Annotated in this window: 48 protein-coding genes and 1 tRNA gene (2 of these 49 only partly in view); 20 read left to right on the top strand and 29 right to left on the bottom strand. The window is 57.8% G+C overall.

Going from position 1 to position 57,671, the window contains the following annotated elements:
- The 6 genes from HKX44_RS05995 to HKX44_RS05970 all read right to left on the bottom strand — a co-directional run.
- Positions 1 to 729, bottom strand: the 5' portion of a protein-coding gene (locus tag HKX44_RS05995; RefSeq protein WP_276150365.1) for a phosphoadenosine phosphosulfate reductase. Its footprint begins 228 nt before the window's first position; 729 of the gene's 957 nt are visible here — the first part of the coding sequence; it begins with the start codon at positions 727 to 729; its stop codon lies beyond the left edge, outside the window.
- A 103-nt stretch (positions 730 to 832) separates the two neighbouring features.
- The gene (locus HKX44_RS05990; protein ID WP_276150364.1) at positions 833 to 1,882 is read right to left on the bottom strand and encodes a glycosyltransferase family 2 protein; all 1,050 of its coding nucleotides are present in this window, start codon (positions 1,880 to 1,882) and stop codon (positions 833 to 835) included.
- Entirely contained in the window at positions 1,882 to 2,574 is a 693-nt protein-coding gene (locus HKX44_RS05985; RefSeq protein WP_276150363.1) for an FkbM family methyltransferase, read from the bottom strand. The genes HKX44_RS05990 and HKX44_RS05985 overlap by 1 nt, the downstream gene beginning before the upstream one ends.
- A 1-nt stretch (position 2,575) precedes the next feature.
- The gene (locus HKX44_RS05980) at positions 2,576 to 4,960 is read right to left on the bottom strand and encodes a glycosyltransferase family 2 protein (protein ID WP_276153698.1); all 2,385 of its coding nucleotides are present in this window, start codon (positions 4,958 to 4,960) and stop codon (positions 2,576 to 2,578) included.
- Positions 4,929 to 5,591, bottom strand: coding sequence for a sulfotransferase (locus HKX44_RS05975; RefSeq protein ID WP_276150361.1), 663 nt, complete (start codon positions 5,589 to 5,591; stop codon positions 4,929 to 4,931). The genes HKX44_RS05980 and HKX44_RS05975 overlap by 32 nt, the downstream gene beginning before the upstream one ends.
- Positions 5,588 to 6,607, bottom strand: coding sequence for a glycosyltransferase family 2 protein (locus tag HKX44_RS05970; protein ID WP_276150820.1), 1,020 nt, complete (start codon positions 6,605 to 6,607; stop codon positions 5,588 to 5,590). Before HKX44_RS05970 ends, HKX44_RS05975 begins: the two co-directional genes overlap by 4 nt.
- A 231-nt stretch (positions 6,608 to 6,838) precedes the next feature.
- Between HKX44_RS05970 and HKX44_RS05965 the strand changes: the two genes are divergently transcribed.
- Positions 6,839 to 7,747: a MoxR family ATPase gene (locus tag HKX44_RS05965; RefSeq protein WP_276150360.1), complete on the top strand. Its 909-nt coding sequence runs from the start codon at positions 6,839 to 6,841 to the stop codon at positions 7,745 to 7,747.
- Between the two features lie 60 nt (positions 7,748 to 7,807).
- Complete coding sequence (locus HKX44_RS05960) at positions 7,808 to 9,061, top strand: VWA domain-containing protein (protein WP_276150359.1); 1,254 nt, start codon at positions 7,808 to 7,810, stop codon at positions 9,059 to 9,061.
- A 234-nt stretch (positions 9,062 to 9,295) separates the two neighbouring features.
- On the opposite strand, the gene purL is transcribed toward HKX44_RS05960, so the two are convergent.
- The 3 genes from purL to HKX44_RS05945 all read right to left on the bottom strand — a co-directional run bounded on the left by purL (position 9,296) and on the right by HKX44_RS05945 (position 13,801).
- On the bottom strand, positions 9,296 to 11,455 hold the full coding sequence (purL, locus tag HKX44_RS05955) for a phosphoribosylformylglycinamidine synthase subunit PurL (RefSeq protein ID WP_276150358.1): 2,160 nt from the start codon (positions 11,453 to 11,455) through the stop codon (positions 9,296 to 9,298).
- A 149-nt stretch (positions 11,456 to 11,604) separates the two neighbouring features.
- A complete protein-coding gene (locus HKX44_RS05950; RefSeq protein WP_276150357.1) occupies positions 11,605 to 12,135 on the bottom strand; it encodes a PRC-barrel domain-containing protein in 531 nt (176 codons plus the stop codon).
- Between the two features lie 769 nt (positions 12,136 to 12,904).
- On the bottom strand, positions 12,905 to 13,801 hold the full coding sequence (locus HKX44_RS05945) for a LysR family transcriptional regulator (RefSeq protein WP_276150356.1): 897 nt from the start codon (positions 13,799 to 13,801) through the stop codon (positions 12,905 to 12,907).
- A gap of 192 nt (positions 13,802 to 13,993) precedes the next feature.
- Between HKX44_RS05945 and HKX44_RS05940 the strand changes: the two genes are divergently transcribed.
- The 10 genes from HKX44_RS05940 to HKX44_RS05895 all read left to right on the top strand — a co-directional run bounded on the left by HKX44_RS05940 (position 13,994) and on the right by HKX44_RS05895 (position 25,318).
- Positions 13,994 to 17,410: an indolepyruvate ferredoxin oxidoreductase family protein gene (locus HKX44_RS05940; protein ID WP_276150355.1), complete on the top strand. Its 3,417-nt coding sequence runs from the start codon at positions 13,994 to 13,996 to the stop codon at positions 17,408 to 17,410.
- Positions 17,411 to 17,488: 78 nt separating this feature from the next.
- Positions 17,489 to 18,367 carry a lysophospholipid acyltransferase family protein gene (locus HKX44_RS05935; RefSeq protein WP_276150354.1) on the top strand — a complete coding sequence of 293 codons (879 nt, stop codon included), beginning with the start codon at positions 17,489 to 17,491 and terminating at the stop codon, positions 18,365 to 18,367.
- A 15-nt stretch (positions 18,368 to 18,382) separates the two neighbouring features.
- On the top strand, positions 18,383 to 19,192 hold the full coding sequence (locus tag HKX44_RS05930; RefSeq protein WP_276150353.1) for an aspartate/glutamate racemase family protein: 810 nt from the start codon (positions 18,383 to 18,385) through the stop codon (positions 19,190 to 19,192).
- 37 nt (positions 19,193 to 19,229) lie between these two features.
- Positions 19,230 to 20,255, top strand: coding sequence for an N-acetyl-gamma-glutamyl-phosphate reductase (gene argC, locus HKX44_RS05925; protein WP_276150352.1), 1,026 nt, complete (start codon positions 19,230 to 19,232; stop codon positions 20,253 to 20,255).
- A 5-nt stretch (positions 20,256 to 20,260) separates the two neighbouring features.
- Positions 20,261 to 20,704, top strand: a complete 444-nt coding sequence (gene ccmE / locus HKX44_RS05920) for a cytochrome c maturation protein CcmE (RefSeq protein ID WP_276150819.1) — start codon at positions 20,261 to 20,263, stop codon at positions 20,702 to 20,704.
- A gap of 74 nt (positions 20,705 to 20,778) precedes the next feature.
- Positions 20,779 to 21,390: a holin-associated N-acetylmuramidase gene (locus HKX44_RS05915; protein ID WP_276150351.1), complete on the top strand. Its 612-nt coding sequence runs from the start codon at positions 20,779 to 20,781 to the stop codon at positions 21,388 to 21,390.
- Positions 21,381 to 21,956 (top strand): holin family protein, encoded by a 576-nt coding sequence (locus tag HKX44_RS05910; protein WP_276150350.1) that lies wholly within the window; start codon positions 21,381 to 21,383, stop codon positions 21,954 to 21,956. Before HKX44_RS05915 ends, HKX44_RS05910 begins: the two co-directional genes overlap by 10 nt.
- A 72-nt stretch (positions 21,957 to 22,028) precedes the next feature.
- A complete protein-coding gene (locus tag HKX44_RS05905; RefSeq protein ID WP_276150349.1) occupies positions 22,029 to 23,999 on the top strand; it encodes a heme lyase CcmF/NrfE family subunit in 1,971 nt (656 codons plus the stop codon).
- Positions 23,996 to 24,448, top strand: a complete 453-nt coding sequence (locus tag HKX44_RS05900) for a cytochrome c-type biogenesis protein (RefSeq protein WP_276150348.1) — start codon at positions 23,996 to 23,998, stop codon at positions 24,446 to 24,448. The genes HKX44_RS05905 and HKX44_RS05900 overlap by 4 nt, the downstream gene beginning before the upstream one ends.
- Before the next feature lie 93 nt (positions 24,449 to 24,541).
- Positions 24,542 to 25,318 (top strand): enoyl-CoA hydratase-related protein, encoded by a 777-nt coding sequence (locus HKX44_RS05895; protein WP_276150347.1) that lies wholly within the window; start codon positions 24,542 to 24,544, stop codon positions 25,316 to 25,318.
- Positions 25,319 to 25,379: 61 nt separating this feature from the next.
- On the opposite strand, the gene HKX44_RS05890 is transcribed toward HKX44_RS05895, so the two are convergent.
- The 4 genes from HKX44_RS05890 to gltX all read right to left on the bottom strand — a co-directional run bounded on the left by HKX44_RS05890 (position 25,380) and on the right by gltX (position 28,966).
- Positions 25,380 to 25,679, bottom strand: coding sequence for a hypothetical protein (locus HKX44_RS05890; protein WP_276150346.1), 300 nt, complete (start codon positions 25,677 to 25,679; stop codon positions 25,380 to 25,382).
- The gene (locus HKX44_RS05885) at positions 25,676 to 25,810 is read right to left on the bottom strand and encodes a hypothetical protein (protein ID WP_276150345.1); all 135 of its coding nucleotides are present in this window, start codon (positions 25,808 to 25,810) and stop codon (positions 25,676 to 25,678) included. The genes HKX44_RS05890 and HKX44_RS05885 overlap by 4 nt, the downstream gene beginning before the upstream one ends.
- Positions 25,811 to 26,150: 340 nt before the next feature.
- Positions 26,151 to 27,446, bottom strand: coding sequence for a citrate synthase (locus HKX44_RS05880; RefSeq protein ID WP_276150344.1), 1,296 nt, complete (start codon positions 27,444 to 27,446; stop codon positions 26,151 to 26,153).
- A 119-nt stretch (positions 27,447 to 27,565) separates the two neighbouring features.
- A complete protein-coding gene (gene gltX, locus HKX44_RS05875; RefSeq protein ID WP_276150343.1) occupies positions 27,566 to 28,966 on the bottom strand; it encodes a glutamate--tRNA ligase in 1,401 nt (466 codons plus the stop codon).
- 113 nt (positions 28,967 to 29,079) lie between these two features.
- Between gltX and HKX44_RS05870 the strand changes: the two genes are divergently transcribed.
- Entirely contained in the window at positions 29,080 to 31,137 is a 2,058-nt protein-coding gene (locus tag HKX44_RS05870; protein WP_276150342.1) for a ComEC/Rec2 family competence protein, read from the top strand.
- 7 nt (positions 31,138 to 31,144) lie between these two features.
- On the opposite strand, the gene lexA is transcribed toward HKX44_RS05870, so the two are convergent.
- The 7 genes from lexA to HKX44_RS05835 form a co-directional block, all read right to left on the bottom strand.
- Positions 31,145 to 31,846: a transcriptional repressor LexA gene (gene lexA / locus HKX44_RS05865; RefSeq protein ID WP_276150818.1), complete on the bottom strand. Its 702-nt coding sequence runs from the start codon at positions 31,844 to 31,846 to the stop codon at positions 31,145 to 31,147.
- 81 nt (positions 31,847 to 31,927) lie between these two features.
- A complete protein-coding gene (glp, locus tag HKX44_RS05860) occupies positions 31,928 to 33,100 on the bottom strand; it encodes a gephyrin-like molybdotransferase Glp (RefSeq protein ID WP_276150341.1) in 1,173 nt (390 codons plus the stop codon).
- A complete protein-coding gene (moaC, locus tag HKX44_RS05855; RefSeq protein ID WP_276150340.1) occupies positions 33,097 to 33,570 on the bottom strand; it encodes a cyclic pyranopterin monophosphate synthase MoaC in 474 nt (157 codons plus the stop codon). The genes glp and moaC overlap by 4 nt, the downstream gene beginning before the upstream one ends.
- Positions 33,570 to 34,382 (bottom strand): indole-3-glycerol phosphate synthase TrpC, encoded by an 813-nt coding sequence (trpC, locus tag HKX44_RS05850; protein WP_276150339.1) that lies wholly within the window; start codon positions 34,380 to 34,382, stop codon positions 33,570 to 33,572. Before trpC ends, moaC begins: the two co-directional genes overlap by 1 nt.
- The gene (locus HKX44_RS05845; protein WP_276150338.1) at positions 34,379 to 35,047 is read right to left on the bottom strand and encodes a uracil-DNA glycosylase; all 669 of its coding nucleotides are present in this window, start codon (positions 35,045 to 35,047) and stop codon (positions 34,379 to 34,381) included. Before HKX44_RS05845 ends, trpC begins: the two co-directional genes overlap by 4 nt.
- Positions 35,044 to 36,060: an anthranilate phosphoribosyltransferase gene (trpD, locus tag HKX44_RS05840; protein ID WP_276150337.1), complete on the bottom strand. Its 1,017-nt coding sequence runs from the start codon at positions 36,058 to 36,060 to the stop codon at positions 35,044 to 35,046. Before trpD ends, HKX44_RS05845 begins: the two co-directional genes overlap by 4 nt.
- On the bottom strand, positions 36,057 to 36,638 hold the full coding sequence (locus HKX44_RS05835; protein ID WP_276150336.1) for an aminodeoxychorismate/anthranilate synthase component II: 582 nt from the start codon (positions 36,636 to 36,638) through the stop codon (positions 36,057 to 36,059). Before HKX44_RS05835 ends, trpD begins: the two co-directional genes overlap by 4 nt.
- 174 nt (positions 36,639 to 36,812) lie before the next feature.
- Here HKX44_RS05835 and HKX44_RS05830 point away from each other — a divergent pair, with 174 nt between their 5' ends.
- The gene (locus HKX44_RS05830) at positions 36,813 to 38,573 is read left to right on the top strand and encodes a polysaccharide deacteylase family 2 protein (protein ID WP_276150335.1); all 1,761 of its coding nucleotides are present in this window, start codon (positions 36,813 to 36,815) and stop codon (positions 38,571 to 38,573) included.
- Positions 38,574 to 38,623: 50 nt separating this feature from the next.
- Here HKX44_RS05830 and HKX44_RS05825 read toward each other — a convergent pair whose 3' ends face one another.
- The 7 genes from HKX44_RS05825 to fabI form a co-directional block, all read right to left on the bottom strand.
- On the bottom strand, positions 38,624 to 39,661 hold the full coding sequence (locus tag HKX44_RS05825) for a succinylglutamate desuccinylase/aspartoacylase family protein (protein ID WP_276150334.1): 1,038 nt from the start codon (positions 39,659 to 39,661) through the stop codon (positions 38,624 to 38,626).
- Between the two features lie 5 nt (positions 39,662 to 39,666).
- Positions 39,667 to 41,178: an anthranilate synthase component I gene (trpE, locus tag HKX44_RS05820; RefSeq protein ID WP_276150333.1), complete on the bottom strand. Its 1,512-nt coding sequence runs from the start codon at positions 41,176 to 41,178 to the stop codon at positions 39,667 to 39,669.
- A gap of 8 nt (positions 41,179 to 41,186) precedes the next feature.
- On the bottom strand, positions 41,187 to 43,028 hold the full coding sequence (locus tag HKX44_RS05815) for a peptidyl-prolyl cis-trans isomerase (protein ID WP_276150332.1): 1,842 nt from the start codon (positions 43,026 to 43,028) through the stop codon (positions 41,187 to 41,189).
- Between the two features lie 80 nt (positions 43,029 to 43,108).
- Positions 43,109 to 44,287, bottom strand: a complete 1,179-nt coding sequence (locus tag HKX44_RS05810; protein WP_276150331.1) for an aminotransferase — start codon at positions 44,285 to 44,287, stop codon at positions 43,109 to 43,111.
- Positions 44,288 to 44,348: 61 nt separating this feature from the next.
- Positions 44,349 to 44,870: a xanthine phosphoribosyltransferase gene (gpt, locus tag HKX44_RS05805; RefSeq protein ID WP_276150330.1), complete on the bottom strand. Its 522-nt coding sequence runs from the start codon at positions 44,868 to 44,870 to the stop codon at positions 44,349 to 44,351.
- Between the two features lie 4 nt (positions 44,871 to 44,874).
- On the bottom strand, positions 44,875 to 45,483 hold the full coding sequence (locus tag HKX44_RS05800; RefSeq protein ID WP_276150329.1) for a LysE family translocator: 609 nt from the start codon (positions 45,481 to 45,483) through the stop codon (positions 44,875 to 44,877).
- Positions 45,480 to 46,286 (bottom strand): enoyl-ACP reductase FabI, encoded by an 807-nt coding sequence (fabI, locus tag HKX44_RS05795; RefSeq protein ID WP_276150328.1) that lies wholly within the window; start codon positions 46,284 to 46,286, stop codon positions 45,480 to 45,482. The genes HKX44_RS05800 and fabI overlap by 4 nt, the downstream gene beginning before the upstream one ends.
- A gap of 233 nt (positions 46,287 to 46,519) precedes the next feature.
- Here fabI and pdxH point away from each other — a divergent pair, with 233 nt between their 5' ends.
- From pdxH to HKX44_RS05770, 5 genes are all read left to right on the top strand, one after another.
- Positions 46,520 to 47,140 (top strand): pyridoxamine 5'-phosphate oxidase, encoded by a 621-nt coding sequence (gene pdxH / locus HKX44_RS05790; RefSeq protein ID WP_276150817.1) that lies wholly within the window; start codon positions 46,520 to 46,522, stop codon positions 47,138 to 47,140.
- Between the two features lie 157 nt (positions 47,141 to 47,297).
- Positions 47,298 to 47,810 carry a cold shock protein gene (locus tag HKX44_RS05785; RefSeq protein ID WP_276150816.1) on the top strand — a complete coding sequence of 171 codons (513 nt, stop codon included), beginning with the start codon at positions 47,298 to 47,300 and terminating at the stop codon, positions 47,808 to 47,810.
- Positions 47,807 to 48,262 carry a DUF192 domain-containing protein gene (locus HKX44_RS05780; RefSeq protein WP_276150327.1) on the top strand — a complete coding sequence of 152 codons (456 nt, stop codon included), beginning with the start codon at positions 47,807 to 47,809 and terminating at the stop codon, positions 48,260 to 48,262. The genes HKX44_RS05785 and HKX44_RS05780 overlap by 4 nt, the downstream gene beginning before the upstream one ends.
- A gap of 77 nt (positions 48,263 to 48,339) precedes the next feature.
- Positions 48,340 to 48,416 (top strand) — tRNA-Pro (locus tag HKX44_RS05775).
- A gap of 797 nt (positions 48,417 to 49,213) precedes the next feature.
- Positions 49,214 to 52,867, top strand: a complete 3,654-nt coding sequence (locus HKX44_RS05770; protein ID WP_276150326.1) for a vitamin B12-dependent ribonucleotide reductase — start codon at positions 49,214 to 49,216, stop codon at positions 52,865 to 52,867.
- A 431-nt stretch (positions 52,868 to 53,298) separates the two neighbouring features.
- Here the strand turns inward: HKX44_RS05770 and HKX44_RS05765 are convergent, their stop codons facing one another.
- Positions 53,299 to 54,837 (bottom strand): trimethylamine methyltransferase family protein, encoded by a 1,539-nt coding sequence (locus tag HKX44_RS05765; RefSeq protein ID WP_276150325.1) that lies wholly within the window; start codon positions 54,835 to 54,837, stop codon positions 53,299 to 53,301.
- Between the two features lie 266 nt (positions 54,838 to 55,103).
- Complete coding sequence (locus tag HKX44_RS05760) at positions 55,104 to 56,282, bottom strand: pyridoxal phosphate-dependent aminotransferase (protein WP_276150324.1); 1,179 nt, start codon at positions 56,280 to 56,282, stop codon at positions 55,104 to 55,106.
- Positions 56,283 to 56,512: 230 nt separating this feature from the next.
- Here HKX44_RS05760 and cysS point away from each other — a divergent pair, with 230 nt between their 5' ends.
- Positions 56,513 to 57,671: the 5' portion of a cysteine--tRNA ligase gene (gene cysS, locus HKX44_RS05755; protein ID WP_276150323.1), read on the top strand. 245 nt of this gene lie beyond the right edge of the window; the window shows 1,159 of its 1,404 coding nt (coding positions 1-1,159); its start codon is at positions 56,513 to 56,515; its stop codon lies off the right edge, out of view.

The following is a 57,671-nucleotide window of genomic DNA, read 5'->3' as shown; positions in this document are numbered from 1 at the left end:
ATCTGTCGCCACAGCCTGTAGCAACGGTGCCCATGTGCCCATCTCCAAAAGGTCGGTTTGCAGGGCATTGCCCATAAACCGCATACGGAATTTATCGACGTTGGGGCGGGTAAACATGGCGGCGTGCATGGCGTCCAGCTGTTCCCGCGGATCATAGATGACATAGGCCCGTTCCGCCGCATCCAGCATTTCCGGGGCATAGCCGTATCGGGTGGTAAAATCCTGTGCCCGCATGTCGGTGAAACGATCGTCCCACTCGGTCAGGCGCGGATCAAGTGTCGCCTGTGGCTGGATTGCCAGCACACGTGCGCCCGGCGAGGCCACAGAAAAGGCTGCCGCCGCATAGGCACAGGGGCCTGCACCGTAGAAAATCACTGTGTCGAATTCGTCAAAGAAGCCGTCGTCAATCAGGCGGTCGAAATAGCCATAGACCGATTGATCGCGAAACCAGGTGTCGCCGTTGCTGGCCAGACATAGGTGTGACCAGCCGTAATCGCGTAGCATTTCCCACCCCAGCGGCTGGCCCATATCCGAAAGCGCATGCATGCCTTGCAAGGTTTCAAAGGTCACCAGCAGGGTGTTGCCCTTCTCGACAAAAATCGCGTGGTGACGTCGGCCCAGTGGTTCCAGATAGCCATCTTCGTCGACAATCTGTTCGACGGTATCCAGCCATTCCCGCCGAGGCAGGTCTAGCAAAGAAGTCTCTAGTGTTGGCGTTGCATCTGTCATGGCCACGTCCTCAAATCCACGTATCGCTTTTGGATGTGCGATTTAAAGGCCGTGCTACAAGTGTAATGCGGCAGAAATTAGAAAAATTAGCGCCGAAACGGTGCTATTCAATCTTACGGTGCAGCGCTGCGCGGGCGTGACGACTGAGGAATTGCGCGGTCTTTTGCGGCAAGGGCTGGGTTGGCGGCGTCATCAGAAGCCGGCCAAAGAGGGCGCGAAACGCATCTTGTTTCAACAACTCTGAAAAGCGGGTCTTGCGCCATTGAACGGCTTGACTGTGCAAGGACGTTAGGGTGGCGTCCTCTTCCAGTGCCGCGCGTTCGGCTGCGCGTTGCGGGGCCAGCGACTGGATCGTTGTATCGGTATCTGTGTTAAAGTTACGATCGACAAAATAGTCGAGTCCCAACATGTCGTCCGCATGTACGGCGCGGCCACGATCGGCCTTCAACACATAGGATTCTAAGGCGCCCAGCGGGTAATGGTTCAGCTGTGCCAGAGCGTAATTGTCCTGACCGTAGTTGGAAAAGATACGCTTGGTCTTGAAGGGATCGGGCAGGGCGCGCCCACTGCCATCACGCCAACGGGCCTCTTGCAAGCGGGTTTTGTCAGGCGCGCGCGGGCGATGCACACCGGGTTTTTTGTAGGTGCCATCGTTGCGGTACAGCGTCTTGAACATCGCCGCACGCCACGGCCAGTGCAGCACCACCGGCGCGCATTTGGTAAATGTGTCAAGGATCGGGATGTCCTGATACCGGGACTGCCCAGAGGTGCCAAACAACCGCCATGTCAGGGTGATGGCGCTGGCGTCGGGCAGAGCGGCGTGCAGGGCTGCCAATGTGTGATCCCCGGTGTGGATGTTGACAAATTCGTCCACATCCAGCGGTAAAATCCATTCGGCCTGTTTGACCTGCGCCATATTGGCCGCCGCTTTCATGGCGGTGAACTGGATGCCGCCTTTGTCATAAGGACCGGAGTTGCGCACATGGGTCAACAGGCCCATCTGCGCCAACCGGTCCAGCATCAGGTCAGTGCCATCGGTGCAATCATTTGAAAAGACAAGAAAATCATCAAATCCAATAGCACGGTGGTGGGCCAGCCATTCCAATAGAAAGGCCGCCTCGTTTCGCACACAAAGGATTGCAAGATGGCCCATTACCAGCGGTTACGGAATGCAACCACCTTGCCCTCGGAGCCGCGGTGGTAATAGGTCAGGCCGGCATCCATAAAGGCGCGAAACACTTTTTGAATACCTTCGGGGCCGATCCATTGCGGATGGGTTTCAATGATCGCGGCGCGCAGACCGGTCAGGTCGATTGACGGGATCAGATCAACCTCGGCCCCTTCGATGTCACAGATCAACACGCTTGCCCCGATGTCTTTGAAGGTGGATTTCGCCTCCAGCACGTCAACCTTGACCGCGGGGGGATCGACTTCGCCTTCCAAAATCTCCATGGATGAGCCCAGCATCGGGTCGCGCACATAAAAGTCGACCTTGCCCTTGCGCGGTCCAAGGATGGCATTGGTGACATGGGCGTTGGTGACGCCGTTCACTTCGTGGACCTGTTTCATGTAAGGGATCAGATTGGCGTTTGCCTCAAACACATGCACGGATTCGATCTTGCGTTTAGTGGCAACCAATGTGGACATATAGCCGATGCCGCCGCCCAGTTCGACAACCACGTCACCGGCACGCACCACCCGCAGCGCGGCTTCGCTTTCTTTGCGTTCATAGACGCCACGGCGCAGCATCCGGCGGATCTTGCCCTGCATGATTTCGGGGTGGCGTGGGAATTTCATGCCACGCGACATGATGAATTCACTGTTTTTCCGTGTCTCGCCGTCCATGTCAGCTCTCCATATCCAGAGAAAGCGCATAGGCTACACGCTCTGTTTCATTCAGTTTTACGTCTAGGGCCTGACTGTAAAGCTCGGCAAATTCCGGTTTGCCATGCAGCTCCGCGGCCTTGGCCTTGTGCCAGGCAAGCCCGTCCCGATGGGCCTGTCTCAGTTTCGAATCCTGCATCAGGCGGTCATATTCAGCGCGCAGGCGCGGGATGTTGCGCTTGATCGTGAGGTCACGGAAATCGGACCAATCCATACGAATCCAATAGTTGATCCCGATCGACCGGTCCACATGCAGGGCGCGCCCGCGCTGACGTTTGATCAGGAAGCTTTCGGCGCTGCGCAGGGCGTAGTGATTCAATTGCAGCAGGTCATAGCCGATGTTTTTCTTGGAAGATCGCCAGCCGTTATGGGCGGCATCGCCAGTCATGTCCTGACCCGATCCGTTCACCCATTTAACCTTACTCTCGAATTTCTCGTCCAGCTTGTTGGGACGGTGGCAGGAAATCTTGGCATAGGCGCCGATGTTGCGGAACATGGTCTTGAAACCCCAGACGGTATGCGGCTTGGGACAGTATTTCGGGGCGCAGGCATCAAACTGCTCGATCACAAAATCATCCGCCAGCTGCGTGACGCCATTATGGCCGAACAACCGCCAGGTCATTGCGATATTGGTGGCATCGGGCACGGCGGCAAATAGATCATCCAACGTGCCGTTGCCTGTGCGCACGTTCATGAATTCATCCACGTCAATATGCGCGATCCACTCTGCGTTCTGGATCAGCGGCTCTTTCAGTGATTTGTTCAGCGCATGTTGCTGGGGGGAATTGCCCTTCCAGTTGTCATTGTTGCGATGTTCAACAATGCCCATTTCCATCAATCGGTCCAGCACGTCGTCGGTGCCATCACTGCAATCGTTTGTGTAGATCAGGAAGTTATCGACCCCCATGGCCCGGTGATAGGCGATCCACTCCACGATATAAGGTGCTTCGTTTTTCATACAGCCGACAATCACATTGCCGGTGCTGCCGTCCTTAAGGGGGCGGGGCGGTATGGCGGAATAGGGCGCGGCCAGCTCTTCCTCGTTCACCGTCCCCTGATTGTTGTGCGGTTTGAACTGGGTCGACATTACCATCTGGTGGTTGACCTTGACCCGGTTCAGCAAGCGTTTGTTGGCCTCTTGTGTGGCCTTGTCCGTGGTTTCGCCTGCCAGAATGCTGTCGAATTTTTCTGCGGCTTTTCGTGCCGCTTCTGCTTCGGCACGTTTGTCTGCCGCCGAAGTCGAGGCCTTGCGCAGGGCATGGGAAAAGGCAGCCAGATACTGGCTGGCGCGAAATCCCATTGTCGGCTCGGCCTCTTTCCACGGTTCGCGTGGCGGATCAGGGCGCAGCACGTTTTCCAGATCGGGAAATCGTTTGACCAGAGCGGCATTATCTGCGGCGAAGTGGTCGGACACCACAGCAAGGCTGCCCGCTTCAATTGCGGTCCCGGTTGTGCGCACGTTTTTGTGGACCTGGGTCCAGATGTCGCGCGGGATGATCATGTCGCGGACTTTGCCGTACCGGATCAACATATCGTTCATTTGCCGCATACGGGCCAGCGAGGCGGCCGGTTCTGCCCGTGCCGGGCGGTCGGTGCCGACTTTGCCAAAGGTGTTCTTGATGCCCAAAGCATTACAGACCACATCCATCCCGGCATCCGAGCCAAGCATTGTCTGATCAAGGGGGCGCAGCGCTACATTGCCTTTGCCAAAAACCTCTTCCCATAGGTTTAGCAGGGTCTGGTAGTCCAGCCAGCAAGGCGGCGCGTGAATGTCGTCAAAGACACCAAACAGCGGTTCGCTCCTTCCCCGCATAGCCAATGCGCCGGCCCACCAGTCTGTTTGTTCGGCCAGTGCCATTTCCTGATCCAGCGGGGTGTCGCGGCCTTCAAGCACGGCAAAGCTATAGTGCTGTGCCAAGAAGCGGGCCTGTTCCTCTACATGGGCAACAATACGGATGTGATTGAAATAGGGGGTAATCAGTTCGTGCAGCCGTGCGATTTCGTTGGGGGAGAACAAAAGGTTGCCCAGTTGCGCCGAAACCAAGACCACATGTTTGCCCGCCATCTGAGGCAGTTCTTTTTCAAACAGGTTGATAAACTCTGCGGTCAGGGTCTGTTGTACCAGTGGATTGTCTAACCCGCGCCGGTAGCGCAGCATGGTGATTTCGCCGGCCTCGGCGCAGGCGGCATAAAGGCGCACATGGTTCCATGCCGGGGCGATGATCCCCTTTTTGGCCAAGGGCCCGGATTTTTCCTTGAGCAGGCTGCGAAAACGCATGGCGGACTTTTCGGTCGGCCCGATCAGCAGGGTAAGGTCAGGTTTCGACATGATCATTGCTTTCGCCATCCGGTGCTTCTTTCCGGCGGATATTCATATTGGCTTTGCCCCACCACGGCAGTTCAAGGCGCAGGAACCTGCTGATCCGCAGATGCACATCCTTTTCCTCCAACTCGTAGGCGAGAAAGTTCGGTGAGCGGCCAAAGAAGCGGCAGCAGAAATCATAATGCCCGTTAACCCATTGCGTCAGGTTTTCGACGTTGCCGCCATAGGGGCGGGGAAGGCCGGGCACGTCGTTACGTGGCAGGCGGACCTGACCCAGATTGTTCCAGCCCATGATGCTGTTTGCAACCGCTGTCGGGTCACGCATTGATAACAGGAACTTGGCCCCCGGGTGATGTTTCAGAATGGCCCCCAACATGCCGCTGTCGGTTTGGGGCCACATGCTCAACTTGCCATTGATTGCGCTCATTTCCGTAATGGCATGAAATTCGTCAAACCGCGCCAGCGGGTCGCCGCTGTCAAAGTAATCCTCATACATCAGTGGCGCGATCAGCTGGTCCTTGAGGTCTTCGCGAAAGGTCTGCGCGTCGCGAATGCGCCAGTCAATGACGTTCAACCCAGCACGGCGCAGGGCGGTGGCAAGGGTGGTCGTGCCCGATTTGGGCAGGCTCAGGCTGATGATGGGGTTCGGGATCACGCGCCTGTCAGCTCCTTGAGAATAGAAGCTTCAGCATCGCTGAGGTGGGATGCATTGCGCAGCTGTTCGCGCATCTGCTGATAGCTTTCCTGCGCCAGCAGGCTGTCGCGTTTCTCGCGGTGCAGGGCCACGGCCCGGGCGTGCAAATCTGCCACGCCCTCCAGCGCCATCAGCCGTGCCATTTCTGCCCGCAGAGCGGTTTCATAGCGCAGAATGCTGTTGTCGAAATAGCCCGGATCATTGCGTTCGCGCCAATAGCTGTCGTCGAAAGCACGGTGTTCGCGGTTCACGTCCCCGCGGTCATTCTTGACCAGATAACTATCAAGCGAGCGCAGGGCATAGTGGTTCAGGGTGGCGTGGTGACGGGCGTCACGGGCCGGAAAGGCGCGAATGCGCCGCTTGCCTGCGGCCTTGCGGAACGGTGGCGGCACCTGCCGGCCTGATCCGTCGGTCCATGCCGGTTTCGCTTTTTCATCATCGTGGAAGGGCCGGTGGGCACCAAAATACTCGGTTGGAAAATCGCGCCGTACCAGTGATTTCACCTCGATTGCCGTATCCGCGCCCCAAATGTCGGGGTTATGGCTGTTCAGGAATTGTGTAATGACGGGTTCGTCCACATAGCTCTCAACCCCATTGTTGGCCATGAACTGAAAGGTAACTGAAATTGCCTGTGGATTGTTGCAGGCGTCAATCAGGTCTGGAATGGTGTGATCCCCTGTATGAATGTTCAGGAACTCGTCAACGTCGGCAATCCAAACCCAATCGGCTTGTTTCACCAAAGGATGGCGGCGCGCGGCTTTCAAGGCTTGCATCTGGTAATTGCGGTTGGTTGCGGGGTTTGGCAAATGCGCCAGCAGACCGTGGCTTTCCAACTGGTCCAGCAGCAGGTCGGTCGCATCCGTGCAATCATTTGAATAGAACAAGAAATCCGTTACGCCAATACAACGGTTAAAGGCGATCCATTCCAGCAGGAAAGGCCCTTCGTTCTTGACGCAAGTGACAGCTGTGATGCGCAAATCTGCCATCACCCGCATATCCGGGGGAAGTTGATACTCGTTTCCATGTCCGCCTCCGGGTTCGGGAATACAATGCCCCGGAACCTCTGTTTCTTTTCCCAGACTATGCCAGCCTGTCCGAATCGCGTCAATCTGGGAAGCAGTCCCAGCACAGGGCGTGACAATTAGGCAAATCGGATGACTTGACCCCGGCGCGCGCAGATGCACCTTTGGCATATCAGGGGGAATGCAATGACTGAAATGACAAGCATTGATACGGTGCAGGAGATGCTCGGCAATCAGGGGTATATCTGTGGCCGTGATCTTGGCACCGTGATGTTCCTGAGCCTGCGCTTGGGCCGACCGCTGTTTCTGGAGGGCGAGGCAGGGGTTGGCAAAACCGAGATTGCCAAGGCGCTGGCCGCGGGATTGAACCGGAAATTGATCCGCTTGCAATGTTACGAAGGGCTTGATGCCTCTTCGGCGGTCTATGAATGGAATTTCCCGGCACAAATGGTTGCGATCCGTGCCGCCGAAGCCGCAGGTGGTGCAGATACAGAGGCACTGACGGCTGATCTGTTTAGCGATAAATATCTGATCGAACGCCCGCTGCTTGAGGCGATGCGTCCGGATGAAAACGGCGCGCCGATCCTGTTGATTGATGAGTTGGACCGCACCGATGCCCCGTTTGAGGCCTTCCTGCTCGAAGCGTTGAGCGACTTTCAGGTCACTATCCCCGAAATGGGCACAATCACAGCACCGCATCCACCGATCGTCATCCTGACCTCGAACCGCACCCGCGAAGTGCATGACGCGTTGAAACGCCGATGCCTGTATCACTGGGTGGATTATCCTGATTTTGATCGCGAGATGGAGATTTTGCAGGCCCGTGCGCCCGAGGCTGCTGAAAACCTCAGCCGCGAGGTGGTCGCCTTTGTGCAGCAACTGCGAACAGAGGATTTGTTCAAGAAGCCCGGCGTAGCTGAAACTATTGACTGGGCAAAATGCCTGCTGGCGTTGGATGTGATCACTCTCAGCCCCGAAGTCATCGCGGATACGCTGGGTGCGATCCTCAAGTATCAGGATGACATCGCCAAATTGCAGGGCTCCGAAGCCAAACGCATTCTGGATCAGGCCAAAGCAAGCCTCGATCCAGCATGATCCTCTTTTTGGCCTTAAATACTGCGGAGGTTTGGAGGTGGAACCTCCAATCAACCATTTATGGTTGAACATATACCCCTCGACCTGCCGGATGATCCCAAACTTGCGGGTAATATCACCCATTTTGCCCGCGCCCTGCGCCGCGCGGGTCTGCCCATCGGGCCGGGTCGTGTTATTGACGCGATCCGCGCGGTCGAGGCGGCGGGGTTTTCGGACAAGCGCGACTTTTACTGGACGTTGCACGCCTGTTTTGTGAACCGCCCCGAGCACCGCACTGTTTTTGCCCAGCTGTTCCGGCTCTATTGGCGTGATCCACGCTATCTTGAGCATATGATGGCTGCGATGCTGCCAGCCATCCGCGGGGTGCAGGAAGATCGCCCCGCCAAGGCGGCTGAAAAACGCGCAGCCGAGGCGCTGCTGGATGGGGCAGAGGCCCCGCCCAAAGAGGAAGAGGCGGAAACACCAGAGGAGGATGCGTTGATCGAGGTCGACGCCAGCTTCACCATGTCATCTACGGAACGGTTGCGGACGCTGGATTTTGAACAGATGTCACTGGCGGAAATGGCCGAGGCCAAGCGCATGTTGGCGCGGCTCAGCCTGCCGGTGAAACCCCTGCCGTCGCGGCGGGCGATGGCCGCCCCGACAGGCCGGATTGATGCTGCCCGATCTCTGCGGGCGGCTCTGCGCCGTGGTGGCGAGATGCAGCAATTGGCGTTCAAGACACCACGTCCGCGCTATCCCAACCTTGTGGTGCTGTGCGATATCTCCGGATCAATGAGCCAGTACAGCCGTGTGATCCTGCATTTCCTTCATGCGGTCAGCAATGCCAAAGGGGCGGGGTGGGCGCAGGTCCATGCTTTTACCTTTGGCACCCGGCTCACGAATATCACGCGGCATTTGGCGACACGTGACGTTGATGCGGCACTCGCGGCGGCAGGGGCAGAGGCGCAGGATTGGGAGGGCGGCACGCGGATTGGGGCTTCTATTGAAGCGTTCAACCGCGATTGGTCGCGCCGTGTGATGGGGCAGGGCGCGGTTGTTTTACTGATCACGGACGGGCTGGACCGGGATGCCCCCGACGATTTGGCACGCCAGATGCAGCGGCTGCATTTGACGGCACGGCGGGTGATCTGGCTCAATCCTCTGCTGCGCTGGGACGGGTTTGCGCCCAAGGCGGCGGGTATCCGTGCGATGTTGCCTCATGTGGACAGTTTTCGCGCGGGCCATTCGATTGCCTCGCTTGAGGAACTGGCGCAGGTGATTTCGCGTACCGATGATATGGGCGAGAAAGCACGGCTGATGGCGGCTGTTTGAGCATCCCACCTTGGCGCTTTGTGGCTTGTGGGGGACAGAAAAGGCGCTGCGGGCTCACCAAAACCAAATGGTCTCCAAGCCGCCCTTGCGCCATCCCTGCCTGACAGAGCATCGTGCCCCCGCCAAGACCAATAGCCGTCTCCCGCAAGCGGGGCCCTCGGCGATTGATCTTGGCAGAACCCCGCTGCCCCGTCCGCCCGGTATAACGCAAGGGCGGCTCCGAAACCAGGTGGTTTAGACAAAGGTTGCTTCGAACGTGCCGCGGTAGAGGGCGGAAAGTTCGCCAAGAGGTGCGCCAACTCCGCCCATAGTGACATCGTTGCCGCCGAACTTGCCCATGGTGGTCAGGGTCAACCCTGCTGCTGTGGCGGCAATCATCAGAGCCTCTGCCTGATCGAAGTTGCAGGCGATGAGATAGCGCGCCTGATCTTCGCCGAACAGGGTTGGCGTATCAGCTGCGTCGAGGGTGACGCCGACGTCGGCGGTTTCGGCCAGCTCAAAGGCTGCCAGTGCAAGGCCGCCATCGCTGAGGTCGGTACAGGCTTTGATCATTTCGCGGTTGGCACGGATGAAATCGCCATGGGCTTTTTCCAAAGCAAGGTCGACCGCAGGTGCGTCGCCCTCATCGCGGCCAAAGACGGTTGCCAGCAGGGCAGATTGTCCAAGGTGGCCTGTGGTTTCCCCCAGCACCAGCGCCACATGGCCCTCGCGCACGTCACAACCGATGATGTGATCGGGATGTTCGATCAGCCCCACAGCGCCAATCGTCGGGGTGGGCAGGATGCCGGTACCATCGGTTTCGTTATAAAGCGAGACGTTGCCCGACACGATGGGCATGTCCAATGCGGAAACCGCTTCGCCGATGCCTTTGATTGCACCGACGAACTGGCCCATGATTTGCGGTTTTTCGGGGTTGCCGAAGTTCATGTTATCCGTTGTCGCCAGTGGCTTGGCACCTACAGCGGTCAAGTTGCGATAGGCTTCGGCAACGGCTTGTTTGCCGCCCTCAATCGGGTTTGCCTTGACGTAGCGTGGTGTCACGTCTGAGGTGAAGGCGATGGATTTTTCTGTGCCATGCACCCGGATGATCCCAGCGCCAATGCCGGGCGTGCGCGCGGAATCGCCCATCACCATGGTGTCATATTGTTCGAACACCCAGTTCTTGGCAGCGTAATTCACATCCGAGATCAGCGCCTTAAGCCCGTCAATCGGGTCAATGCCGGGGACGTCAGCAAGCGGTTCGGCTGCGGGCGTTTCGACCCAGGGGCGGTCGTATTCCGGGGCGGTTGAGGCGAGTTTGCTCAGCGGCAGGTCCGCCTTGAGTTCCCCGTTCAGCATGATCAGGAAGCGGTCTTCGGCCAGTGTTTCGCCAACGATGGCAAAATCAAGGTCCCATTTGTCGAAGACGGCTTTGGCTTCGGCCTCAAGTTCGGGTTTCAGGACCATCAACATGCGTTCCTGAGACTCTGATAGCATCATTTCATAAGCGGTCATGTTCAGCTCGCGGGTCGGCACCTTTTCAAGGTCCAGACGCACGCCGAGCCCGCCTTTGTCGCCCATTTCCACCGCAGAACAAGTCAGGCCGGCGGCCCCCATATCCTGAATAGAGATTACGGCACCGGTGGCCATCAGTTCCAGCGTTGCTTCCATCAGGCGTTTTTCGGTGAAGGGGTCACCAACTTGGACTGTGGGGCGCTTTTCCTCGATTGTGTCGTCGAATTCAGCCGAGGCCATGGTTGCACCGCCGACGCCGTCGCGGCCCGTTTTGGCCCCGAGGTAGACAACAGGCATCCCAACACCAGAAGCTGCCGAGTAGAAGATCTTGTCCGCGTCTGCCAGGCCGGCTGCGAAAGCATTGACCAGACAGTTGCCGTCATAGGCCGTATCAAACCGCACTTCGCCACCAACGGTTGGCACGCCGAAGCAATTGCCGTAGCCGCCAACGCCGGCCACAACACCATGCACCAGCTGGCGGGTTTTTGGGTGATCGGGGCGGCCAAAGCTGAGCGAGTTCATTGCCGCAATGGGGCGCGCGCCCATGGTAAATACGTCACGCAAAATGCCGCCGACCCCGGTCGCGGCCCCTTGGTAGGGCTCGATATAGCTGGGATGGTTATGCGATTCCATTTTGAAGACCAGCGCCTGACCGTCACCAATATCCACGATGCCGGCGTTTTCGCCAGGGCCGCAGATGACTTGCGGGCCTTCCGTGGGCAGGGTGCGCAGCCATTTCTTCGAAGACTTATAGGAACAGTGTTCGTTCCACATCGCTGAAAAGATGCCCATTTCCGTATAGTTCGGATCGCGGCCAAGGATATTCTTGACCTCGGCGAATTCGTCGGCGGTGAATCCGTGAGCGGCGATCAGTTCATCGGTGATGGCAGGTTCTTGCATACGGTTTGTCCCCTTGGCGCTGATGCTGCGGTTCTTAGTGCAAGCGTGCAGAAGGGGGAAGGGGGCAGCCGGAACCAGATACAAAAAGACCGCACCCCTTTCGGGATGCGGTCTGCGCCAGCTGCACGTGCCGGCAAATTTCGCGCTGCTTACATCACGATGACAGTTGTGCGTGACTCGTCATCCGCTTTCGAGCCGTCCTGCGCTTGCAGATACAGGTTGTCCTCTGACGTATCGATGAAAATCTTGCCTTCTTTCAATACGATGCTGTCCGGCAATAGGGTGATCACCAGATTATCGGCGTCGATCTTTGTGTCGTCGTTCAGATCGACTTCAAGGTTTGGATTGCCCTGACCGTCGATTGTCACATCTTCGATCATGCCCAGAACTTTGCCGTCACTGGTTTTGAACTCTGCACCGATCGCGGCGTTCAATGCGTCGTACTGTTGTTGCGTCATTGCCATACGTGTCGGATCATATTCGGATTCGCCAATGCCAAAACGCTTGCTTGCCAAATCGCCGGAGGTTGGCGTTGAACCCACCACATTGGCGTTGCCACCTTCAGTGACTGCTGGAGAATTGCCCTGCAAGTCGCTTGCAGCATTTTCGGCAGCAAAGGCGAAAGAGGTTGTCACCAGCGTTGCAATGGCTGTTGTTGTCGCGAGAATTGAACGTGTCATTTCATCTTCCTTTCGTATCAATAGCTCCGCAGTTGCTGCGGTCTTGGACATTCAACAGGCAGCCGGTGGGAAAAGTTCCAAAATTTATTGGAATTCTAGGGCCTGTGGACAATCATCCTGCCGCACTGGCGCGAAACCCCTTTTGCCGCTGGCGAGCCGAATTGACCGCGTCGCGTAGCGATTTCGCCCAAATTGCCCAGTTCTGCGTTAAGAAAGCTGGAATTAACCCGTTAGTCCTGCGCTTTCTTGTCTGGAACTGAGCAATTTGGGACTGAAATCAGTGCGGCAGGATGATTGTCCACAGGCCCTAAAGCGTACCGCCTTTAACCTGAGCCATCACATATCGCTTTTGCGTTCGACCAAAGGGAGAGGCAGCGAAAGCGATTCATGTTTAAGGTGGGGCGCTCTAGGTGGCACTTCGACGTATCTAACTGTTTTGTTTTGGGAATGTTCTCATCTGACAATTCCGACCTGGGCGTGTCTTATGGTTTAGATTGCGAAATAGAGCAGAGCGAATGCGGCCTGCTTTGATGCAAGAGGCCAACATGCAGCGCTATCCTTGCAGGGGGCAAATGGCCTCGCCGGACCAAATGGCCAAAAAAAAGGCCGAGCGCAAAGCTCGGCCAAGTCCAACAGGGAGGTATAAAGAAACAACCTTGCGGTCGTTAACTCTATACCGATGAAGTAAGTGGCGAAGTGCCCCCGATCAAGTCATGAACGCTTAATTCACGTCATATCCGATATGTGTTTTACGCATACCTTTCGAAACTTACAAATCTTTCAATCTCTTACGGTAGCTGATGATTTCGTCTTGAACAAAATCCTTGAACGCAGAAACCCGCTTTGATTGGCGCAGTTCAGCGGGGTACGCCAGAAAAACAGGCACATCTGCTGATTGTACTTCCGGAAGGACTTGAACAAGTTCGGGGAAATCCTCGGTCAAATAGTTAGGCAAGATACCGATTCCAAGGTCATGCAGCACACCTTGCAGCACGCCGAAATAGTTGTTTACGGTCAGTAGAGACCGGACCTCATTCATCATCACTTGCTGGATCAGGGTTACACCCGCACCAACCTGATCGCTTTCCGTATTCTGGCAGATCAGCCGATGCGCGTGCATCCCCTCAACGGTCGCAGGAATGCCGTTGGCCTCAATGTAGGCAGGCGAGGCGTAGAGGCACATTTTGATCATCATCAGCTTTTTGCGGATCAAATCGGCCTGCGAGGGTTCTTTCATACGGATCGCGACATCCGCTTCGCGCATTGGCAGGTCCAGCACCCGTTCCTCAAGCATCAGATCAACCCTGAGGTCTGGAAATTTCTCATAGAGTTTTGGCAGGCGCGGTGCCAACCACAGGGTACCGAAACCGGTGGTCGTGGTGACGCGCAATTCGCCGAATACTTCTTCTTCGCTGTCACGAATTCGCGCAGAAGCGGTGTCCAGACGTTTTGTCATGGCGCTTGTGGCATCAAATAACAATTCGCCTTGTTCTGTCAGGATCAGACCGCGGGCGTGGCGGTGGAACAGGTTTGTGTTCAGCTGTTCTTCCAGGCCGCGAATCTGTCGGGAAACCGCGGATTGTGACAGGTTCAGCTTGTCCCCCGCATGGGTGAGGGAACCGGCATCTGCGACAGCGTGAAAAATCCTTAGCTTGTCCCAATCCATTTGATTTTGTCCCCTATTGGCACCGTCGGCACATGCCCGGATTGGGCAGTTTGTATCCTATAGTGCCCCCGCAGGCATAGGGGGAAGGGGAATAATAGCGGCAGAAGTTCAGAAAATCCTATATACAGGTCAGCATTTATGACCTATAATTGACAAAACTGCCGCCAGATCATCGCACCGAGGGAGAACGCCATGACCAGCCAGAAGATTTCACTTAACGACCGATTTGATTTGGAGAGGTCAACCGTCCTACTGAACGGCACGCAGGCGTTGGTGCGGATGATGTTGATGCAATCTGCGCGCGACCGGGCGGCGGGGTTGAACACCGCCGGTCTGGTAACAGGGTATCGCGGATCGCCTCTTGGGGCGGTGGATTTGCAGATGTCCAAGGCCGAGAAGGTGTTGCGCGCCCATGAGGTTACGTTTCAGGCGGGGTTGAACGAGGATCTGGCGGCAACATCGCTTTGGGGGTCGCAACAGGCGGAGCTGCGCGGTGAAGGGAAGTACGACGGTGTTTTTGGTCTGTGGTACGGCAAGGGACCGGGGGTTGACCGTTCCGGTGATGTGATGCGCCACGCGAATATGGCCGGCAGCTCTGTCCATGGTGGTGTGTTGATGGCGATGGGGGATGACCATACCGGCGAATCCTCGACCGTGCTGCACCAGTCCGAATGGGCCATGGTCGATGCCTATATGCCGGTGGTCAGCCCGGCAGGCGTGCAGGAGATCCTTGACTACGGCATCTATGGTTGGGCGTTGTCGCGGTTCTCGGGGTTGTGGGTTGGCCTGAAGACAATGAAGGACACGGTTGAAGCCACCAGTGTGGTCAACGGTGATCCGAACCGGATGCAGCTGATCACACCGGAGTTTGACATGCCCGAAGGCGGGTTGAACATCCGGTTGGGGGATACCCCACATGATCAAGAAGCCCGGATGATTGATTACAAGCGCTACGCCGCCGAAGCGTTCAGCCATGCCAACAAGATGGACAAGCGCGTCTGGGGTAAACCCGGTGCCAAGATCGGTTTTGTTGCTGCGGGTAAGAACTGGCTGGATTTGATCCACGCCATGAGCTTGTTGAACATTGACGAAAACGAAGCGGAGCGCCTTGGGCTATCACTCTATAAGGTTGGCCAGACCTTTCCGCTGGACATGCGCGGCTTTCATGATTTTGCCGAAGGGCTTGATCTGGTGGTTGTGGTTGAGGAAAAGCGCAAGCTGATTGAGGTACAGATCAAAGAGGCGTTGTTCTCAGATCAGCACCGTCGGGTTTACGGCTGGTACAAGGGCGGTGGCGCGGGCCTTGAACATGGCGAAGAGCTGTTTCCGACCCGGGGTGCGCTTGACCCCATCTATATCGCGCAAAAGCTTGGCGAAATTCTGATTGAAGAAGGCCGCGATACCGACGGGCTTAAGGCGGGGATGGCGGCCCTTGATGAGGCGCGCCGTGCGGACAACGCAGAGGATATCGCTGCGCGGATGCCGTATTTCTGTTCCGGCTGTCCACATAACTCATCTACCAAGGTGCCCGATGGCAGCCGCGCCTATGCCGGGATCGGTTGCCACTATATGGTGCAGTGGATGGACCGAGAAACCACCGGATTTACCCATATGGGCGGCGAGGGGGCGAACTGGATCGGCGAGGCACCGTTTTCCACCCGCAAACATGTGTTCCAGAACCTTGGGGACGGCACCTATAACCACTCGGGGGTACAGGCGATCCGTGCGGCCCTCGCGGCGGGAACCAATATCACCTATAAAATTCTCTATAATGATGCGGTCGCCATGACCGGTGGTCAGAACAACGAGGGGGATTTGGACGCCCCCCGGATCGTGGCCGAGTTGCAGGCCATGGGGGTAAAGAACCTTGCCGTTGTCTATGACGAGAAAGAGGACGTTGATGCCGCTGCTTTCAAGGGGGTAGCGATGCATGAACGTGCCATGCTGGAAACGGTGCAAAAGGATTTTGCCACCAAGGAAGGCGTGAGCGCGATTGTCTATATCCAGACCTGCGCGGCCGAGAAACGCCGGCGTCGCAAGCGGGGGCTGTTCCCTGATCCTGACAAGCGGTTGTTTATCAATACCGATGTCTGTGAAGGCTGTGGTGATTGCGGCGTGCAATCCAACTGTGTGTCGCTTGTGCCGGCAGAAACCGAATTGGGGCGTAAACGCGCGATTGATCAATCCTCCTGCAACAAGGATTTCTCCTGTATTAACGGCTTCTGCCCGTCCTTTGTGACGCTGGAAGGCGCAAATGTGCGCAAAGATCCGACCACTGAAATTAAAATCCCCGATCTGCCAATGCCAGAGCTGCCACTGATCGATGGCACCTATAACGTGGTGATCACCGGTGTTGGTGGGACCGGTGTTGTGACCATCGGCGCATTGATGGCGCAGGCGGCGCAACTGGACGGTAAAGGCGCTGGCATGATGGAGATGGCCGGCCTTGCCCAGAAGGGGGGCGCAGTGCATATCCATTGCCGTCTGGCAAATGATCCCGCGGATATTTCAGCCATCCGCGTGGCCACAGGCGAAGCCCATGCCCTTATCGGGGGGGATCTGGTGGTCTCTGCCGGTTCCAAGACGCTGGGCCTGACCCAAGGCGGGCGCACGGGCGCGGTTGTGAATTCGCATCAGATCATTACCGGCGATTTCACCCGCGATACAGAGTTCCAGATGCCTTATGACCGTCTGACCCTGGCGCTTGAAGCGCGGCTGAAGGAAGGGGTGACCTTGTTTGATGCCTCCGAACTGGCCAAGGCCGCATTGGGGGATTCAATTTTCTCGAACATGATGGTTCTGGGGGGGGCATGGCAGAAAGGGCTGCTGCCGCTGTCACTGGAGGCTATGCAAGAAGCGATCCGCCTGAACGGCGCTGCGGTAGAGCGCAATCTGCGGGCTTTTGATATCGGGCGCTGGGCAGCGCTGTATCCTGAGGATGCACAGCGTGTGTCAGAGCCCAAGGTGATGGCATTGCCCAAAACGCTGGAGGACCGGATTGCCTTCCGGATGGATCATCTGACGCAGTATCAGGGCAAACGTCTGGCCAAACGCTATGCCAAGCTGGTCAATAGCATTGGGGATGACACGGTGAAGGCTGCGGTGGCCGAAGGTTACCACAAACTGCTGTCTTACAAAGACGAATACGAGGTGGCGCGTCTGTTGCTGAAAAGCCGAGAACAGGCACAGGCAGAGTTTGAGGGTGATTTCAAAATGTCCTTTAACCTGGCGCCGCCCCTGATGTCGAAAACCGGCCCCAATGGCCGCCCGATGAAACGTGAATTTGGTCCATGGCTTGAGCGCCCCTTGCGGATTATGGCGCGGATGAAAGGGCTGCGTGGTACGCCGCTGGATGTCTTCGGCTATACGGCAGAACGCAAGATGGAGCGCGCTCTGATCAAGCAATATGAGACAGATCTTGCCGAGGCGCTGGGCCTGTTGACCGATCAGACCCGTGAGGCGATTGTCGCCTTGGCTGAATTGCCCAAACAGATCAGAGGCTTCGGCCCGGTCAAGCAAGCTGCAGAGGCCAAGGCAGCAAAACGCCGTGAGGAACTGTTGAGCGTGATCCGTGCTGGCGGCCCACAGGTGGCCAAAGCGGCGGAATAGCCGGAGGCGGCAGGCAGTAATGTTGGTGTTACAAATCTGCTCTAGGGGAGGGGAAAGCCGTCCCTTGGAGCAGATTTAGTGCCGTCCACAACCAGCCGCGCAGCGGACCTCAGCTATGCATCAAGTGCTGCCAGTAGATCGGGCAAGATGCTGATCCGGTTGATGGAGAATACCACAGGCCGGTTGCAATTGATTAATCGCGCCAAAGGCTACGAAGAGGATCTGCGTTCCGGCAGCAGTTTTTTCGAGGTCATGTCGCGGCGGTACGGGCTGAGCCTTGAAGTGGTGGGCGGCAGATTGGATTTGATCCCGCGACAGGGGCCGGTAATCTTTATTGCCAATCACCCTTATGGCATCCTTGACGGATTGATGCTGGGCCATTTGATGGAACGCACACGCAGCGATTTCAGGATCATGGCCAATGCGGTGTTTAACCGCGCGGCCGATCTGAACCCGTATTTGCTGCCAATCAGTTTCGAAACAGATAAGGCGGCCTTGGCCCTGAACCTTGCGACACGGCGCAAGGCGCTGGGCTTGCTGGCGCAGGGTGGTGCCGTGGGGGTGTTTCCGGGCGGCACGGTCAGTACTGCTGCGACGCCGTTTTCCCGCCCAATGGACCCGTGTTGGCGCAGTTTCACCGCCCGCATGATTGCCAAGTCGCGCGCCACTGTGGTGCCAGTCTATTTTGATGGCCATACCAGTCGCCTGTTCCAGATTGCCAGCCATCTGCACCCGAATCTGCGTATGGGATTGTTGATCAAGGAGTTCCGCAAACGCGTTGATAGGCCAGTGCGGGTGGTCATCGGCCAGCCCCTGGAACGTACCGTATTGGACCCAATTGCCGCAGATGCAAAAGCCATGATGGATTTTCTGCGCAAAGCCACCTATGAGTTGTCGCCAGAGCCATTGGTTACAACCGAACTTGGCTTTGAATTTGAGGAACATCATCGCGCCTGAAAGGGCTGGAGCAACATGGCAATTGGCATTTTCGACAGTGGATTGGGCGGTTTGACCGTTCTACAGGCCGTGCAGGAGCGGCTGCCGGAGGTAGAGTTTGTTTACCTCGCTGACAGTGCGCATGCGCCTTATGGGGTGCGCACGGCGGATGATATCTACGCACTGACAACAGCGGCAACGCAGCGTCTGTTTGATGCCGGTTGTGATCTGGTCATCCTCGCCTGCAACACCGCCTCGGCCGCAGCCCTGCGCCGGATGCAGGAGGCATGGGTGCCAGAGGACAAGCGTGTTCTGGGGGTTTTTGTACCGCTTATTGAGGCGCTGACAGAACGGCAGTGGGGTGACAATTCGCCGCCCCGCGAAGTGGCGGTAAAACATGTGGCGCTGTTTGCGACACCTGCCACCGTGTCCAGTCGCGCTTTCCAGCGGGAACTGGCGTTTCGCGCCATCGGTGTCGATGTCGAGGCGCAGGCCTGTGGTGGGGTTGTTGATGCGATCGAGGATGGTGACTATATCCTGGCCGAAGCTTTGGTACGCAGTCATGTAGATGCTTTGAAACGCAAGATGCCCGACCCGAATGCCGCCATTCTGGGCTGTACCCATTATCCGCTGATGCAAGAGATTTTTCAGTCTGCTTTGGGCGAAGATGTCAGCGTCTATAGTCAGGCTGATCTGGTGGCGGAAAGCCTTGCGGATTACATCGCGCGCCATCCTGACAAGCTGGGCACAGGGGAAACGGCCTATCTGACAACGGGTGATCCGGCCAGGGTGTCCTCTCGCGCGACACAGTTTTTGCGACGACCAATCAGCTTCACTGCCGCCTGATTTTCGCTTAAACGAACCCCAACAAGGGACCAAGAACATGTATAATATCGCCATTCTGGGTGCGTCCGGTTACACTGGCGCAGAGTTAATCCGGCTGATTGCCGGCCATTCATCTATGCAAATCAAAGCTTTGGGGGGAAACTCCAAGGCAGGACAGGCAATGGCCGATGTCTTCCCGCATCTGCGTCATCTGGATTTACCCAAGCTTGTGACAATCGACGATATTGATTTTTCGCAGATCGACCTTTGCTTTTGCGCCTTGCCGCATAAGACCTCGCAGGAGGTGATTGCCAAGCTTCCCGGTGACCTCAAAATCGTGGACCTATCGGCGGATTTCCGGCTGCGTGATCCGGAAGCCTATGAAAAATGGTACGGCAACCCGCATTCGGCTTTGGCACAACAAGGCGAGGCGGTGTACGGGCTGACCGAGTTCTATCGGGAAGAGATCAAAGGCGCGCGTCTGGTGGCCGGAACAGGTTGTAATGCGGCGACTGGGCAGCTTGCCTTGCGGCCTTTGATTGCGGCGGGGCTGATCGATCTGGATGAGATCATTTTGGATTTGAAATGCGCCGTGTCAGGGGCAGGGCGGTCGCTTAAGGAAAACCTGCTGCACGCGGAGTTGTCCGAAGGGTATCATGCTTATGCTGTTGGCGGGACGCACCGGCATCTGGGCGAGTTTGATCAGGAGTTTAGTGCTGTGGCGGGCCGGCCCGTTAAGGTGCAGTTTACGCCACATCTGGTGCCGGCAAACCGGGGCATTCTGGCGACATGTTACGTCAAAGGGGACGCGCAGGCGATCCATGCAGAGTTGCAAAAAACCTATGCCGATGAACCCTTTGTCGAGGTGTTGCCCTTGGGCGAAGCCCCCAGCACGCGGCACATTCGCGGATCGAACTTCTGTCATGTCGGTGTCGTACAAGACCGCATTGCCGGGCGCGCAATTGTTGTGGCCGCCCTTGATAACCTGACAAAAGGTAGCAGCGGGCAGGCATTGCAGAATGCCAATCTGATGTTAGGTATAGCGGAGACCGAGGGGCTGATGATGGCCCCGCTATTTCCGTGAGCGGCATGAAAAGCCTTAAGAAACAAAGACGTATTCAAGTTATCGCTCTGGCAGTTGTGGCCTTGATCGGCTCAACCGCCTTGATAGGCTATGCGATGCGCGACGGGATCAACTTCTTCCGTGCCCCGTCGCAAGTGATTGCGGAACCGCCTGCGGCCTCTGAAGTGTTCCGTATCGGGGGCTTGGTCGAAGAGGGCACCCTGGTGCGTGGTGAGAGCGAAACGGTAAGTTTCAGTGTGACGGATGGCGGCGCAACAGTGCCGGTGACTTATCGCGGTGTGTTGCCTGACCTGTTTGAAGAAGGACAGGGTATGGTGGGCACGGGGCGTTACATCAACGGTGTCTTCGAAGCGACTGAGATACTTGCCAAACATGATGAAACATACATGCCCAAAGAGGTCGTGGATGCGCTGAAGGAACAGGGCGTCTATGTAGAGCCCGACAGCTGACACCGGTCGCTGCGTCCTGATCTTGTTAACCAATTTCTGCGCTTCTCACCGCGAACAACGGTGAGGGCAGTGGCATGGTGTCGGTCAGGGAAATTGCAGAGGAAATCATCGCCCGCGAGGGGGGCTTTGTGAATGATCCGGATGATCCGGGCGGGGCGACGAACTTTGGTGTGACGATCCATACCATGCGCCGCCTTGGCGTTGATTTGAACCGGGACGGGCTGGTCGATGTTCGCGATGTCAAAGCGTTAAGCCGGCGACAGGCGGTCGATATCTTCATCGAACATTACTTTGACAAGCCGCGGATCGGGGACCTGCCAAAGCCGCTACAGCCTTCGGTATTTGACATGTATGTCAACGCCGGTTCGAACGCGATCCGTATCCTGCAACAGCTTTTACGCGCCATGGAGATCAACGTGATCGTCGACGGCGTGCTGGGCCCGCAGAGCATTGCCGCCGCGCGACAGGCCATGGCGGCAGCACCGGATCATCTGGTGGACGCCTACGGCATTGCGCGGCGCAACTATTATTTTCGTCTGGCGGACAAACGAGTGGCCAGTCGGAAATATGCGCGCACAAGGGCCGGCGGCAAGGGCGGCTGGATCAAACGCGCGGAAGAGTTCATCGCCCCCAGTTACCACCTGAGCGCGCAGGCCTTTCAACAAAGGGTATCAGCATGGGATTGATCGAACGGGTGTTAACGATGGTGTTTGGCGGGCAGTCCAATGTGCTGCGCGACACGGTCGAGGTGTTTCGCGAAAACGCCGAAGCAGGGGCGCAGCGTAGTGCCGACGTGCAAGGGCAGGCGATGCAGCAGTTTGGTAGCGAATTTATGGTGCCCCGGCGCGGGATGTTTGACCGCTTCATGGACGGAGTGAACCGGTTGCCGCGTCCGGCATTGGCTCTGGGGACGCTGGGGTTGTTCGTCTCTGCGATGGTTGCACCCTTATGGTTTGCCGAGCGGATGCAGGGAATTGCGCTGGTACCAGAGCCGTTGTGGTGGCTCTTGGGGGTGATCGTGTCGTTCTATTTCGGGGCCCGCCATCAGGTCAAAGTGCAGGAGTTCCAGCGCGAGATTGTCGGCTCTGTCTCACGGGTGCCGAAGGTTCTGCATAACATTTCTGAGATTCGGGCACTGGGTGCGGCAAGTGTTTCTGTGGCTGACACCGCGCCGGATGCACAGTTGCTGACGGCTGCAGTCGCGCCGACCGGTAACGCGGCACTGGAGGCATGGAAGCGCACAGGGGGCTGACTGCGACGCTTTGGCGCCTGCGCATGGTGAATTGACGTAGCAGCGGGCGCAAATGCCGCCTATATTCGCGGCATGATTACAGAACTCGGACATTTCGCCCTTATCCTCGCGGCCCTTGTTGCCATTGTGCAAATGGTGGTGCCATTAATTGGTGTCCGCAAACACTGGTCGGGGTGGATGGCCGTTGCCGAACCTGCTGCGGGGGCACAGTTTGCTCTGACGGCCTTGGCCTTTGGGGCCTTGATGTGGGCGTTCATCGTGTCGGATTTCTCTTTGCAGGTGGTCTGGGCCAACAGCCATTCCGCCAAACCGATGCTCTATAAGATCAGCGGAACATGGGGCAATCACGAAGGGTCAATGTTGCTTTGGGTACTGATTGTGACCCTGTTTGGCGCAATGGCGGCGTGGTTTGGCGGCAACTTGCCACCGACGTTGCGGGCGCGGGTGTTAAGCGTGCAGGCGGCGATTGCTGTCGCCTTTTTCGGCTTTATCCTATTCACTTCCAACCCTTTCTTGCGCCTGCAAACGCCCCCTTTTGACGGGCAGGACCTGAACCCTTTGTTGCAAGATCCTGGGCTCGCATTCCACCCGCCGTTTCTTTATCTCGGCTATGTCGGCCTGAGCATGACCTTCAGCTTTGCCGTGGCGGCATTGATGGAGGGGCGTATAGATGCGGCATGGGGCCGTTGGGTGCGGCCCTGGACATTGGCGGCCTGGATATTCCTGACCATCGGCATCGCGTTGGGCTCTTGGTGGGCCTATTACGAATTGGGTTGGGGCGGTTTCTGGTTCTGGGATCCGGTTGAAAACGCTTCCTTTATGCCGTGGCTTCTGGCGGCTGCGCTGCTTCACTCTGCTATTGTGGTCGAGAAACGCGAAGCGCTGAAAAGCTGGACCATCCTTTTGGCGATCCTTGCTTTCGGGTTTTCTTTGATCGGTACATTTATTGTGCGTTCGGGGCTGCTGACGTCGGTACATGCTTTCGCAAATGATCCGGAGCGTGGCATCTGGATTTTGCTGATCCTCGGATTTTTCATGGGCGGTGCCTTGGTGCTGTTCACGCTGCGGGCTGGCGCGATGGAAGCCAAAGGGGTGTTTGCCCTTGCCAGCCGCGAATCCGCGTTGGTGGTGAATAACATGTTGCTGGCCGTTGCCTGTTTTGTGGTTTTTGTTGGCACAATGTGGCCGCTGGTGGCCGAGATGTTTTTTGACCGCAAACTGAGTGTAGGGCCACCGTTCTTTAACGCGGCCTTTACGCCCTTCATGGTGGCGCTTGGGGTCATTTTGCCGGTCGGGTCGGTGATGCCGTGGAAAAGGGCGAATCTTTTCAAGGCAATGCGCCCTTTCCGTTATGTGTTTCTCTTGGCGCTGGCCGTTGGTGGATTAACCTATGCGATGCAGTCCGGTCGCAGCCTGATCGGGCCGATTGGCCTGTTTTTAGGCGCTTGGCTGGTGATGGGCGTTGTTGTTGAGCTGGTGCAACGCACCGGGCGCGGGCCAGACCGGCTGCGCCGCTTGGCGCGTTTACCGCGTGCTGATTGGGGCAAGGCAACGGCGCATGCAGGGCTAGGGGTCACCATGGCCGGTATTGCAGGGCTGACCGCCTGGACGCAGGACGACATCCGCGCGGTGCAGATGAACCAGCCGTGGAACGTTGGCAAATACGAACTGACCCTGACGGATGTGCAAGAAGTGCGCGGGCCGAATTACCTGTCGACAATGGGGGTGCTGACCCTGCGTGACGGGGGGGGATTTGTCGCCGAATTGCGCCCCGAAAAACGGTTTTATCCGGTTGCCCAAATGCCCACCACAGAAGCCGGGATCGACTATGACCTGATCCGGGATGTTTATGTGGTGATTGGGGATCAACAAGATAATGGCGGCTGGACTGTGCGCACCTATATCAAACCAATGACCAACTGGATCTGGATCGGCGCGGCGTTGATGGCGTTGGGCGGCTTGCTCAGCTTGACCGATCGACGGTTCCGTGTGGCTGCCGGTGCCTCCGGCAAGCGGTCTCCGGCGCAGGTGCCAGCACAATGAAACACCTTGTTCTGCTGTTTATGCTGGCGGCTTCGCCGCTTTGGGCGGTTCAGCCTGACGAAATCCTTGACGATCCGGTGCTGGAGCAACGGGCGCGGGACCTGTCCAAGGGGCTGCGTTGTCTGGTGTGCCAGAACGAAAGTATCGACGAAAGCAATGCCACCCTTGCACGTGATCTGCGCCTGCTAGTGCGGGAACGTCTGGTCGCCGGGGACAGCGACACTGAAGCGGTGGATTTCATCGTGGCGCGTTATGGCGAATTTGTTTTGCTTAATCCGCCTGCCAGCGGGGCTAACTGGTTGCTTTGGGGGGCGGGGCCGCTGATGTTACTGCTGGCTGGCGGCGTCGGCATTGCCTATCTGAGGGGACGGGCGCGGGGGCGTCCGGGCAGCGATCAACCGTTGAGCGAGGCGGAACAGGCGCGGTTGGACGATATTCTGGGGCGCTGAGCCCGTAAATCTGCGGATGACGTCCGGTTTCGCTGGTGACCTGCACCTGCTTTGGTAACACTGTGCAAAATTGCCCAAAAAGGACGCTCGATTATGGACTATCAGACCATCACCTATACCGTTGAGAACGACATTGCGCTTATTACCCTGTCGCGCGCCGATAAGATGAATGCGCTGACGACGCAGATGCGGGCAGAGATTGCCCATGCTGCGACGCAGGGCGGCAAGGATGGTCGGGTACTGGTCATCACTGGTGAAGGGCGGGCGTTTTGTTCCGGGCAGGACCTTGGCGATAGCACGGGCGGCTCTTCCATGGACATGGAGCGCACATTGCGAGACGAATATGCGCCGATGCTGCGCGCCATTGTGAACTGTCCGGTGCCTACAATTGCGGCGGTTAACGGACCAGCGGCAGGGGCGGGTGCAAACCTTGCACTGGCAGCGGATGTCGTTATCGCAACGGAATCGGCCTATTTCCTTCAGGCCTTTACACGCATTGGCCTGATCCCGGATGCCGGTGGTACCTATGTGTTGCCCCGTTCCATGGGAACGGCCAAAGCCATGGGGGCCGCCTTGTTTGCCGATAAGATCAGCGCCCGTCAGGCCGACGATTGGGGCATGATCTGGGAGGCGGTGCCAGACGCAGAGTTTGACGCCAACTGGCGTGGCAAGGCGGCGCATTTGGCTGCGGGGCCAACGATTGCATATAGCGAAGTGAAAAACGTGATCCGGGGCGCGTGGGACAACACTTTTGAAGAGCAGCTAACACTGGAAGGTCAGGCGCAGGGCGTTTGCGGCCAGTCGCGCGACTTTAAAGAAGGGGTTTTGGCCTTTATCGAAAAACGCCCGGCGACCTTCGAAGGACGTTAAGTCCGAGGCCTATACATAGGCGTGGCTGTCCCGACCTGTAGCGGCGGGACAGCTATTTCGGCTAGATCGAACGTTCGACCAAAAGCACGTCTTCGGCGCAAACAGCAGGGCCGGCGGCCCGTGCAATGACCGCCACCGCGACGCCGTCTGCCAGCACCGTGTGTACAGAACCCGAGACCTGTTTGATGGTGATCTCTGGCGGTGTTTCACCCTTGTTATAGACCACTGCGACTTGATCACAGTCATGCATGGTATCGGGCACAAATGCCCCTTGCGGGGCAAGCGGGCTGTTCTGCTTGGCCGACATCAGTCCTGTCGCATTTTCCCAGCGCAACGCGCCGCCATAGATATCGCGGCTCATGTGTCATTACTCCGGTTAATGCTGCGTTTGATGCGGGCCTGTACCCGTGCTGAGCGCCGCGCGTCATAGCTGCGCAGGGCAATGTCGGTAATGATTAAACAAGACAAAATCACGGTTAACGCAACAAACATGGGGCTTCCTTCGATGTGTTAATGGCACGCTAACGGCAGCGCACAGCAAGCGTCAATGACAGGGCATGGATTGTCGTGGGGGGCGAAACAATGCCTTCATTGTGCCTTATTTCAGGTCGTTCCGTTTCGATCCCAGCAATTGCTGGTGAAACAATTCTCGGGATTTCCGCCTATTTCCACGCCTAAAATGGGATTCGTATCAAAATGATTCGGATCGTAAATGCGGCAGGTCTGCCATAATTTAACCGCGCCGAGGCGGATTTGTTGCCGCTTGGTAAACAGCCAAACGTAAAAACGCCCCGGACGAAGCGGGGCGTTTCAGAATTAAATATAAAGCGGATCAGCGGTTTTCGATGTCCACGTAATCGCGGCTTGTCTCGCCCAGATACAGCTGGCGCGGGCGGCCGATTTTGTTCTGTGGATCCGCGATCATTTCTTTCCACTGCGAAATCCAGCCAACGGTGCGCGACAGCGCAAAGATCGGGGTGAACATCGAGGTCGGGAAGCCCATCGCCTCCAGAATGACGCCGGAATAGAAGTCCACGTTCGGGAACAGCTTCTTTTCCGCAAAGTACGGATCGGCAAGCGCTGCTTTCTCCAGTTCTTTTGCGACCTGAAGGACGGGGTTGTTTTCAACACCAAGCAGTTCCAGAACCTCGTCTGCGCTCTCCTTCATCACGGTGGCACGCGGGTCGTGGTTTTTGTAAACGCGGTGACCAAAGCCCATCAGGCGGAACGGATCATTCTTGTCCTTGGCGCGGGCGATGAATTCGGGAATGCGGTCGGGCGTGCCGATTTCCTTGAGCATTTCAAGGCAGGCTTGGTTGGCACCACCATGCGCGGGGCCCCAAAGGCAGGCAATACCCGCCGCGATACAGGCAAAGGGGTTCGCGCCCGAGGACGAGGCCAGACGCACTGTCGAGGTTGATGCATTCTGCTCGTGATCCGCATGAAGGGTAAAGATGCGGTCCATCGCGCGGCTGAGGATCGGGTCAACAACGTAATCCTCGGCAGGGACGCCGAAACACATACGCAGGAAGTTGGAGGCATAATCCAGATCGTTGCGCGGATATTCGAAAGGCTGGCCGATGGTGTACTTATAGGCCATCGCCGCGATGGTCGGCATTTTGGCGATCAGGCGGATCGTTGCGACCTCGCGCTGCCATTCGTCTGTGATATCGGTGCTGTCGTGGTAAAATGCTGACATTGCGCCAACAACGCCAACCATAATCGCCATCGGGTGGGCGTCACGGCGGAACCCGCGGAACAGATACATCATCTGTTCGTGCAGCATCGTGTGGTTGGTCACGCGGCTTTCGAAATCTTCCAGCTCTGCGGGGGAGGGCAGCTCACCGTAAAGCAGCAGGTAACATACTTCGAGATAGTGAGATTTGCCTGCCAACTGGTCAATCGGATAACCACGATGCAGCAATACACCTTCTTCGCCATCAATAAAGGTGATCCTGCTGTCGCATGCGGCAGTCGAGGTAAAGCCGGGATCATAGGTAAAGACATCGGCTTGCGCATAAAGCTTGCGGATGTCGATCACGTCGGGGCCGGCTGTCGGCGAGAATATGGGAAGATCGTAGGTCTTGCCATCAATGGTCAGCGTTGCGGATTTCGTACTCTCTGTCATGCGGTCCCTTTCGTCCGGTTGGCAGCAGGCTTTCTGCCTGCTGTCTGGGGCTTGGCCCGTCAAAAGGGGCCATTCCATCTCTTATCTTCCTGCCCTGTTGAGAAGTGGTTAACCGCTTCTCAACCCGCAGCGTCACCCAATCGGGCGAGGGTCTCATCGTGCCCCAACACAAGCATCATGTCATAAACAGATGGGGTTACGGCGCGCCCTGCAAGTGCCGCCCGAAGGGGCCCCGCGAGTTTTCCGAATTTGGTGTCTTTCGCAGCCGCAAAGCTGTTCATCACCTCTTCCAGTGTTTCTTTGTCCCAGCTAACATTTTGCAACTGCGGCGTCAATTCGCTCAGCATACCACGGGATACATTGTCGAGATTTTTGGTGGCCTTCTCATCAGGCGCGATTGGTCGGGATGTTAGGACAAAATGTGCTTTTTCAAGGAGTTCCGGCAAGGTCTTTGCCCGTTCTTTTAGGCAATAGAGCGCCTTTTCAAATCCTTCACTTTGTTGCGGGGTAAGGGCGGGCCGGCCCGCGGCCTCTAAAAATGCCTCACATTCGCGCCGCAACGCAGCGTCACTTGTGGTTGCAATGTGCTGCCCACAGATATTTTCCAGCTTTTTCAGGTCAAATTGTGCCGGGCTTTTGCGGATGCCATTCAGGTCAAACCACTCAAGTGCCTGTGCATCTGTGAAAAATTCGTCGTCGCCGTGGCTCCAACCCAGGCGGGCCAGATAATTGCGCATTCCAGCAGCGGGATAGCCCATGACCTGATATTCCTGCGCGCCCAATGCGCCGTGACGTTTGCTCAGCTTTTTGCCGTCATCGCCATGGATCAGTGGGATATGCGCCCAAACAGGTACATCCCAGCCCATTGCGTCATAGATCATCATCTGGCGTGCGGCATTGTTCAGGTGGTCATCTCCGCGTACCACATGTGTCACTCCCATATCATGATCGTCCACAACAACAGCCAGCATGTAAACAGGGGTGCCATCCGAACGTAACAGAACCATGTCATCAAGGGTGCTGTTCTGGATCGTCACGTCGCCCTGAACCTCGTCGCGGATCACAGTGGTGCCGCTCTGTGGGGCTTTGATGCGCACCACGTAAGGCGCGTCGGGGTGATCCGCGGCGTCCGCATCGCGCCATGGCGAATGATAAAGCGTGCTTTTGCCTTCGGCCTTGGCCGCGTCACGATAGGCGCTGATTTCTTCCTGTGTGGCGAAACACTTATAGGCCTTGCCCTGTGCCAACAGGTCCAGCGCCACTTCGGCGTGGCGGGGGGCATTGTCGAACTGGCTTACGATGTCGCCATCATGGTCCAGCCCCAGCCATGCCATGCCTTGCATGATCGCTGCGGTGGCTTCGGGGGTGGACCGTGCGCGGTCGGTGTCTTCGATACGCAACAGGAACTGGCCGCCGCGGCCACGGGCATAGAGCCAGTTGAACAGAGCGGTCCGCGCACCGCCAATATGCAGAAATCCGGTGGGGGACGGGGCGAAACGGGTGACAACGGGGGTGGTCATGGCGGTCTTTCCTTAGCTGGATTTATCAGGAACAGGGCCGCGTTTACCTTTCGCTAACCATCGTTCCGCTAGTGTTGTGGCCTGTCTATCCAGTGCGGTGAACGGGAGCAAGCATGGCCGGCATCGGCGGCGCAGTTCGAAAGGCGGCTGGCGGGGCCGAAACCACCTTGCTGGCGCAACGCGGTGCCTTGCTGGGATGGGTGCCGGTTTGTCTGGCCTGTGGCATCGCTTGTTATTTTTCGCTGGGTTGGGAACCTGCCTGGCCGGTTTATCTCTGGGGGGTGCTGTTGGTGATGGCATTGCTGGGCGTCACCAAAGTGCTACCCGAAGCTTTGTCACCCTTTGCGCTGGGGCTTGGGCTTTGCCTGATCGGCTTCATTCTGGCCGGTGCGCGGGCGCATTCGGTCGCCGGTCCGGTGCTGAGCTGGCGTTATTACGGTGCCGTCGAGGGGCGGATCATCGCCATGGACCGCAGCCAGTCTGATGCCCTGCGTCTGACGCTGGACCGGGTGCGTCTTGATAATATCCCACCCCACCGCACGCCGCAGCGGGTTCGGGTGTCGCTGCATGGCAAAGGGCCCGCAGGGATCACGCCGGAACCGGGGCTGCGGGTGATGACCACGGCACATTTGTCGCCGCCCGCCGGTCCGGTTGAACCGGGGGGATTTGATTTTCAACGCCACGCCTGGTTCGCGCGACTGGGGGCCGTCGGGTATACGCGCGTGCCCTTAATGGGGGTGGCTCAGGCCAGCGAAGGCCACGCGGGCCTGACGGTTTTCCGGATCCGCATGGCAGCATCCGCTCATATCCAAACCCGTCTGTCCGGGGATACCAGCGGCTTCGCTGCGGCGATTACCACAGGCGACCGCAGCGCCATCAGTCAGGATGCGCTAACGGCGCTCAGGGTCAGCAATCTTGCCCATTTGCTGGCGATTTCCGGTTTGCACATGGGGTTGTTAACGGCTTTTGTCTTTGCCAGCTTGCGCCTGTTGCTTGCCGCCCATCCGGTGCCGGCACTGCGCTGGCCGACCAAAGGTATTGCGGCGATCGGTGCCTTGGCGGCGGCGGCGGGGTATCTTGCGCTGTCTGGGGGCAATGTCGCCACGCAGCGCGCGTTCATTATGGTCGCGGTTGCCCTTGCGGCGTTAATGATCGGGCGGCGGGCGATTTCATTGCGCGCGGTTGCCGTGGCGGCGATCATTGTACTGGTCTTACGCCCCGAGGCCTTAATGGGGCCGGGGTTCCAGATGTCTTTTGCCGCGACGACAGCACTTGTCGCAGTATTTGGCTGGCTGCGTGGGAAGGATCGAAACTGGTTGCCGGGATGGGCAAAGCCGGTATTCGCCGCGGTGGTTTCTTCTGCTGTTGCGGGGCTGGCGACAGCCCCGATTGCGGCGGCGCATTTCAATGCTTTTGCGCAATATGGGCTGATTGCGAACCTCGCTTCGGTGCCCTTGATGGGTGTATTAATCATTCCTTCTGCCGTGCTTGCCTTGATATTGGCCCCTCTTGGATTGGACTGGATTGGGTTGGGGCTGATGGGGCTGGGCCTTGACTGGATCCTTGGCGTCGCCCGGGCCGTGTCGGCGCTGAACGGGGCGCGCGGACATATTGTCAGCCCGGGGCCCTGGGTTCTGCCGCTGCTGGCACTCGGCTTTTTGATGTTGGTCCTGTGGCAGGGGCGGTTGCGATGGATCGGTGTGCCTGCCATGGCCCTCAGCTTTGTCTTGTGGCACGGGGCGGTGCGTCCTGAACTGCTGATTTCTGACACCGGCACATTGGTGGGGGTGATGACAGAGCAGGGGCGCGCGCTGAGCAATGCGAAAGGGGCGGGGTTTGTGGCCCGCAACTGGTTGGAGAATGACGGAGCTGGCGGCACACAGGAAGCAGCGGCCAAGCTCTGGCAAGGCGGCGAGGTTGTGCATTTGTCAGGCAAACGGGCGCTGGCGGGTTTTCCGGGATGCAGGGCTGGCCAGATTATCGTGGCCTCAATCAAGGCCGATGTTTTGTCCGGCCATCCCTGCATGGTATTTGACCCAACCCGATTGAAACAGACAGGGGCCGTCGCGATGCAAAAGGCAGACGCGGGATGGCAGATCACCACCGCACGCGATATCGCCGGTGACAGGCTTTGGACCAACTGGCCCAAAGCGCAGGCCCCAGAAAATTAAGCGCGGATCAATAGGTGCGGATCAGCCCGACCAAACGGCCTTGAACCTTGACCAGATGCGACGGGAATACCCGTGTTTCATACGCCGGGTTTGCCGCTTCAAGCTCAATAGACGCGCCTTTGCGGCGAAATCTCTTCAAGGTCGCCTCGTGATCCTCGACCAGCGCCACCACAATATCACCGTCATCTGCGGTCGCGGTTTCGCGGATCACAACCACATCACCGTCATTGATACCGGCCTCGATCATGGAATCGCCCTTAACTTCAAGCGCGTAATGTTCGCCAGACCCCGCAATCATGCCTGACGGCACGGTCACGGAATGGGTCATATGGTTGATGGCTTCGATTGGGACACCGGCGGCAATCTTGCCCATCACCGGCACATTCATTGCACTGGCACCGCCCACCGGCATGTCCTCTGCTGGCGGTGGGGTGTCGGGGCGGTCGCCCTCAATCACGCGGGGGGTAAATCCGGGGTTCGGGGTCCCGCCAAGGCTTTCAGGTAATTTCACAACCTCGATGGCGCGGGCGCGATGGGCCAGACGCCGGATAAAGCCGCGTTCTTCAAGGGCCGTGATCAACCGGTGGATGCCCGATTTAGACCGCAGATCAAGCGCCAGCTTCATTTCATCAAAGCTGGGCGGGACGCCGTCGCGCTGTACGCGTTTATGAATGAAGGCCAAAAGATCGAGTTGTTTTTTGGTCAGCATGGCCAGCCCCTTTTGACAAATGGTTTTCATTTGTTCTAGGGATGTTCTTGTTTTGTGTCAACGCCTGTCGTGTGTGCTGGTCTAAAGCGGGATATAGCCTAGATTATCGCCGGCGGCGCGGGGTGGATCGTTGACCGGCCGCACCAGCAGGGCATCAGCCGTCGCCAGCACCGTGAGCAAAGAGCTGTCCTGACGGATATCGGGGTGCAGTTTGCCGTCGATCAGGCGTGCGCGCATGTAATGGGCACGCGGACCGTTGGCGGGCATGTCGCAGGCCAGCGGTGCGCTGCGCATTTCAGGTTCCGCGGTCCCCAGCCCCAGCATTTTGCGCACCAGCGGTGCAACAAAAACCTTGCCGCAGACCATTGCGGATACCGGATTGCCGGGCAGACCGATCATCGCCATGTCGCCCAGCCGGCCTGCCATCAAGGGTTTGCCGGGGCGCATCGCTACTTTGTAAAAACTTTGTTCCATGCCCAATGCGGCGGCAACCGGGGCCACCAGATCATGATCGCCAACTGATGCCCCGCCAATGGTCACAATCAGGTCCGCGCCTTTTGCCAGACTGAAGGCCTGTTTCAACGAAGCTTCGGTATCGCGGGCAATTGGCAGCAGACGGGCTTGCGCTCCTAATCCTTCCAGCATGGCGGCAAGGCCAAAGCTATTGGAGGCCACGATCTGGTCGGCACCGGCGGTTTCGCCCGGCTGAACCAATTCGTCGCCGGTGGCAAGGATCGCAACAATAGGTTTGCGCGTTACAGGCACGGTTGCGATGTTCATCGCGGCCAGTAGGGCAATGTCGGTAGAGCGCAGCAACAGCGGTGCGCTGACGGTCTGGCCAGCGCTGAAATCACCGCCAGCAGGGCGTATGTTGTCTTTGTCGCCAATTTTGTGGCCAAGGGTGATCAGGTCGCCGCGACGGGTCACATCCTCTTGAATCACAACAAAATCGGCCCCTTCGGGAACTGGTGCGCCAGTAAAAATACGCACTGCCTGACCGGCCTTAACTGCGCCGTCAAACCGGTGACCGGCAGCGGCTTCGCCCACCACTTTGAACATGGCGTCCGGTTCAACTTCGGCGCGGCGCAAAGCGTAGCCATCCATCGACGAGGCGGCAAATGGCGGTTGTGTGCGGCTGGCGGCCACGTCCTGCGCCAGCACACGACCGGCGGCCTCGCGCAGCGACACATGTTCAACCCCGAGCGGCGCTGCAAGGGCCAGAACGGCGGCGCGGGCCTCTTCAACTGATATCATGTGGCTTCAAACCGGCCCGATTTTCCGCCGTCTTTCAAGACAACGCGCAAGCCGCTGATTTCCATGGTCTTATCGACGGCTTTGGACATATCGTAAACGGTCAATGCGGTTACTGAGGCCGCTGTCAGCGCTTCCATTTCGACACCGGTCTGACCGGTTGTCTTTACCGTCGCGGTAACACGGATGCCCGGCAGGCTGGTGTCGGGTTCCAGATCAACACTGACCTTGGTAATTGGAAGGGGGTGACAGAGCGGGATCAGATCCGATGTGCGTTTGGCAGCCATGATGCCAGCCAACCGCGCGACACCCAGAACGTCACCCTTTTTTGCGCGTCCCTCTGTAATGATCTCAAAGGTCTCACGGTTCATCTTGATGTGGTTCTCGGCCACGGCAATACGCGATGTCACCGCTTTTTCCGATACATCGACCATATGGGCGTCACCCTTGGCATCAAAATGGGTCAGTGCCATTACATGCCTCCGGAGGTCAGTGGGTTGTTCAAGAGATCGAGGGTGGCTTGTGTCACATCGCTTTGGCGCATCAGGCTTTCGCCGATCAGGAAACTGCGTGCGCCAAATTGAGCCATGTCGGCAAGGTCTTGCGGCGTGTTTAAGCCGGATTCACTCACGATCATCCGGTCCGCAGGGACCCGCTTGGACAGCTGGCGCGTCACATCAAGGGAGGTTTCGAAGGTCTTGAGATTTCGATTGTTTATGCCAATCATCGTGCTGTTCAGGTGGCTGGCCCGTTCCAGCTCTTCCGCGTCATGCACTTCGATCAATGCGTCCATGCCCCAACGGGTGGCGCAGTCCTCAAGTTCCAAGGCCTGTGCATCCGAGACAGAGGCCATGATGATCAGGATACAATCCGCGCCAAGCGCGCGGGCCTCAGCCACCTGATAGGTGTCATACATGAAGTCTTTGCGCAGGGCCGGCAGATCACAGGCTGCACGGGCCGCGACGAGGAATTCCTTTGCGCCCTGAAAACTGGGCGTGTCGGTCAAAACCGACAAACAGGTCGCCCCACCTGCGGCATAGGCCTGAGCCAAGGTCGCGGGGTCGAAATCCTCGCGGATCAACCCTTTGGACGGACTGGCTTTTTTGATCTCAGCGATCAGCCCGTACCCCTCGCGGCCGGCGGCGTGCAAGGCATCCGTAAAGGGACGCACGGGGCCGGCGGCCTGCGCTTCGGCCTCGACTTCGGCCAATGGTTTGGCTGCTTTGTCAGCGGCCACTTCTTCAAGCTTGTAGGCTTTGATTTTATCTAGGATGGTATCGGTCATCGTTCCTCCGGGTTGCCCCAGTTTATGGCCTCCAGACCCTGTGTCTGCAACCACGCATTGGTGCGACTAAAGGGGCGGGAGCCGAAAAAACCGCGATAAACGGACAGCGGCGAGGGGTGGGCGGTTTCGATCTTGAGATTGCCTGTGGTGCTGACCTTTTTCGCGGCTTTCTGTGCAGGGCCACCCCATAGAAGATAGGCGCGGGGCCTGTCGGCCAGACGGGCAAGCACATCTTGCACCAGATGGCTCCAGCCGAGTTTTGCATGGGCTTTGGCCGCCCCTTGCGGCACGGTCAGCGCGGTGTTGAGCAGCAGCACCCCCTGATCCGCCAGATCCCCCAGATCGGTGCGGGTGCGCAGCACGCCAAGATCACTTTCGATCTCCTTCAAGATATTGCCCAGACTGTCCAGCCGTCCGCCGAAATCCTGCGGGATTGAAAAGGCCAGACCATCTGCCTTGCCCGGCGTGTGATAGGGGTCCTGACCGATGATCACAACGCGGGTGTCTTGCGGCTGGGTGCGTTCCAGCGCGTGAAACACCTGATCTGCTGGGGGAAAGATAGGGCGTGTTTCACCCGCCAACGCGGTTTCGATCGCGGGCAGGGCATCGGTGAAAAACGGCAGGTCTGCCCAGCCGCCCAAGCGGGACAGATCAAAGCGGGTCATTTCTGTTGAGACACCGCCGCGACGCGGGTCAGCTTCTCTTTTGCGGCACCGGAATCGATGCTTGCACTGGCCATCTCGACGCCAGTTTTCAGATCGCTGGCGGCATCGGCAACCACCAGAGCGGCGGCAGAGTTCAACAAGACGGCGTCGCGGTAGGCTGAAACTTCTCCTTCCAACAGTGCCTTGAAATCACGAGCGTTTTCTTCGGGGGTGCCGCCGATGATGTCTTCAAACGGATGCACCGGCAGACCGGCATCTTCGGGGTGGAGTTCGAAATCGCTGACTGTGCCGTTTTCCAGCCCGCTGACCCAGCTGACGCCGGTGATGGTCAATTCGTCGGTACCGTCCGATCCATGAACCAGCCACGCCCTTTCCGACCCGAGCGCTTGCAGGGTTTCTGCCATCGGGCGGATCAGGTCGCGCCGGTAGGCTCCGGTAAGCTGGCGTTTAACACTGGCCGGGTTGGTCAAGGGGCCAAGAATATTGAAAATTGTACGGGTGCCCAGCTCGGACCGGGTTGGCATCACATGGGCGATTGCCGGATGATGCATCGGGGCCATCATGAATCCGATACCGGCTTCGGCCAGTTCCCGTTCGACCACCGATGTGCCAACCATGACATTCAGACCCATCTGCGTCAGCGCATCTGCGGCACCGGATTTCGACGACAGGTTGCGGTTCCCGTGTTTGGCAACAACCACACCGGCACCGGCCACCACAAAGGCGGTTGCGGTTGAGATGTTCAATGTGCCTTTGCCGTCACCCCCGGTGCCAACGATGTCCATCGCGCCAGCGGGGGCTTTTACCGCGTTGCATTTCGCCCGCATAACAGAGGCCGCCGCGGCGTATTCGTCCACGGTTTCACCACGCGTGCGCAATGCCATCAACAGGCCGCCGATCTGGCTGGGGGTGGCTTCGCCGTCAAACAGGATTTCAAAGGCTTCGGCGGCTTGCGCGCGGGTTAGCGGCCCGTTGGCCGCCGCATCGATCAGGGGTTTTAAGGCTTCACTCATGCGGGCACCTGTAGGGTATTCAGAAAGTTCTGCAAAAGGGCATGACCATGTTCAGACCGGATCGATTCCGGGTGGAACTGGACGCCGTGCATCGGCAGTTCGCGATGCTGCAGCCCCATGATCGTGCCATCCTCTAGGGCGGCGGTGATACGCAATGAGTCGGGCAGGGTGTTGCGGTCGACAACCAGCGAATGATAGCGGGTTGCGTCAAAAGGTGTGGGCAGCCCGGCAAACAAACCCGTGCCATCGTGGTGCATCCGCCCCATCTTACCGTGGACAATGTCATCGGCGCGCACAACCTTGCCACCAAAGGCCTGTCCGAGGGTTTGATGCCCCAGACACACACCCATCAGCGGGATATGGTTTTCAGCAGCGGCTTTGGTCAGTTCCAGACAGATACCAGCCTGATCCGGATCACAGGGGCCCGGTGACAGCAGGATACCGGCGGGGCGCATCGCCAGTGCATCGGCGGTGCTTAGCTTATCATTGCGATGCACCTGCACATCCGCGCCCAAAGACCCCAGATAGTGTACAAGGTTATAGGTAAAGCTGTCGTAGTTATCGATGAGCAGCAACAATGGTCAATTCTTTGCGTTTGGGATTACCCTTTGGGCTAGAGATATCATCGCCCATCAGAGTATATACGGTGCATAGATGTTCAGGCTTGCCACGCGCCGTCAAGAGCGTGTGCCGGCTAATTCGAACTGGTGGGCCGTGGATAGGCAATAGAGACAGTGAGCAGGAGTAGAAAAATGGCACGCGGATTTCTCAGTGGTGCGCTGGTGGGCGGGGTTGTCAGCCTTGGTGCCGGAAGTGTGGCATCGGTGATGGCACCGTTACATGCACCCATGCAGAACCTGCCGCCAGTGGTCAGTGACAGGGCACCGGCAGGCGGTGATGCACCGCAGGTTGCGGTAGCTGTGGCAGAAACGCCGGCACCATCTGTTGACACGGCTGTTGCCACTCAAACGGCCCCGCGTGTGACGGCCCCGCAGCAAGATACAGTTGGCAATTTGGCGCAAACAACGGCCCCGACGGCCAATGTGCCGATCATCGGTGAGGTTGCCGAACTGGCCCCTCCGGCAGATCAGGCGCGCGCCGGCGCGATTGCACTTGCGGCAGAAGACCCTGTTTTGCCCAATCCGCTGGCCTTGGCTCCGATGGTTCCGCAAGGTGCCGAGGCCGTTACCGTGGATACAGCCCCCGCCGCACGTCCGGTACCGGCCCCGATTGAAAATGCCGATCTGTCCGAAGAAACAGCCGATGAAATCGTGGCCGAGGCATTGGCCAAAGCCCGCAAGGCGCAACCACAATCAGGCGCGGATGATGCTGAGATGGTGCAAACCACAGTTGGGAGCGACAGTAGCGATACGTCTGAAACGACTGAGGCAACAACCGAGGCATCAGTTACCGAATCCGCCGGCGCAGAAACCGACCTGGTATCGGAAGAAGCCGAACAGCCCGGCACCAAAGTGGATGCGGACAGAGCGGAAACTGCTGTGACCCAAAACACCGAAGACGCCGCTGCCGGGACCTCAGAGTCACAAGCCGATCCTGCCCCGCAAACGGCCCAGACCGAAACCACAGCTCTGGATTTGCCCAAGGTTGAGGCACCCGGCGAAACCGACACCACAGCTGACGCGGGCGAAACCGCGCAGGTGGCCGCGCTTGCGCCAGAAGCACGTCCGCGCATCGGCACACCGGCCACAACATTGACCGATCGCGCGACCAATGTCACCGTAAACCGTCTGGTCAAGCCGGCCCCTGATGTGGCGCGTGTTGAACAGGCGACGATCATCACCGATAGCCCGTCGGGAGATGACATGCGTCCGATTGCCAAATTCGCTCAGGCCTTCGCGAATCCAGAGGGCAAGCCGTTGATGGGCATTGTCCTGATTGACGATGGTTCAGGACCAATCGCGGGCGCGCCGGGTATCGCGGCGCTGCGCAGTTTTCCCTACACGCTGAGCTTTGCAGTGGATAGCACGCTGCCGGATGCCGCCGAACGTGCCGCGCTCTATCGCAGCGAAGGGTTCGAAGTTTTGGCGATGGTGGATCTGCCTCAAGGTGCGCAGCCGGTTGACGTTGAGACCACGCTGGCTGCCACCTTGTCGCAAATGCCCGAGGTTGTTGGTTTGCTTGAGGGGACGGGCGAAGGGGTGCAGGCCTCGCGCGAAGTGGCCGATCAGGTTACCGCAGTTCTTGCGCAATCCGGCCACGGGTTGCTGACACAGAGCAAAGGGTTGAATACAATGCCCAAGCTGGCCCGCAAGGAAGGTGTCCCAGCCGACACGGTGTTTCGTGATTTCGACAGTGCCGGGCAGACCGCAACAGTGATCCGGCGGTTCCTTGATCAAGCGGCATTTAAGGCCGGACAGGAAGGCGGCGTTGTGATGTTGGGACGTTTGCGTCCGGACACGATCTCGGCCTTGTTGTTATGGGGGTTACAGGACCGCGCCGGCAAGGTGGCGCTTGCCCCGATTTCCGCTGTGCTGACCCGCGAGGCCCCATAAGCCTCCGGGGGGCAGCAAACCGCTTTCACACGGTCTGACAGGTGCAGGTGCTAGATAATCTCGTCCTCGTCAAACAGCGGATCGGTTTCCAGCTGTGTTGACAGATCATCCACCGTATCTTCTAAGGCTTTCGGGCTAAGTTGCGCGAGGTGGAAAACCGCGTCCCCTTCGTTCACCACGGGCAGGATTGCCCGCCCGATCAGGATGCCGGGGCTGGGGGCAAGCAGATCGGTTTCAACCGATCCGAACGGATCGGACACAGTTGCCAGAACATCGCCCTTGGCCACAGTTTCCCCTTCAGCGCGGAAAGTGCGCAGCAACCCACCCGCAGGCGCGCGTAGCCAGGTTGAAGCGCTACAGATATGCGGGGCAACCTTGGCATTGGCGATGCCCTTGGCCGGTAACATGCCCTTGGCCCGCATGACGCGCAGAATGCCAGCGACACCGGCGCGCACTGCCATTTCGTCAAACCGCAGCCCTTCACCCGCTTCATAGAGCAGGATCGGCGTGCCCTGTTTTGCGGCCACGGCCCTCAAGGAGCCATCCCGCAAGGGCGACGTCAGCACCACGGGGGCACCAAAATCAATGGCCATCTGATGGGTAACCGGATCTTTGGGTGAAATGCGCACCTGTGGCAGGTTGCTGCGATGGATCGCGGCGGAATGCAGATCAATGCCGAAATCGCAGCGCAGTACAACTTCGTTCAGAAAGATATGTGCCAGACGCGAACCCAGCGAACCTGACGGATGTCCGGGAAAACAGCGGTTCAAATCGCGTCGGTCGGGCAGATAGCGCGACCGCGACAGAAACCCGAAAGAATTCACCACCGGCACCGCCAACAGGGTGCCGCGCAAGGACGCGAGCTGTGGTGCGCGCAGCAGGCGGCGTACGATTTCGACGCCGATCACCTCATCACCATGCACCGCCGCAGTGACGCAGATCGTCGGGCCAGCACGTTTGCCGTGATGCACCTGCACATGCAGGCCAACCGGTGTGTGATCAGGCAGAATGGACACGGGTAGAGTGACAGTTTGTGATGTGCCCGCCGCGACTGTGACGCCTGCAATGTTAAACGGGGCGTTGGCCATCCGCTTCAGTTCCGGCCTGTACCGTCGAAACGGGCAGCATCCGCAGCAGCACGGCGGATCGCCCCGGATTTATGAATGGTCTCCATAAACTCGGCCTCGGCATCGCTGTCGAAAACGACACCCCCCCCGGCCTGAATATAAAGGGTTTCATCCTTGATCACGGCAGTACGCAGGGCGATGCACATGTCCATGTCGCCGCCAGCGCTGAAATACCCTACGCCACCACCATAGACGCCGCGTTTTTCCGGTTCCAGCTCGTCGATGATTTCCATGGCGCGGACTTTGGGCGCCCCCGAGACAGTGCCAGCGGGCATCCCTGCGAAAAACGCATCCAGCGCATCACAGCCGTCGTTCAACTCTCCCACCACGTTGGACACGATGTGCATGACGTGGGAGTAGCGCTCAACGATGAATTCCTCGGTCGGGCGTACGGTGCCAATTTTGGCGACCCGGCCAACATCATTACGGCCCAGATCGAGCAGCATCAGGTGTTCGGCCAGCTCTTTCTCGTCTGCTAGCAGATCGGCCTCAAGGGCGCGGTCTTCTTCTGGCGTTGCGCCACGCGGGCGGGTGCCGGCGATGGGCCGGATCGTGACTTCGTTGCCAAAAACACGGACAAGAATTTCCGGAGATGCCCCGACCACATGAAAGCCGCCAAAGTTGAAATAGAACATAAACGGTGACGGGTTGGTGCGGCGCAACGATCGGTAGAGCGAGAAGGGCGGATGGGCAAAACCCTGCGCCCACCGCTGGCTTGGCACCACCTGAAAGATGTCACCGGCGACGATATATTCACGTGCTTTTTCGACGGCGGATTTATACCCTTCGCGGGTGAAGTTACTGACCGGTTCGTCAGCCTCGATAGCCTCACCCAGATCACGGCTTGCACCCGGCATGGCGCGCTCCAGATCGCGCACCGCATCCATCACCCGTTCAGCGGCCTGCGCATAGGCTGCGCGCGCGCTTTGGCCATCCGATACCCAAGCCGGGGACACGATGGTGACCTCGCCCTTGACCCCGTCCAGCACGGCAATCACCGACGGACGCAGCATCATTGCATCCGGCAGGCCCAGCGGATCGGGATTCACATCCGGCAGATGTTCCACCAGACGGATCATGTCATAGCCGAGATAGCCGAACAGGCCAGCGGCGGCCTGCGGCAGATCCTCGGGCAGGTCAATTCTGGACTCCGCAATCAGATCGCGCAGCACGTCCAGCGGGTTGCCTGGCGCATCTTCAAAGGCATCCGCGTCATAACGGGCGGCGCGGTTGACGGCGGAGGTTTCGCCGCGACAGCGCCAGATCAGATCGGGTTTCATGCCAATGATGGAATAGCGCCCGCGGACTTCGCCACCGGTCACTGATTCCAGCACAAAGGCGTTTTCCGCTGCACCGGTCAGCTTGATCATCAAGGAGACCGGCGTGTCCAGATCCGCAGCCAGACGGGTGTAAACGATCTGATTTCGGCCCTCGGCATGGCCCGCGGCAAAGGCGTCAAAGCTGGGTGTTAAAGCCATGGTGTCCCTTACGGAAAGTTGACGTGGACGGCCTGTAGGGCGCGTTGATCCACCTGTGGCACGGCACGGCGCACCACATCATCGGAGTAGATGGTGAACAGATCCTGCGCCAGGGCCTGATCCATCTGCGCACCCAGCTGGCTGAGAAGGGCGATGTTTTCAGGGGCGTCACCGGCGGCGGTGATCGCATCCAGACGCACAATCACAACGGAATCCTCGCTGGGCAGAACCCGGATTTCCCCAACGGACATTTCAAAGACTTCCGACATGAAACCGGCAGGGGTGTTGGTGATGAAAGCGTTGCGCCGCTGTTCGGTTTCAATATGGGCATCCAGACCAGCGGCCTGAAAGGCAACAGCGCCCTCAAGCGTCGGCGCAAGGGCCTCGGCCTGTGTCGTCAGGGCCGCAAGGGTACGCTCCGTGCGCAGGGCCTTGCGCACCTCTGCGGTGGCCGCGTCGAAGGGTTTCACCCGCGCCGGCAGTTCCTCGTCCAGCCGCATGGCAAAGATACTGCCATCCTCAAGCTGGTTGATTTTGGCGAAATCATCTGCCTTCAGTGCGTTCGCAGCGTCGCGGAAATCGGCGTAGGCGGCGATGCCTTCTTGGGCACCGGGATGCCATGCGATGCTGCCCAGTTCCATTTTGGTCTCGTTGGCCAGTTGCTCAAGGGTGGCTCCGCCGGCCAGCTGGTCGTCAATGTCCTGTGCGCGGGCTTCGACGGCGCGTACGGCGCGGGCCTGCGCCAGCTCTTCTTGCAGTTCGGCACGCGCCTCTTCAAAGCTGGTGGCCTGTGCTGGCAGCACACCGTTTACACGAAACAGGGCTGGGCCAAGCGGGCTCGCTTGCGGGCCGACAATCTCGCCTACGGCGGCGTTAAAGACCGCTTCACCTGCCGCATCCAGCTCAAGGCGGCTGACGTCACCAAGGTCGATATCGGCCAGGGTCAGGCCGCGTTCCTCAACCAGATTACGGAATTGTGTACCACCCACTTCAAGGGCGGCAGCGGCTTGGTCTGCGGCCTCCTGATCGGCAAAGACCAGGCGTTCCACCAGACGCCGTTCAGGCTGGTTATAGACATCGGCGCGCGCCTCATATTCCGCGCGCAGCTCTTCTTCGGGCACGGTGATTTCGTCAATCATCGCATCCGGCGTCAACAAAGCATAGCTGATCATTTTGGTGTCTGGCAGCATGAATTTGTCAGTGTTTTCATCATAATAACTGCGCAACTCTTGCTTGTTCGCAAGGGGCAGCGGGGCCGCAAGGTGATCCTCGTCCAGCAGGCCCCATGTAAAGTCACGCTGTTCGGCCACATAGCCAACCAGTGTTTCAGCGAATGTTTCAGGCATTTTCACCCCGCCCAGAACTGCGCCTTGTAACAGGGTGCGGGCTGCTTCTTCACGCAGCGAGATTTCGAATTCCGCCTCTGACAGGCCACCTTGTTGCAGGGCAAAGCGATAGCCCTCGCGGTCGAATGTACCATCTACGCCCTGAAAGGCGGGGATTTGCAGAATTTCATCGCGCAGTGCCGTGTCGCCGATCGACAGGCCCAGCTCGCTGGTTTCGTGATCCAGCGCGCGGTTGCGCACCAGTCTTTGCAGGACGGCACGGTCCAGACCGATTTCCTGAGCGCGGGCAAAGGGAAGAGGCTGGCCGGTTTGTTGTGAAATTGCCTGTATTTCGTTTTGCAACTGACGGGCATAGCTATCGACGGGAATGGACTTGCTGCCGACGGTGCCGACACTGCGGATATTGCCGCTGAGGGTGGCCGCGCCAAAGCCGCCCAATCCGATGAACAACAGACCCAATAGGATCCACATGGCAATTTTGCCGATGCCGCTGCGTTTTGCCATGGGAGTCGTCCTTATCTGCTGTTCAGACCAGATGTCTAAGGGGTGTATGCTGGGGGGGCAAGGGGGCGCAGGCCCACCTGCTACGTGGGATCAATGGCGGCAAGCCTGTCGAACAGATCGCTGATGCCTGCCGCGTCAAGATTTGCAAAGGCGATGCGCAGTTGGGTGGCACCGGCGGGATCGTCTGACGGGTAAAACATGGTGCCCGGCAGACACAGAACCGAGGCGGATTTGACCAGCGCCGGTGCCAGCGCTGCTGAGGAAACAGAGAACGGGTGGTGCATATAGGCAAAGTAGCCGCCAAGCCCCAGAAGCCGCCAGCCTTTGGCGGCAAGTTTGGGCATGTTTTCGGTGATGGCCGCTCGGCGGGTAAGGATTTCGTCGCGTTCGCCGGCCAGCCATTGTTGCAGGTTCTGCATGCCCCAAAGGGCGCCGTGCTGGCCCAGTTGGCCGGGACAGATGGCAACTGTATCAAGGAATTTCTCAACTTCGGCCAGACGCTCTTCACTGGCGATCATCGCCCCGACGCGGTGACCGGTCAGCCGGTAGGCCTTGGAGAAGGAATAGAGGTGGATCAGGGTGTCCTGCCAGTTTGCATCTTGAAACAGCCGATGCGGCGGGCCTGAACGGCTGTCAAAGTCGCGGTAGGTTTCGTCGACAATCAGTGCGATGCCATGGGCGCGGGCCAGATCGAAAAAGGCTTGAACCAATCCGTCGGGATATTCTGTGCCGGTCGGGTTGTTCGGGGTAACCAATGCGATGGCGCGGGTTTTGCCGGTGATCAGAGCCGCTGCCTGGGTGGGATCGGGCAGCATATCGCCGCCCGCAGGCAGGGGGATGCTGGTGACACCAGACATGTCGAGCCACATTTTGTGGTTGAAGTACCACGGGGTTGGCAGAATGACCTCGTCGCCCTCGGTGCAAAGGGTCGCGATGGCGGCGGCAAAGGCCTGATTGCAGCCCGAGGTGATACAGGTCTGTGTCGCGGTGACCTCTCCAGTGTAATGGGCAGATGTCTGGCGGGCCAGTTCGCTGCGCAAGTCATCCATGCCCAGAACCGGGCCGTAAAGATGGGCCGCGTCATCGTTCAGCGTTGCATCGGCAATCGCCTGACGCAGCCCTTGTGGGGGGGGATCTACCGGCGCGGCTTGGGAGACATTCATCAAGGGGCGGTCTGCCGGATGCGTGATGCCGTCAAGCCAGCGACGCGCCTCCATGACGGGAGGAGGGAATGTGGCGGCGGTGCGGGTTAAGATCATCAGGCGGTTTCCGGTTGAGAATGCGGACAGTATTTAAGGCCAAAAAGAGGGGGCGGTCGGGTCAGTCCTTGCCTCTGTAGGGTTCGACATACTGTAGGGCCATGTCCCAGGGGAAGAAAATCCAGGTATCCTGGCTGACGCCGGTGATGAAGGTATCGACCTGTGGTTCGCCTTCGGGTTTGGCGTAAACCGTGGCAAAATGCGCCTGTGGGTAGAGGGTACGCACCAGTTCAAGGGTTTTGCCGCTGTCGACCAGATCGTCGATAATCAGGATTCCGGTGCCGTCGCCCATGATCTCATCATCAGGTGATTTCAGCACTTTGGCGTCGCGCCGGTCATCTGCTTTGCCGCCGCCGGAATGGTAGGAGACCACCGAAATGGTGTCGACAGTACGGATGTCGAGTTCGCGCGCCACAATCATTGCGGGGGCCATGCCACCACGGGTGATGGCAACCACTGCCTTCCATGCACCGTCATCAGGTCCTTTGCCGTCAAGCCGCCATGCCAGGGCACGGCTGTCGCGGTGGATTTGATCCCATGAGATGTGAAAGCCTTTTTCGTGGGGCAGGCGTGTATCGGACATCGTGTTACCTTTGCAGCAGGAGTTTAAGGCCAAGACCGCCCAAGACCAGGGCAGCGGTGCGTTCAAGCAGGGGTTTGATCCGCAAATAGCGGGTGCGGGTGACCGGAGCGCTGAGAAGATAGGCGCAGCCAGTGTAGAACAGGATTTCCAGAAACAGGTGGTTGAGTGTCACCAAAGCGATCTCTGGGCCGGAGAGGTCTGCTGGAAACACAACAACCAGCACAGCGGCGGCAAACAACACCGCCTTGGGGTTGCCCAGATTCACCAAGAGACCATCAAGAAACGATCGGCCCTGCGGTTTTGCCTCTGACGTGACAGGGGCCGCGGCCCCGCGCCATGTGGCGATGGCAAGGTAGATCAGATAGCCGGCACCGCCGATTTTCAGCGCAGCAAAGGCCCATGGGAAGACGGCGAACAGCGCATCGAGGCCCAGCAGGGCGGCCAATGTCCACAGGCTTGCCATCAGGCCAAGGCCCAGGCCGGTTGCGATACCAGCGCGCCGCCCGTTTGAAACGGTACTGCGCACAGCCATCAGGAACGCGGCACCCGGGCTTAGGATCGACACAATCAGCACCGCGTTGAACGCCGCCAGATTTGCCAGCGTCAGCGTCATTCCTTGGCCATGTCGGGGGCGTCGACGGCTTTCATGCCGACCACGTGATACCCGGCGTCGACATGCAGGTTTTCACCAGTTGTGCCACTGCCTAGGTCGCTGAGCAGGTAAAGCGCGGATTTGCCGACTTCGTCGATTGTCACGTTGCGGCGCAGTGGCGAGTTGTATTCGTTCCACTTCATAATATAGCGAAAATCACCGATGCCCGATGCCGCGAGGGTTTTGATGGGGCCGGCGGAGATCGCGTTGACGCGGATGCCATCCTTGCCCAGATCCTCGGCGAGGTACTTTACCGATGCCTCAAGTGCGGCCTTTGCTACCCCCATTACATTATAATGAGGCATGACCTTTTCAGCGCCGTAATAGGTGAGGGTGACCGCAGAACCGCCAGGGCTCATCATCTTTTCCGCGCGCTGCATCACTGCGGTGAAGGAATACACAGAGATGTCCATCGACATAGCAAAGTTGCCGCGGCTGGTGTCGACATAACGGCCACGCAATTCTGTCTTGTCAGAAAAGCCGATCGCGTGAACAACAAAATCGAGCGTGCCCCAAGTTTCCTTAAGGCTGTCAAATAGAGCATCTATCGAGGCCTCGTCGCTCACGTCGCAAGGCAGGACAATGTCGCTTCCCAATTGAGCAGCCAGCGGGCCAACGCGTTTTTTGAGGGCATCGCCCTGATAGGAGAAGGCAAGCTCCGCGCCCGCATCCGCTAGAGATTTCGCGACACCCCATGCGATGGATTTGTCGTTGGCAAGGCCCATAATGAGCCCCCGTTTGCCCTGCATCAGATCGTTCGCCATGCCGTGCCCAATTCTGTTAGTATTTCAGTCTGTTTCGTTTAGGGCATTGCGTTGTTCCCATCAAGAGAGCTGGCAGGGGAAGCGGATCTTCTGCGAGGGGCGAGCGGCAAAGGGCAGGGGGCGGTGCCTCATCTTTTGCCAAGATTATCAGCTTTAGGTTGTTGCCGTTACATAACCTCTATACCTAGTGGCCATAGCTCCGCTACATTCACCCGGATCAAGCGGAAAGGTTAATACAAGAGTACGATATGTCTGGTAGAAATGGTAAATTCGGGGGCGACGATCCGTTCGAAATCGTCCGGGGGTGGCTTGCAGAGGCGGAGGCAAGCGAACCAAATGATCCCAACGCCATCGCCTTGTCGACGGTCGACAACAGCGGCATGCCTAATGTCCGGATGGTGTTGCTTAAGGAAGTCGAGGCGGATGCCTTTGTTTTCTACACAAACTATGAAAGCCAGAAAGCGCAGGAGCTTGACCACGCAGGCAAGGCGGCCTTTGTGCTGCACTGGAAATCACTGCGGCGCCAGATTCGGGTGCGCGGTGTGATCAGCCGCGAAGACGGGCCAAAAGCGGATGCTTATTATGCATCACGGGGCCTGCAAAGCCGGCTGGGGGCTTGGGCCTCGCAGCAATCTCGCCCTTTAAAAAGTCGTGCTGCACTGATAGCAGAGGTGGCGAAGGTCACCGCAACCAAGGGTTTAAACCCGGCGCGGCCGCCATTTTGGGGCGGTTACCGGCTTTCTCCGTTGGAAATCGAATTCTGGGCCGACGGGGATCACAGGTTGCATGACAGGTTCCAGTGGCGCAGAGCCGCAGTAGATGTCGCATGGGAGGTTGAGCGGCTAAATCCTTAATTTTATTTATATTTTTCGTTATCATAGAGCTGTTCTTTGGGATTTCACGATGAGCAGCACAAGTTAGTGAATCGATCGGTTTAAAAGGTGTAACGTGAGAGAAGAGAGTATTAGCTGTAACGTCAACGGATTTGCATCTTTTGCGGATCAAACGGCCATTTCCGGCGTTGTAAAGTGGTTTGATCCCATCAAGGGGTTCGGATTTGTGGTCGCCGATTCCGGTGGGCCGGATATTTTATTGCACGTAAATGTGCTGCGTAATTTTGGGCAAAGCTCCATTGCAGACGGCACCGGAATCGAGTTGCTCGTTCAGAATACCGAACGGGGTGTGCAGGCGACACAGATTACCGCTGTCCACCCCAACGATGCCCAGCAAGGGGCCGTGCTGGCAGATATTGCTGGACTGGACGCCGAGGCACTGCAGGCTGCACCCGTCCAACCGGCCCGCGTGAAATGGTTCGACAAGGCCAAGGGGTTCGGATTTGCCAATGTGTTTGGCAAGCCAGAGGATGTTTTTGTGCATATTGAAATCCTGCGTCAGTCGGGCTTGTCGGACCTGCAACCGGGCGAGGCTTTGGCGATCCGGGTTATTCAAGGCAAGCGCGGCCAGATGGCCGGTGAGGTACAGGCGTGGGAAACAGTGCTGCACTCTTCAAGCCCGCAGGGGTGATCCTTTGGCTTGGTCTGTCCCTGTTTGCGGGGGCGGCTGTTGCCGATGAATGCCGAAATGATTCTGTTGCGCTGAAAGGCGCTTGGGGGATGGCGCGCTTCACTGTCGAAATTGCGGATGATCCGGCGGAACAGGCGCAGGGTTTGATGCATCGCACCTCGATGCCCATGGGGGCGGGGATGTATTTTGTCTATCAACGTCCGCGCCCTGCCAGTTTCTGGATGCGCAATACGCTGATTCCATTGGATATGCTGTTCATTGATGCGCAGGGGGTGGTCAAACACATCCATCATAATGCCGTGCCGCTGGACGAAACACCGATTCCAGGCGGCGAGGGGATTCTTGCCGTGCTTGAGATCAACGGCGGCTTGGCTGCGCGTTTGGGCATAGAAACAGGCAGTTTTGTTCGCCATCCGGCCCATGCGGGCCATGCGCCGGTCTGGCCTTGCTGAAAATTCCTGCACACAATGTGATTTAGCGCAGATCAGGGCTTTTCATTCGTCTGAACAGAGGCTAGAGAAGCCGCAGTCGGAGCGTGGCGCAGCCTGGTAGCGCACCTGTTTTGGGTACAGGGGGTCGGAGGTTCGAATCCTCTCGCTCCGACCACTTTCAAAGTTTTTGAAAATGAAGAAAAGCCCTAGCTTGGGCCCGCCCGTGGGCGGGGGCTGCAACTGGATTTTGCGTCCCTCTTTGGTCAGGCGTCATGCCAGCGATGACCGGCGCAAAGCCGATTCCCTGCCTTTCATGCATCATGTAGTCTTACCCTGTGCCTGCCACATCATATGGTGGGTAAGAGGGTATCTGCCGCTGTGTCCGATAATGGCCGTCGCGCAGGTCTCGCTGCGATTCGGCGGGAATTCCCGTGCGGTTTGTTGCAAAAATATGAAACCATCGCGTAGTGAAAAAATAATTCTTAACCACCAAATCTGGTGTGCTTATCCCCTGACTTTGTGTGGATAAGTTCACGCAAGAAGTGAGCGAACAGAGCTAAACATGCCGGGTCCTTGAGCTTTTTCGCGGTCGCCCTGAGGGAAATTCAGACCGACAGATTGTGGATATTCCCGGCGTGAATCACCACCTCGTGAACGGTTCAAAATTCCACTCGCCGGTCAACTGTAACATGGGCTGAATTTGAAAATAAACGCGTTGACCGAACAGGGGTGAATACGTCAGGTTGTGGGGGTCGGAGATGTCGCCACAATATATGGTGGGTAACGCTGAGGGGCGCTTCACGGCACGAGTGCAGGTTAACGACAGTACGTGACGTCCATATTCTGCCTGTCCCGACCGCAGTGCGCGGTCCGGTGATTTGAAATCGTGTCTGAACCGGCGGTGGAGCGGTTTGGCTGGGCTCTTTTCGGGCGTGGCCTTTGGAATAAACAGTTAAGACAGAGGCAGCGATAATGAAGATCGAACGCAAATTCACCAAGGCAGGCACAGACGCATACGCAGAGCTTGATTTCATTTCGACCGTATCCGAGATTCGGAACCCCGACGGTTCAATTGTATTCAAGCTTGATGACGTCGAAGTGCCCTCCAGCTGGAGCCAGGTGGCAAGCGACGTTATCGCCCAGAAGTATTTCCGCAAAGCCGGCGTGCCCTCCGCTGTGACCAAGGTGAAAGAAAAAGGTGTGCCCGCCTTCTTGTGGCGCTCGGTTCCCGCCGAAGGGGCCACAATGGGGGGCGAGACCTCCTCCAAGCAGGTATTCGATCGTTTGGCCGGTGCCTGGACGTATTGGGGCTGGAAAGGTGGTTACTTTTCCACGGAAGCGGATGCACAGGCCTATTTTGACGAGATGCGCCATATGTTGGCAAGCCAACGTGCGGCACCAAACTCGCCGCAATGGTTCAACACCGGTCTGCATTGGGCCTATGGCATAGACGGTCCGGCGCAAGGTCACTACTACGTTGATTACAAGACTGAGAAATTGACCCGTTCTAAATCGTCATACGAACATCCGCAGCCCCATGCCTGCTTTATCCAGTCGGTTGGTGATGATCTGGTTGGTGACGGTGGCATCATGGACCTCTGGGTCCGCGAGGCGCGCCTGTTCAAATATGGTTCCGGCACCGGCACCAACTTTTCTTCTTTGCGCGGTGCAGGCGAAAGCCTGTCAGGCGGCGGCAAGTCCTCCGGTCTTATGGGCTTCCTGAAAATTGGTGACCGCGCAGCGGGTGCAATCAAATCCGGCGGCACCACACGCCGGGCGGCCAAGATGGTAATCGTCGATGCGGACCACCCTGATATCGAAGACTTTATTAACTGGAAAGTGCTGGAAGAGCAGAAAGTGGCATCCATTGTCGCCGGCTCAAAAATGCACGAACAGAAGCTGAACCTGATTTTCGCCGCGATCAAAGGCTGGGACGGGGCAGAGGCGGATGCCTATGATCCGGCCAAGAATGAACAGCTGAAATCAGCGATCCGTGCGGCCAAAAAAGTGATGATCCCTGAAACCTATGTGAAACGGGTGTTGGATTACGCAAAGCAGGGTCACACCAGCATTGAATTCCCGACCTACGATACTGATTGGGACTCTGAGGCCTACAATTCCGTTTCCGGTCAAAACTCCAACAACTCGATCCGCGTCACCAATGCGTTTCTGACAGCTGTTGAAAAAGATGCGGATTGGGAACTGATTGACCGCGTGACCGGTCGCGTTTCCAAAACCATCCGCGCCCGCGACCTTTGGGAACAGGTTGGTCATGCTGCATGGGCCTGTGCCGATCCGGGTATCCAGTACCATGACACTGTCAACGATTGGCACACATGCCCAGAAGATGGCGCGATCCGTGGGTCAAACCCTTGTTCTGAATACATGTTCCTTGACGACACAGCCTGTAATCTTGCCTCAATGAACCTGCTGACCTTCCTTGAAGACGGTGTGTTCAACGTCGAAGACTACATGCACGCTTCGCGTCTGTGGACAGTGACGTTGGAAATTTCCGTGATGATGGCGCAATTCCCGTCCAAGGAAATTGCCCAACGGTCTTACGATTTCCGTACGCTAGGCTTGGGGTATGCGAACATTGGCGGTTTGCTGATGAACATGGGGCATTCCTATGATAGTGACGAAGGTCGCGCGCTCTGCGGGTCTTTGACCGCGATTATGACTGGTGTTGCCTATGCGACCTCCGCCGAAATGGCCGGTGAATTGGGTGCTTTTCCGGGCTATGCCAAAAACGCCGAACATATGCTGAAAGTCATGCGTAACCATCGCAACGCGGCTTATGGCAACACGCAGGGGTATGAAAAACTCAGCGTTAAACCGGTGCCGCTTGATCACGATAACTGCCCGCAACCGGGTTTGGTGGATGTGGCGATGTCCTGCTGGGACGAGGCGCTGAAGCTAGGTGAACAATTCGGCTATCGCAACGCGCAAACCTCTGTAATCGCGCCTACTGGGACCATCGGTCTGGTGATGGATTGCGATACAACCGGTATCGAACCTGATTTTGCCTTGGTAAAGTTCAAGAAACTTGCCGGCGGTGGTTATTTCAAGATCATTAACCAGTCCGTTCCCGCGGCATTGGAAAAGCAGGGTTATGGCTCTGCCCAGATCGAAGAAATCGTCGGCTACGCTGTGGGCCACGGCACCATCGGCAATGCGCCGGGCATCAACCACACCACACTGATGGGGCACGGTTTCGGCCCGAACGAATTGGCCAAGGTGGATGCGGCACTGGCGCAGGCCTTTGACATCAGATTTGTATTCAACCAATGGACGCTGGGCGAAGAGTTCTGCACGCAAGTTCTCGGTATCCCTTCTGAAAAGTTGAACGACCCGACGTTTGATCTGCTCAAGTCCCTTGGGTTTTCCAAAGCGGATATCGACGCGGCCAATGACCATGTTTGCGGCACCATGACGCTGGAAGGTGCGCCACATCTGAAAGAAGAACACTACAGCATCTTTGATTGCGCCAATCCTTGCGGGAAAAAGGGCAAGCGCTATCTTTCGGTGAACAGCCACATCCACATGATGGCCGCGGCGCAATCCTTCATCTCCGGTGCAATCTCGAAAACGATCAACATGCCGAATGATGCAACGATTGAGGACTGCCAGAAAGCTTACGAGCTTTCGTGGTCGCTGGGCATCAAGGCAAATGCACTGTACCGCGACGGATCCAAATTGTCCCAACCTCTGGCATCAGCCTTGGTCGAGGATGATGACGAAGCGGCGGAAACACTGGAAAGCGGGTCCATTCAGGAAAAAGCCGCGGTGTTGGCTGAAAAGATCGTTGAGAAGATCGTCATTAAAGAGGTCATCAACCGCAACCGCGAAAAGATGCCGCAGCGCCGTAAGGGCTATACCCAAAAAGCCAATGTCGGTGGCCACAAAGTGTATCTGCGTACCGGTGAATATGAAGACGGCAAGCTTGGCGAAATCTTTATCGACATGCACAAGGAAGGTGCCGGTTTCCGCGCGATGATGAACAATTTCGCCATCGCCGTGTCCGTTGGCTTGCAATATGGTGTGCCGCTTGAAGAGTTCGTCGATGCCTTTACCTTCACCAAATTCGAACCGGCTGGCATGGTGCAGGGCAACGACAGCATCAAAAATGCCACTTCAATTCTCGACTATATCTTCCGCGAGCTGGCAGTGTCCTATCTTGATCGGACTGACCTGGCCCATGTGAAACCCGAAGGTGCGACATTTGATGATTTGGGGAAAGGTGAAGAGGTTGAAAACGTTGGCAACCTGACAGAAATTTCCGAAACTGCCGCGTCGCGTTCCCTCGAAGTTCTCAAGCAAATCAGCTCGACCGGTTATCTGCGCAACCGTCCGCCACAGGAACTTGTTCTTTTGCAGGGTGGTATCGACGGCGTTGTGACCGCACCGGAAATTGCAAAAGGCGCAGTTGCGGTTGCGATGGCTTCGACCACATCCGTGGCAAGCGGCACGGTTGCCTCGTCGGCAGTGTCTCTGGACGCGCGGACCAAAGCGAAAATGCAAGGTTACGAGGGCGAGGCCTGTGGGGAATGCGGCAACTACACATTGGTGCGCAATGGCACCTGCATGAAATGCAACACCTGCGGCGGGACAAGCGGGTGTAGTTAAAGACTTTTTTGCAGCGCCGACCTGGCGTTGCATCAGATACGTGGTGGCTTTCATTGTTCGCAAGCGAACCTCTGCCACCATTTCGCGCCCGACCTATCGGGGCGCGGGGATCGGGTGGGTTCTCATCGTTCACACGTGAACGACTGCCACCCACTCGTCGCCCCGACTTTGGTCGGGACGACGTACACGGAGCGGATGCGTTCGCTCTGGACGACGTTCAGGCCGCAGGCAAAAACAAACACCGAGCGGTTAACAAATTGAGCTTGAACGGCGAACCTCAGGGGGAACTTCGGTTCCCCCCTTTTCTTTCCCCGGCGCGCCGGCTACCCCCAAATTCGTTTTTGCCCAGAGCGTGCAGCACTTATCCCTCTTTTGGCCTTAAATACTGCGGGGAGTCGCGCTTGCGCGGCGGGGCAGCGCCCCTCTTTGTACTACGCCGGTAAATGAATCCTGAAGCTTTCGCGGATCGCCTTGTCCAGAATTGGATCAAACCGCGCGGATGCGGGCTCGGCCAGTATCGCCTCTTTGCGTAGCGTGGCATTCGGTACCAATTCCGGTTTGCCCAATTCGTCCCATTCCTTGGGAGAAGATCGGTTGCCCAATGCAGGATAGACATGGTCAATTTCCATCCGGCCCAAAGTTTGCTCTGTCCCAAGGTAATGACCCGGCCCGCCCAAACAAACTTCACGCATTTGGTCCAGGGCCAAGGTCTCCTCGTTTACTTCGATGCCCCGCACACAGCGCAACGCCTGACCAATTATGTCATCCCCCAAAATCAGCGATTCGTGACAAAACCCCAACAAGGAGGCATGCATTCCGGCAGCTTCATAAACCATGTTGCAGCCCGACAATCCGGCCATGACATTTGAACACATCTGTTCCCACCCTGCCTGCATATCGGGCATCTTGGCATCCGCGATGCCGGCGGCGGCCCCGCCGGGCAATCCATAGAACTTGTGCATTTGCGTACAGCCAGATGTCAGCAAGGCTTGCTCGCCAGATCCGCCGGTCATTGCGCCCGATCGCAAGTCCAGACCAAAAGGCCATGTGCCAAAAATTGCGGGATGGCCGGGCTTAACGGCGTTGACATAAACCAGACCCGCCAGACATTCAGCAACGGCCTGGGTGATCGCACCGGCCACGGTCGACGGGGCCGTCGCACCGGCCATGCCGGCAGACAGCAACAGCACCGGCATACCTCCTTCGATACAGGCCTCCATCACCTGACAGGATTCGGTCGCGAATTTCATCGGCGGCACGACAAAACAGTTGGAGTTCGACACAAATGGGCGTTCACGCCACTTGTCTTCGCCGCCGGCAATCAGGTGCAACATCTCCAGCGCACCTTTGACATAAGACGGATCAGTGAAGGAAGTTCCGACATGTTTCTTTGTACCGCTACAGCAGGCGTAGATGGTATTCATGTCCATTTCAAAATTGTCAGAAATGTCGCGGCAGACCATAGGGCGTTGAAGAAAGTGAATGTTATCAAGGGTATCCATGATTCGCGCGGCATCGTGCAGATCCTGCACGCCACATTCGCGATAGCTGTTTGTGGTGACATCAACCAGATGCACTGCGGCACCCGCAGTGCCGAAATGCACACGGTGGCCGGATAATTCCAGATCATGCGCCGGGTCACGGGCGCATAGGGTGACTGCGCGGTTTGCCTTTGCCAGCGTGTCTTCGACCAGGGCGCGCGGGAACCGAATGCGGCCATCCGCACCTTCAACCGCGCCGACACCGGTCAGATAGGCCACTCCGCTGGGCGGCGCGTCAGCAAGGCCGATGGTTTCCAACGCTTCAAGGGCGGCGTTGTGAATGGCCTCCATGCCGGCTTGGGTCAACGGGGTATAGGTTCCGCCCTCCATGCCGGGGCGGATCGGACGTAAATGGGGTGCAAGTGGTTGGGCGCGGGCCGCACGACGGGCGGCTCTGCCGCCGCTGCGCAAAGGGGATTGGTCTGTCATTGGGGATATTCCGGTTCACAAGAGGGAAAGGGCAGGGTGATTTACCCTGTCCGCGGTGCCCCCCGTGCGGCGCGCCCGCGCTCTGCGCCGATGGTTCGACACACCCGTGTGATGATACAAATATCGTTGCGCATCTGCTGACCCTTTCAAGGATCAGCTTGGGCAGATAAAATCGACGTTTCTATCCTGTTTGCGCCATCACGGCCAGATTGCGACCCGTGCAGATGCAGAAACTGCCGAGGCGCAAACAGGATTTTCCCACCAGATCAGGCCGATTTCTGGCAGTTCTGTGCAAATTCGCACAATGTATTCAGGGCGGCTTCAAAAGCGCTATCTTCGATGGTCATTGCCACCCGCACATGTCCGGCGGCAGCGCTGCCAAAACTTTCCCCCGGCATCACAGCGATCTGATGTGTCTCTAGCAAAGCAAGGGCAAAGTCTTCTCCCGACATGTCGGTGCTGCGCACGTCCAACATCAGGTACATTGCACCCTGCGCCGGCACCAATGCGACCGCATTTTGCCCCGCCAGCACCTTATGAGCGATGTCGCGGCGACGCCGGAAGGGAGCGGCGACTTCTTCTTCAAAATCTGCGCCTTGTTGCAGGGCAAACAGGGCGGCATCCTGAATGAACCCGGGCACACCATAGGTGGTATGCGTGGCCAGATTGACCAGATCAGCGATGATGTCGCTTGGCCCGACAATCCAACCGATACGGGAGCCGGTCATCGCATGGGATTTTGACATGGAACCGACAACCAATGTGCGTTCCGCCATTCCGTCCAGTGCGCGCGGGCTGATATGTTCGCCCTCCCAAATCTGGGTGTCATAAACCTCGTCCGAGATCAGCCAGAGATCATGGTCGCGGCAGACCTGCGCGATGCCTTCCAGCGTTGCGCGTGAATAGACAACCCCGGTGGGGTTGTTTGGCGAATTGACCAGCAGCGATTTTGCACCCTTTGCCTGTGCGGCAATATCGCTGGCGCGCGGCTGGAACGCATCTTCGGCGCGGGTCTGAATGCAGACCGGTTCGGCACTAGCGCCGCGAATAGTGCCTGGATAGGTGGCATAAAACGGATCAAGATAGAGCGCCGTATCACCCGCATTGCAGGTTGCTACATGCGCGGCGAAAAGGGCGGCTTGTCCGCCGGGGGTGATCATCACATTTTCTGGTTTTGTCAGCACGCCAGTGCGTGATTGCACCCGCCTAGCCACCTCTTGGCGCAGGGCCGCGACACCGGGGACAGAGGCATAACCGGTATGCCCATCCATGGCGGCGCGGTGCATATCCTGCAGGATTGGGGCCGCCGTCCGAATGTCATGTTCGCCGATCGTCAACTCGGTCACAGGGGTGCCCGCCGCGATCATATCGCGCGCCTTGTTGAACACGCCCCAGCCGTCAGAGCCGCCGCCCAAAATCTCTGTTATCCGTTGTGATGCCTGCATGATGCGCCCCTTCTATTTGATATCGCAGGGACGCAGAGGGCGCTTGGTTTGTCAATCATCTGTTGACCGGATGTCGCCGTTTCGGCTAGTCCTTTTGCCATGATGATGATGACATGCATTATTGGCTGCACAATTACCTGCTGAGAATTTTCTCGCGGGCTGTTATCATGTCGTTTCGTTTCCTTAAGATATGTGGCAAGCCCGCGTGACCGCTGCGCGAGGATGACACGATGACCACGACGACCAAGATTGCGATCAATCTGTACAACACCAAGACCCGCCGCAAGGAGCTGTTTACGCCTCTGCGTGAGAAGGACGTTCGCATGTATGTCTGTGGGCCAACGGTTTATGACCGCGCCCATATCGGCAATGCGCGGCCTGTGATCGTTTTTGACGTGCTGAACCGCCTGTTACGCCATGTATATGGGGCCGAACACGTGACCTATGTGCGCAATTTCACAGATGTTGACGACAAGATTAACGCCCGCGCAGCGCAGAGTGGCAGATCCATCAGTGATATCACCGCCGAGACAACGGGCTGGTTTCTGGAGGATATGGCCGCAGTCGGGGCGTTGCAGCCGTCGATCCGGGGCAAGGACCATGAACGCGCGATGCCACGTGCGACCGCCTATATCGGCCAGATGGTTGCGATGATCGAAGACCTGATTGAAAAGGGCCATGCCTATCCCGCAGAGGGGCATGTGTTGTTCCGGGTGCGGTCCTATTCTGAATATGGCGCACTGTCGGGGCGGTCTGTGGACGATATGATTGCCGGTGCGCGGGTTGAAGTGGCCCCGTTCAAAGAAGACCCGATGGATTTTGTCCTGTGGAAACCGTCGGATGATGCAACACCGGGGTGGGACAGCCCGTGGGGGCGTGGCCGTCCGGGGTGGCATATCGAGTGCTCTGCCATGGCGCATGAATTGCTGGGTGAAAGCTTTGACATCCATGGCGGCGGCAATGATCTTACCTTTCCGCATCACGAGAATGAGATTGCCCAATCAAAATGCGCCGGGCATGATTTTGCCAAGGTCTGGATGCACAACGAGATGTTGCAGGTGGAGGGCAAGAAGATGTCCAAGTCCTTGGGCAATTTCTTTACCGTGCGCGATTTGCTGGAGCAGGGCGTGCCGGGGGAGGTGATCCGTTTTGTGATGTTATCGACGCATTACCGCAAGCCGATGGACTGGACCGAGAAGAAGCGGGTTGAGGCGGAGAAGACGCTGCGCAAGTGGTATGGGCAGGTCAAGAATGCCTCGTCCGAGATGCAGTTGGGGCAAGAAGTGGTTGCGGCCATTGCGGATGACCTCAACACCCATGCGGCCTTGGCGGCCTGTCATGAATACTCTGCCGCGGGTGACGTCATTGCCCTGCGCAGCGCCCTGGCGT

Source organism: Sulfitobacter sp. M05 (assembly GCF_029285175.1).
Classification (GTDB): domain Bacteria; phylum Pseudomonadota; class Alphaproteobacteria; order Rhodobacterales; family Rhodobacteraceae; genus Sulfitobacter.
This window is presented reverse-complemented; position numbering and strand designations above follow the sequence as displayed.

Excerpts from the sequence above, each read along its gene's own strand:
- HKX44_RS05825 (WP_276150334.1), bottom strand. The coding sequence starts at position 39,661 with ATGGCCAACGCCCCGTTTAACATTGCAGGCGTCACAGTCGCGGCGGGC.
- trpD (WP_276150337.1), bottom strand. The coding sequence starts at position 36,060 with ATGAGTGAAGCCTTAAAACCCCTGATCGATGCGGCGGCCAACGGGCCG.
- ccmE (WP_276150819.1), top strand. The coding sequence starts at position 20,261 with ATGAAAAGCCTTAAGAAACAAAGACGTATTCAAGTTATCGCTCTGGCA.
- HKX44_RS05910 (WP_276150350.1), top strand. The coding sequence starts at position 21,381 with ATGGGATTGATCGAACGGGTGTTAACGATGGTGTTTGGCGGGCAGTCC.
- HKX44_RS05815 (WP_276150332.1), bottom strand. The coding sequence starts at position 43,028 with ATGGCAAAACGCAGCGGCATCGGCAAAATTGCCATGTGGATCCTATTG.
- HKX44_RS05930 (WP_276150353.1), top strand. The coding sequence starts at position 18,383 with ATGGCAATTGGCATTTTCGACAGTGGATTGGGCGGTTTGACCGTTCTA.
- trpC (WP_276150339.1), bottom strand. The coding sequence starts at position 34,382 with ATGACCGATACCATCCTAGATAAAATCAAAGCCTACAAGCTTGAAGAA.
- HKX44_RS05985 (WP_276150363.1), bottom strand. The coding sequence starts at position 2,574 with ATGGACGGCGAGACACGGAAAAACAGTGAATTCATCATGTCGCGTGGC.
- HKX44_RS05905 (WP_276150349.1), top strand. The coding sequence starts at position 22,029 with ATGATTACAGAACTCGGACATTTCGCCCTTATCCTCGCGGCCCTTGTT.
- HKX44_RS05945 (WP_276150356.1), bottom strand. The coding sequence starts at position 13,801 with ATGGATTGGGACAAGCTAAGGATTTTTCACGCTGTCGCAGATGCCGGT.
- fabI (WP_276150328.1), bottom strand. The coding sequence starts at position 46,286 with ATGGCGAACGATCTGATGCAGGGCAAACGGGGGCTCATTATGGGCCTT.
- HKX44_RS05810 (WP_276150331.1), bottom strand. The coding sequence starts at position 44,287 with ATGATCTTAACCCGCACCGCCGCCACATTCCCTCCTCCCGTCATGGAG.
- argC (WP_276150352.1), top strand. The coding sequence starts at position 19,230 with ATGTATAATATCGCCATTCTGGGTGCGTCCGGTTACACTGGCGCAGAG.
- HKX44_RS05845 (WP_276150338.1), bottom strand. The coding sequence starts at position 35,047 with ATGACCCGCTTTGATCTGTCCCGCTTGGGCGGCTGGGCAGACCTGCCG.
- purL (WP_276150358.1), bottom strand. The coding sequence starts at position 11,455 with ATGCAAGAACCTGCCATCACCGATGAACTGATCGCCGCTCACGGATTC.
- HKX44_RS05990 (WP_276150364.1), bottom strand. The coding sequence starts at position 1,882 with ATGGGCCATCTTGCAATCCTTTGTGTGCGAAACGAGGCGGCCTTTCTA.
- HKX44_RS05760 (WP_276150324.1), bottom strand. The coding sequence starts at position 56,282 with ATGCAGGCATCACAACGGATAACAGAGATTTTGGGCGGCGGCTCTGAC.
- HKX44_RS05940 (WP_276150355.1), top strand. The coding sequence starts at position 13,994 with ATGACCAGCCAGAAGATTTCACTTAACGACCGATTTGATTTGGAGAGG.
- lexA (WP_276150818.1), bottom strand. The coding sequence starts at position 31,846 with ATGCTGACCAAAAAACAACTCGATCTTTTGGCCTTCATTCATAAACGC.
- HKX44_RS05800 (WP_276150329.1), bottom strand. The coding sequence starts at position 45,483 with ATGACGCTGACGCTGGCAAATCTGGCGGCGTTCAACGCGGTGCTGATT.
- HKX44_RS05890 (WP_276150346.1), bottom strand. The coding sequence starts at position 25,679 with ATGAGCCGCGATATCTATGGCGGCGCGTTGCGCTGGGAAAATGCGACA.
- gpt (WP_276150330.1), bottom strand. The coding sequence starts at position 44,870 with ATGTCCGATACACGCCTGCCCCACGAAAAAGGCTTTCACATCTCATGG.
- trpE (WP_276150333.1), bottom strand. The coding sequence starts at position 41,178 with ATGGCTTTAACACCCAGCTTTGACGCCTTTGCCGCGGGCCATGCCGAG.
- glp (WP_276150341.1), bottom strand. The coding sequence starts at position 33,100 with ATGATATCAGTTGAAGAGGCCCGCGCCGCCGTTCTGGCCCTTGCAGCG.
- HKX44_RS05960 (WP_276150359.1), top strand. The coding sequence starts at position 7,808 with ATGGTTGAACATATACCCCTCGACCTGCCGGATGATCCCAAACTTGCG.
- HKX44_RS05980 (WP_276153698.1), bottom strand. The coding sequence starts at position 4,960 with ATGGCGAAAGCAATGATCATGTCGAAACCTGACCTTACCCTGCTGATC.
- HKX44_RS05965 (WP_276150360.1), top strand. The coding sequence starts at position 6,839 with ATGACTGAAATGACAAGCATTGATACGGTGCAGGAGATGCTCGGCAAT.
- HKX44_RS05765 (WP_276150325.1), bottom strand. The coding sequence starts at position 54,837 with ATGACAGACCAATCCCCTTTGCGCAGCGGCGGCAGAGCCGCCCGTCGT.
- HKX44_RS05830 (WP_276150335.1), top strand. The coding sequence starts at position 36,813 with ATGGCACGCGGATTTCTCAGTGGTGCGCTGGTGGGCGGGGTTGTCAGC.
- HKX44_RS05900 (WP_276150348.1), top strand. The coding sequence starts at position 23,996 with ATGAAACACCTTGTTCTGCTGTTTATGCTGGCGGCTTCGCCGCTTTGG.
- HKX44_RS05880 (WP_276150344.1), bottom strand. The coding sequence starts at position 27,446 with ATGACAGAGAGTACGAAATCCGCAACGCTGACCATTGATGGCAAGACC.
- HKX44_RS05950 (WP_276150357.1), bottom strand. The coding sequence starts at position 12,135 with ATGACACGTTCAATTCTCGCGACAACAACAGCCATTGCAACGCTGGTG.
- moaC (WP_276150340.1), bottom strand. The coding sequence starts at position 33,570 with ATGGCACTGACCCATTTTGATGCCAAGGGTGACGCCCATATGGTCGAT.
- gltX (WP_276150343.1), bottom strand. The coding sequence starts at position 28,966 with ATGACCACCCCCGTTGTCACCCGTTTCGCCCCGTCCCCCACCGGATTT.
- HKX44_RS05770 (WP_276150326.1), top strand. The coding sequence starts at position 49,214 with ATGAAGATCGAACGCAAATTCACCAAGGCAGGCACAGACGCATACGCA.
- HKX44_RS05915 (WP_276150351.1), top strand. The coding sequence starts at position 20,779 with ATGGTGTCGGTCAGGGAAATTGCAGAGGAAATCATCGCCCGCGAGGGG.
- HKX44_RS05885 (WP_276150345.1), bottom strand. The coding sequence starts at position 25,810 with ATGTTTGTTGCGTTAACCGTGATTTTGTCTTGTTTAATCATTACCGAC.
- HKX44_RS05870 (WP_276150342.1), top strand. The coding sequence starts at position 29,080 with ATGGCCGGCATCGGCGGCGCAGTTCGAAAGGCGGCTGGCGGGGCCGAA.
- HKX44_RS05895 (WP_276150347.1), top strand. The coding sequence starts at position 24,542 with ATGGACTATCAGACCATCACCTATACCGTTGAGAACGACATTGCGCTT.